At 75.8% G+C, this 44,066-nt stretch carries 41 protein-coding genes, 1 pseudogene and 1 riboswitch; of the genes and pseudogenes, 14 read left to right on the top strand and 28 right to left on the bottom strand.

What is annotated here, in order from left to right:
- Positions 1–183 precede the first annotated feature (183 nt).
- The 3 genes from topA to GCU67_RS10855 form a co-directional block, all read right to left on the bottom strand.
- Complete coding sequence (gene topA, locus GCU67_RS10865; RefSeq protein WP_163611239.1) at positions 184–3,045, bottom strand: type I DNA topoisomerase; 2,862 nt, start codon at positions 3,043–3,045, stop codon at positions 184–186.
- A gap of 197 nt (positions 3,046–3,242) precedes the next feature.
- Positions 3,243–4,775, bottom strand: a complete 1,533-nt coding sequence (locus GCU67_RS10860; protein ID WP_163611238.1) for an alpha/beta hydrolase — start codon at positions 4,773–4,775, stop codon at positions 3,243–3,245.
- Positions 4,772–5,095 carry a hypothetical protein gene (locus GCU67_RS10855; protein ID WP_163611237.1) on the bottom strand — a complete coding sequence of 108 codons (324 nt, stop codon included), beginning with the start codon at positions 5,093–5,095 and terminating at the stop codon, positions 4,772–4,774. The genes GCU67_RS10860 and GCU67_RS10855 overlap by 4 nt, the downstream gene beginning before the upstream one ends.
- 222 nt (positions 5,096–5,317) lie before the next feature.
- Between GCU67_RS10855 and GCU67_RS10850 the strand changes: the two genes are divergently transcribed.
- A complete protein-coding gene (locus GCU67_RS10850; protein ID WP_163611236.1) occupies positions 5,318–7,852 on the top strand; it encodes a DEAD/DEAH box helicase in 2,535 nt (844 codons plus the stop codon).
- A 228-nt stretch (positions 7,853–8,080) separates the two neighbouring features.
- On the opposite strand, the pseudogene GCU67_RS23010 reads toward GCU67_RS10850, so the two are convergent.
- The 7 genes and pseudogenes from GCU67_RS23010 to ssd form a co-directional block, all read right to left on the bottom strand.
- Positions 8,081–8,461 (bottom strand): annotated as a pseudogene (locus GCU67_RS23010) (Rv3654c family TadE-like protein); the annotation flags it as partial.
- Positions 8,458–8,826, bottom strand: a complete 369-nt coding sequence (locus tag GCU67_RS10840; RefSeq protein ID WP_246214955.1) for a TadE family type IV pilus minor pilin — start codon at positions 8,824–8,826, stop codon at positions 8,458–8,460. The pseudogene GCU67_RS23010 and the gene GCU67_RS10840, both read right to left, overlap by 4 nt.
- 14 nt (positions 8,827–8,840) lie before the next feature.
- On the bottom strand, positions 8,841–9,068 hold the full coding sequence (locus tag GCU67_RS10835) for a DUF4244 domain-containing protein (protein ID WP_163611235.1): 228 nt from the start codon (positions 9,066–9,068) through the stop codon (positions 8,841–8,843).
- A gap of 126 nt (positions 9,069–9,194) precedes the next feature.
- Entirely contained in the window at positions 9,195–9,920 is a 726-nt protein-coding gene (locus GCU67_RS10830) for a type II secretion system F family protein (RefSeq protein WP_163611234.1), read from the bottom strand.
- 22 nt (positions 9,921–9,942) lie between these two features.
- Complete coding sequence (locus GCU67_RS10825) at positions 9,943–10,719, bottom strand: pilus assembly protein TadB (protein ID WP_163611233.1); 777 nt, start codon at positions 10,717–10,719, stop codon at positions 9,943–9,945.
- Positions 10,716–11,870, bottom strand: a complete 1,155-nt coding sequence (locus GCU67_RS10820; protein ID WP_163611232.1) for a TadA family conjugal transfer-associated ATPase — start codon at positions 11,868–11,870, stop codon at positions 10,716–10,718. Before GCU67_RS10820 ends, GCU67_RS10825 begins: the two co-directional genes overlap by 4 nt.
- Positions 11,867–12,958: a septum site-determining protein Ssd gene (gene ssd / locus GCU67_RS10815; RefSeq protein WP_163611231.1), complete on the bottom strand. Its 1,092-nt coding sequence runs from the start codon at positions 12,956–12,958 to the stop codon at positions 11,867–11,869. Before ssd ends, GCU67_RS10820 begins: the two co-directional genes overlap by 4 nt.
- Positions 12,959–13,084: 126 nt before the next feature.
- Between ssd and GCU67_RS10810 the strand changes: the two genes are divergently transcribed.
- Positions 13,085–13,918, top strand: a complete 834-nt coding sequence (locus GCU67_RS10810; RefSeq protein ID WP_163611230.1) for an HAD-IB family hydrolase — start codon at positions 13,085–13,087, stop codon at positions 13,916–13,918.
- A gap of 92 nt (positions 13,919–14,010) precedes the next feature.
- Here the strand turns inward: GCU67_RS10810 and GCU67_RS10805 are convergent, their stop codons facing one another.
- Positions 14,011–15,000, bottom strand: a complete 990-nt coding sequence (locus tag GCU67_RS10805; protein ID WP_163611229.1) for an aldo/keto reductase — start codon at positions 14,998–15,000, stop codon at positions 14,011–14,013.
- Positions 15,001–15,061: 61 nt separating this feature from the next.
- On the opposite strand from GCU67_RS10805, the gene GCU67_RS10800 reads away from it, so the two are divergent.
- The 3 genes from GCU67_RS10800 (at position 15,062) to GCU67_RS10790 (ending at position 17,011) form a co-directional block, all read left to right on the top strand.
- Positions 15,062–15,625 carry a histidine phosphatase family protein gene (locus GCU67_RS10800; RefSeq protein ID WP_163611228.1) on the top strand — a complete coding sequence of 188 codons (564 nt, stop codon included), beginning with the start codon at positions 15,062–15,064 and terminating at the stop codon, positions 15,623–15,625.
- 70 nt (positions 15,626–15,695) lie between these two features.
- Positions 15,696–16,262, top strand: a complete 567-nt coding sequence (gene cobU / locus GCU67_RS10795) for a bifunctional adenosylcobinamide kinase/adenosylcobinamide-phosphate guanylyltransferase (RefSeq protein ID WP_163611227.1) — start codon at positions 15,696–15,698, stop codon at positions 16,260–16,262.
- Between the two features lie 50 nt (positions 16,263–16,312).
- The gene (locus tag GCU67_RS10790; RefSeq protein ID WP_246214954.1) at positions 16,313–17,011 is read left to right on the top strand and encodes an adenosylcobinamide-GDP ribazoletransferase; all 699 of its coding nucleotides are present in this window, start codon (positions 16,313–16,315) and stop codon (positions 17,009–17,011) included.
- Between the two features lie 23 nt (positions 17,012–17,034).
- Here the strand turns inward: GCU67_RS10790 and GCU67_RS10785 are convergent, their stop codons facing one another.
- On the bottom strand, positions 17,035–17,409 hold the full coding sequence (locus GCU67_RS10785; RefSeq protein WP_163611225.1) for a VOC family protein: 375 nt from the start codon (positions 17,407–17,409) through the stop codon (positions 17,035–17,037).
- 61 nt (positions 17,410–17,470) lie between these two features.
- Between GCU67_RS10785 and GCU67_RS10780 the strand changes: the two genes are divergently transcribed.
- The gene (locus GCU67_RS10780) at positions 17,471–17,914 is read left to right on the top strand and encodes a MarR family winged helix-turn-helix transcriptional regulator (RefSeq protein WP_163611224.1); all 444 of its coding nucleotides are present in this window, start codon (positions 17,471–17,473) and stop codon (positions 17,912–17,914) included.
- Between the two features lie 8 nt (positions 17,915–17,922).
- Here the strand turns inward: GCU67_RS10780 and GCU67_RS10775 are convergent, their stop codons facing one another.
- The 5 genes from GCU67_RS10775 to GCU67_RS10755 all read right to left on the bottom strand — a co-directional run bounded on the left by GCU67_RS10775 (position 17,923) and on the right by GCU67_RS10755 (position 26,074).
- Positions 17,923–18,207, bottom strand: a complete 285-nt coding sequence (locus tag GCU67_RS10775) for a MoaD/ThiS family protein (RefSeq protein WP_338104926.1) — start codon at positions 18,205–18,207, stop codon at positions 17,923–17,925.
- A 22-nt stretch (positions 18,208–18,229) separates the two neighbouring features.
- Positions 18,230–19,309: a WD40/YVTN/BNR-like repeat-containing protein gene (locus GCU67_RS10770; RefSeq protein ID WP_163611223.1), complete on the bottom strand. Its 1,080-nt coding sequence runs from the start codon at positions 19,307–19,309 to the stop codon at positions 18,230–18,232.
- Between the two features lie 134 nt (positions 19,310–19,443).
- Complete coding sequence (locus GCU67_RS10765) at positions 19,444–20,940, bottom strand: NAD(P)/FAD-dependent oxidoreductase (RefSeq protein ID WP_163611222.1); 1,497 nt, start codon at positions 20,938–20,940, stop codon at positions 19,444–19,446.
- A gap of 232 nt (positions 20,941–21,172) precedes the next feature.
- Positions 21,173–24,877: a cobaltochelatase subunit CobN gene (gene cobN / locus GCU67_RS10760; protein ID WP_163611221.1), complete on the bottom strand. Its 3,705-nt coding sequence runs from the start codon at positions 24,875–24,877 to the stop codon at positions 21,173–21,175.
- Positions 24,878–24,930: 53 nt separating this feature from the next.
- Positions 24,931–24,999, bottom strand: a riboswitch (cobalamin riboswitch).
- 43 nt (positions 25,000–25,042) lie between these two features.
- Complete coding sequence (locus GCU67_RS10755; protein WP_163611220.1) at positions 25,043–26,074, bottom strand: ornithine cyclodeaminase; 1,032 nt, start codon at positions 26,072–26,074, stop codon at positions 25,043–25,045.
- A gap of 103 nt (positions 26,075–26,177) precedes the next feature.
- On the opposite strand from GCU67_RS10755, the gene GCU67_RS10750 reads away from it, so the two are divergent.
- Positions 26,178–26,609: an Lrp/AsnC family transcriptional regulator gene (locus GCU67_RS10750; RefSeq protein WP_163611219.1), complete on the top strand. Its 432-nt coding sequence runs from the start codon at positions 26,178–26,180 to the stop codon at positions 26,607–26,609.
- 3 nt (positions 26,610–26,612) lie between these two features.
- Here GCU67_RS10750 and GCU67_RS10745 read toward each other — a convergent pair whose 3' ends face one another.
- The 3 genes from GCU67_RS10745 to GCU67_RS10735 form a co-directional block, all read right to left on the bottom strand.
- Positions 26,613–27,164 (bottom strand): FKBP-type peptidyl-prolyl cis-trans isomerase, encoded by a 552-nt coding sequence (locus GCU67_RS10745; protein ID WP_163611218.1) that lies wholly within the window; start codon positions 27,162–27,164, stop codon positions 26,613–26,615.
- 120 nt (positions 27,165–27,284) lie between these two features.
- Positions 27,285–29,147, bottom strand: coding sequence for a family 43 glycosylhydrolase (locus tag GCU67_RS10740; RefSeq protein WP_163611217.1), 1,863 nt, complete (start codon positions 29,145–29,147; stop codon positions 27,285–27,287).
- Between the two features lie 338 nt (positions 29,148–29,485).
- On the bottom strand, positions 29,486–29,827 hold the full coding sequence (locus GCU67_RS10735; protein WP_163611216.1) for a tetratricopeptide repeat protein: 342 nt from the start codon (positions 29,825–29,827) through the stop codon (positions 29,486–29,488).
- Between the two features lie 191 nt (positions 29,828–30,018).
- On the opposite strand from GCU67_RS10735, the gene GCU67_RS10730 reads away from it, so the two are divergent.
- From GCU67_RS10730 to GCU67_RS10710, 5 genes are all read left to right on the top strand, one after another.
- Positions 30,019–30,702 carry a DUF4383 domain-containing protein gene (locus GCU67_RS10730; protein ID WP_163611215.1) on the top strand — a complete coding sequence of 228 codons (684 nt, stop codon included), beginning with the start codon at positions 30,019–30,021 and terminating at the stop codon, positions 30,700–30,702.
- A gap of 62 nt (positions 30,703–30,764) precedes the next feature.
- Positions 30,765–31,943 (top strand): precorrin-3B synthase, encoded by a 1,179-nt coding sequence (locus GCU67_RS10725; protein ID WP_163611214.1) that lies wholly within the window; start codon positions 30,765–30,767, stop codon positions 31,941–31,943.
- On the top strand, positions 31,943–32,563 hold the full coding sequence (locus tag GCU67_RS10720) for a precorrin-8X methylmutase (protein ID WP_163611213.1): 621 nt from the start codon (positions 31,943–31,945) through the stop codon (positions 32,561–32,563). The genes GCU67_RS10725 and GCU67_RS10720 overlap by 1 nt, the downstream gene beginning before the upstream one ends.
- Positions 32,560–34,083 carry a precorrin-2 C(20)-methyltransferase gene (locus tag GCU67_RS10715; protein ID WP_163611212.1) on the top strand — a complete coding sequence of 508 codons (1,524 nt, stop codon included), beginning with the start codon at positions 32,560–32,562 and terminating at the stop codon, positions 34,081–34,083. Before GCU67_RS10720 ends, GCU67_RS10715 begins: the two co-directional genes overlap by 4 nt.
- Before the next feature lie 79 nt (positions 34,084–34,162).
- Positions 34,163–35,413 carry an MFS transporter gene (locus GCU67_RS10710; RefSeq protein ID WP_163611211.1) on the top strand — a complete coding sequence of 417 codons (1,251 nt, stop codon included), beginning with the start codon at positions 34,163–34,165 and terminating at the stop codon, positions 35,411–35,413.
- 227 nt (positions 35,414–35,640) lie between these two features.
- Here the strand turns inward: GCU67_RS10710 and GCU67_RS10705 are convergent, their stop codons facing one another.
- From GCU67_RS10705 to GCU67_RS10685, 5 genes are read right to left on the bottom strand one after another with little or no spacing between them, the layout of a single operon-like run.
- Positions 35,641–37,233, bottom strand: a complete 1,593-nt coding sequence (locus GCU67_RS10705) for a GTPase (protein WP_163611210.1) — start codon at positions 37,231–37,233, stop codon at positions 35,641–35,643.
- Positions 37,230–38,936 carry a GTPase family protein gene (locus GCU67_RS10700; protein WP_163611209.1) on the bottom strand — a complete coding sequence of 569 codons (1,707 nt, stop codon included), beginning with the start codon at positions 38,934–38,936 and terminating at the stop codon, positions 37,230–37,232. Before GCU67_RS10700 ends, GCU67_RS10705 begins: the two co-directional genes overlap by 4 nt.
- 53 nt (positions 38,937–38,989) lie before the next feature.
- Entirely contained in the window at positions 38,990–39,478 is a 489-nt protein-coding gene (locus GCU67_RS10695; RefSeq protein WP_163611208.1) for a hypothetical protein, read from the bottom strand.
- Positions 39,479–39,537: 59 nt separating this feature from the next.
- On the bottom strand, positions 39,538–39,927 hold the full coding sequence (locus GCU67_RS10690; RefSeq protein WP_163611207.1) for a hypothetical protein: 390 nt from the start codon (positions 39,925–39,927) through the stop codon (positions 39,538–39,540).
- A 59-nt stretch (positions 39,928–39,986) separates the two neighbouring features.
- Positions 39,987–40,673, bottom strand: a complete 687-nt coding sequence (locus tag GCU67_RS10685; protein WP_211661162.1) for an HAD hydrolase-like protein — start codon at positions 40,671–40,673, stop codon at positions 39,987–39,989.
- A gap of 24 nt (positions 40,674–40,697) precedes the next feature.
- On the opposite strand from GCU67_RS10685, the gene GCU67_RS10680 reads away from it, so the two are divergent.
- Positions 40,698–41,093 carry a hypothetical protein gene (locus GCU67_RS10680; protein WP_163611206.1) on the top strand — a complete coding sequence of 132 codons (396 nt, stop codon included), beginning with the start codon at positions 40,698–40,700 and terminating at the stop codon, positions 41,091–41,093.
- Here the strand turns inward: GCU67_RS10680 and GCU67_RS10675 are convergent.
- Positions 41,078–41,818: a cobalt-precorrin-6A reductase gene (locus GCU67_RS10675; RefSeq protein ID WP_338104924.1), complete on the bottom strand. Its 741-nt coding sequence runs from the start codon at positions 41,816–41,818 to the stop codon at positions 41,078–41,080. The two genes, GCU67_RS10680 and GCU67_RS10675, sit on opposite strands and share 16 nt — an antisense overlap.
- A 17-nt stretch (positions 41,819–41,835) precedes the next feature.
- On the opposite strand from GCU67_RS10675, the gene GCU67_RS10670 reads away from it, so the two are divergent.
- Positions 41,836–42,918: a cobalt-precorrin-5B (C(1))-methyltransferase gene (locus GCU67_RS10670; protein WP_163611205.1), complete on the top strand. Its 1,083-nt coding sequence runs from the start codon at positions 41,836–41,838 to the stop codon at positions 42,916–42,918.
- Between the two features lie 20 nt (positions 42,919–42,938).
- Here the strand turns inward: GCU67_RS10670 and cobM are convergent, their stop codons facing one another.
- Together cobM and GCU67_RS10660 are read right to left on the bottom strand one after the other, a co-directional pair.
- Entirely contained in the window at positions 42,939–43,703 is a 765-nt protein-coding gene (gene cobM, locus GCU67_RS10665) for a precorrin-4 C(11)-methyltransferase (RefSeq protein WP_163611204.1), read from the bottom strand.
- The coding region (locus tag GCU67_RS10660) for a bifunctional cobalt-precorrin-7 (C(5))-methyltransferase/cobalt-precorrin-6B (C(15))-methyltransferase (protein WP_420846351.1) at positions 43,700–44,066 on the bottom strand (367 nt) is incomplete at its 5' end. The genes cobM and GCU67_RS10660, both read right to left, overlap by 4 nt.

Raw genomic sequence — 44,066 nt, 5'->3', positions numbered from 1 at the left:
GGCCGGCCTCGAGCAGCCGGTCGGTGAGCAGCCCCGTGCCGGCGCCCAGGTCGAGCACCCGGCGCGGTGCCGGGCCGAGCAGGAACGGCACCACGTCGGCCGGGTAGCCCGGCCGGAGCGCGGCGTACTCGGCCGCGACCCCGCCGAACGAGGTGCGCAACTCCTGCCAGCCGGCCACCGTCGTCAGCTCGCGGCGACCGGCTCGGTGACCGCCGCGACGGTGGTCTTCTTGGTGGCCGTCGCCTTCTTCGTCGTCGTCTTCTTCGCCGTGGTGGTCTTCTTGGCGGCCGCCTTCTTGGCCGGGGCCTTCTTCGCCACGGTCTTCTTGGCCGCCTTCTTCACCGGCGCCCGCTCGCGCCGGTCGGCCAGCAGCTCGGCCGCACGCTCCAGGGTCAGCGTCTCGATCTCGTCGCCCTTGCGCAGGCTGGCGTTGTGCTCGCCGTCGGTGACGTAGGGGCCGAACCGACCCTCGCGCACCGTGACCTGCCCCTGGCTGACCGGGTCGGGGCCGAGCTCCTTGAGCGGGGGCTTCGCGGCCGCGCGACCCCGCTGCTTGGGCTGGGCGAAGATCGCCAGCGCCGCGTCGAGGGTGACGGTGAACAGCGCCTCCTCGCTCTCCAGCGAGCGGGAGTCGGTGCCCTTCTTGATGTAGGGCCCGTACCGGCCGTTGAGCGCCTGGATCTCCTCGCCGTCGGCGTCGTTGCCGATCGTGCGGGGCAGGGTCAGCAGCTGCAGGGCCTGCTCCAGCGTCACCGTCTCCGGAGTCATGGTCTTGAACAGACTGCCGGTGCGCGGGGCCTCCTTGCTGCCCTCGGGCACCACGGTGGTGACGTAGGGGCCGTAGCGGCCGGCCTTGACCGCCACCGGGAACCCGGACTCCGGGTCGGTGCCCAGCTCCCGGTCCGAGGACGGGGCGTCGAGCAGCTCGGTGACCTTCTCGCTGGTCAGCTCGTCGGGGGCGATGTCGTCGGGGATGCTGATCCGCGCGCCGTCCTCACCGCCGGCCTGCAGGTAGGGCCCGTAGCGGCCGACCCGGACGACGACCGGCTCGCCGTTGGGCGTGACCGCCCGCAGCGGGATGGAGTTCACCCCGCGGGCGTCGATCTCCTCCAGTCGCTGGCCGACCACGGACTTGAGGCCACCGGAGGCGCCGATGCCGCCGGCGTGCCCGCCCGCGCCGCCGAAGTAGAACTCGGTGAGCCAGTCGACCCGCTGGAGCTGCCCGGCGGCGATCTCGTCGAGCTCGCGCTCCAGCAGGGCGGTGAAGTCGTAGTCGACCAGGGCGGCGAAGTGCTGCTCCAGCAGGTTGACCACGGCGAAGGCGATGAAGGTCGGCACCAGCGCCGACCCCTTCTTCCAGACGTACCCGCGGTCCTGGATGGTCTGCATGATCGACGCGTAGGTCGACGGGCGGCCGATCTCCAGCTCCTGCAGCCGGGCGGTGAGGCTCGGCTCGGTGTAGCGCGCCGGCGGGCTGGTCGTGTGGCCCTTGGGGTCCAGCTCGCGGGTGTCGAGGGTCTGACCGCGCTCGACCCGCGGCAGCCGGCGCTCGCTGTCGTCGGTCTCGGCGTCGTCGGTGTGGTCGTCGTCCTTGCCCTCGACGTAGGCGCGGAGGAAACCGGGGAAGGTGATCGTGCGGCCCGAGGCGGTGAACTCCACGGCCTCGCCGGTGCTGGAGCGCCCCGCCAGCCGGATGCTCAGCGTCTTGCCCACGGCGTTGGCCATCTGGGAGGCGATGGTGCGCTGCCAGATCAGCTCGTAGAGCCGGAACTCGTCGCGCGCCAGCTGGGAGGCCAGCTGCCCGGGGGTGCGGAAGGAGTCACCGGCGGGGCGGATCGCCTCGTGCGCCTCCTGCGCGCCCTTGGTCTTCTTGTCGTAGCGGCGCGGCTCGGTGGGCACGTAGGCGTCGCCGTAGAGCTCGGCGGCCTGGCGGCGGGCGGCGGTGATCGCCTCGTTCGACAGGTTCGTCGAGTCGGTGCGCATGTAGGTGATGTGGCCGTTCTCGTACAGCCGCTGGGCCACGCGCATCACCTGGGCGGAGGACCAGCCGAACTTGCGCCCGGCCTCCATCTGCAGGCTCGAGGTGATGAAGGGGGCGTAGGGCTTGCGCGTGTAGTCGCGCTCGTCGACGCGGCTGACGGTGACCGCGCGGCCCTCGAGCCGGGCGGCCAGGCCGCGGGCGCCGGCCTCGTCGAGGTGCACCACGTTGCTGGTGACCGTGCCGGTGTCGGCGTCGAAGTCCTTACCGGTGGCGACCCGGCTGTCGTCGACGCTGACCAGCCGGGCGCGCAGGGTGGTCGGCTCACCGGCGCCGGCGCCGGCGCGCTGCTGGGCGACCTCGAACAGGCCGTCGAGGCTCCAGTAGTCGGCGGCGGTGAAGCGCATCCGGGCACGCTCGCGCTCGACGACGATCCGGGTGGCCACCGACTGCACGCGGCCGGCCGACAGCTTCGGCAGGACCTTCTTCCACAGCACCGGGCTGACCTCGTAGCCGTAGAGCCGGTCGAGGATGCGGCGGGTCTCCTGGGCGTCGACCAGGGCGGTGTCGAGCTCGCGCGGGTTGGCCACCGCGCGGGCGATCGCCTCGCGGGTGATCTCGTGGAAGACCATCCGGCGGATCGGCACGGTCGGCTTGAGGGCGTCGATCAGGTGCCAGGCGATGGCCTCGCCCTCGCGGTCCTCATCGGTCGCGAGGTAGATCTCGCTGGCCTCCTTCACCAGCTGCTTCAGCCGGGCGACCTGCTGCCTGCGGTCGGGGCTGACCACGTAGAGCGGGGCGAAGCCGTGGTCGACGTCGACACCGAGCCGGGCCCAGGACTCGCCCTTGTGGGCGGCCGGCACGTCGGCGGCGTTGCGCGGCAGGTCGCGGATGTGGCCGACGCTGGCCTCGACGACGTAGTCGCTGCCCAGGAACCCCGCGATCTTCGTCGCCTTGGTGGGCGACTCGACGATGACGAGGGGCTTGCCCCCGGTGGCGGCGGCGCGCTTGCGCGGCGTCGCGGTACCGGTGGTGGCGGCGGACTTCGCGGTCTTGGTGGGCGGCACGGTGCTCCTGTCGGGGTGCTGGTGCAGACGCCGGGAGGACCCGGGCGCACACGGGGCAGTGCGAACTGCACCCGTTCGGCGAGGCCACGGTAGGCCACCGCCCGTAGAAGAGCCCGGGCGGCGACGTCCACCGGGCGCGCCGCTGCCTGTCCAACGGACGGCGGCGGCAGCTGTTCCCGGGTCCTCGCCGGGCCTCATCACCACGGGCGGGTACCGGCGACGACCTGGCCGATCGCGGCCAGCGTGGGGCGGTCGCGGTCGTAGTACTGGGTGTGGCCCTGCGTGGGCTCGGTGGGCAGGCCGACGTCACCGAAGCTCGGGTCGAACGGCGTGGGGCCGTACCGGCGCATCTGGGAGACGACGTCGACGGGCGTCCAGGCGCCGTGGACCTCGTCGACCTCCAGGTCGTCGGCCCGCCCGGCGGGCACCCCGGGACTGCCCAGCAGGACGACGGCGTCGGCGGCCAGCCGCCCGGGGGCCTGCACCGCCCGTCCGGTGACCACCGTCCCGTAGCTGTGCGCCAGCACGGTCGTCCGCGGCAGTGCCGGGGAGCCCGTCGTCCGTGCCGCGGTGGCCCGGGAGGCGGCGAGGCCGTCGAGCGCACGGTCGAGTGCCGGCCCGCCGCGGTCGGCCGCGCCCGAGGACCAGGCCGTGCGCCAGCCCGGCGTCCGGTAGCCCAGCCAGGCCACGGTCGCGACCGCCAACCCGGGTGCGGCGGCCGCCGCGGCGGCCGCGACGTCCCGCGCGTCGCCCACCAGACCGCCGAGGTCGTCGGCCGGGGTCGTCTCGATGCCGGGGACCAGCACGCCCACCGCGCCCGCGGTGTCGACGTCGCCCACCGACAGGGCCACCAGGTCCGCGACCGGGTCGAACTGCAGCAGCTGGGCGACCGCGCCGGCCGCCTCCACCGCGGCGAGCTGGGCCTGCACGACGGAGGCGGTCGACCAGCCGGCCGACCCCGGTGGGAGGTGCTGCAGCGCCGCCGCGAGGCCGAGCCGGTTCGCCTCGTCCCGGGCCCAGCCGGGCAGCCCGTCGAGCGCGCCGACCGCGCCGGGCTCCGCCGTGATCACCGCCCGCTGCTCGCCCGCCGTGAGCGCCGACCACCAGCCCGCCACCGCCTCCGGGACACCGCCGACCGGCACCGAGGGCGCTGGGGCGTCGGGCAGCCGGGCCACCAGCTCGGCGAAGGCGACCGGCCCGGGCACCCCGAGCACGCCCAGCGGCTCGGCCGCCGACCGCGCGCACTCCCCGGCCCGGGCCGCGGCGGCGGAGGCGTCCTCGGCGGCTGCCTGGGCCGACGCCGCCGCGCGGGCGGCGGCCGCGACGTCGGCGGCCTGGTCGGGCGACATCAACGGGTGCAGGAGCGGCACCCCGACGACCCGGCCCCCGTCGTCGAGCGCGACGCCGGCCGAGACGGCCAGTGCACGCGCCCGCTCGGCCAGCTCCTGGGCCTCGGCCGCGGCGGCACCGAGCCCCTGCAGGTCCTGCAGCGAGCTCGTGAGGGAACCGGTGACCCCGCTGGCCGCCGAGGACAGCTCGACGAGCGCCGCGGCCGCCGCCGTCCCGGCCGGTCCCGACCAGCACTCGGCGTCCCCGATCCGGCGGCCCAGGTCGTCGAGCCGGTACCGCCAGGGCAGCAGCCGCTCCGCGACCAGGTCCAGCGTGCCCACGGCGCCGCGCAGCAGCGGCACGTCCCAACCGGCGACCACCGGCAGCGGGACGGCGGTCACCGGGGCACCGGCACCCGGCCGGCCCAGCCCGGGTCGAGCTGCCCGGCGATCCCCGCGTCGGCGGTCCGGTAGGTGGCGACGGCGGCCTCGAGGGACGCGGCGACCGCCAGGGTCCGGGCGGCCAACGCGGTGACCAGCCCGGTCCACCCGGCACCGGCGGCACCGGCGTCGGCGCCGACCGGGCCGTCGAGAGCGGCGGCCAGCGAGCGCCCGGTGGACGCACAGAGCTCGCCCTCCTGCTCGAGTTCGACGCCCAGCGCGGACAGCTCCGCCAGCAGCGCCGTCAGGGCGTCGAGCTGGACGGAGATCAGATGGGACACGGGGCCTCCCGGCGCAGCAACGGCCCCTGGAGGGGACCGACGACGGGGACGCTAGGAACACACCGGGGCCGCTCGGGCGCCGTCGTCCACACCCGGGACCGCTCTCCACAGCGCCCTGCCGGGCCGCCCCGCGGGGTCTGCGCTGTGATCTCGTCGACAGCGGGCGGGCATCTGCCCGAGACTGCCGTGCCGGGGGTTGCGCGGCGGTGTGAGAGTGGTGGGGTGACGTCCCTGCGCCCTGCCGGCCCGGGCGCCGACGCCGACCCGGCGCAGGCCCCGGCCGCCCTCCCCGGCACCGAGCTGCTGGACGCCCTGCTCGCCGGCATCGACCCCGACGACGACCCGGTCACCCACGTCCACCGGCTGCCCGCACGCCCGAGCCGTACGGCGGAGTGGCCGTCCTGGGTGTCCGCGCCGCTGCGGGAGAAGCTGGCCGAGCGCGGGGTGCTGGCGCCCTTCAGCCACCAGGTCGGCGCCGCCGAGCTCGCCCGCGCCGGGCAGCACGTCGTGGTCGCGACCGGGACGGCGTCGGGCAAGTCGCTGGCCTACCAGCTGCCCGCGCTCACCTCGCTGGCCGAGGACCCGCGGGCCTGCGTGCTCTACCTGGCGCCCACCAAGGCGCTGGCCCGCGACCAGCTCGCCTCGGTGGCGGCGCTGGCCGACCCGTCGGTGCGCCCGGCGGCCTACGACGGCGACACCCCGCAGGAGGAACGAGAGTGGGTGCGGCGACACTCGCGCTGGATCGTCACCAACCCCGACATGCTGCACCGCGGGATCCTGCCGGCCCACCAGAGGTGGTCCAGCACGCTGCGCCGGGTGGCCTACGTGGTCATCGACGAGTGCCACGCCTACCGCGGCGTCTTCGGCTCCCACGTCGGGCACGTGCTGCGCCGGCTGCGGCGGATCTGCCGGCGCTACGGCGCCGAACCGGTGTTCGTGCTGGCCTCGGCGACCGTGGCCGACCCGGCGCTGGCGGCCGGCCGGCTGGTGGGCGCACCCGTCACGGCGGTGACCGACGACGGCTCGCCGCGGCCGGGGGCGACGTTCGCGCTGTGGGAGCCGCCGCTGACGGAGAAGACCGGTGAGCACGGAGCGCCGCTGCGCCGCTCGGCCGCCGCGGACGCCGCGGGCCTGCTGGCCGACCTGGTCGAGCAGAACGCCCGCACGCTGGCCTTCGTACGGTCCCGACGGGGCGCGGAGTCGGTCGCCGGACAGGCGCGGACCATCCTGCGGTCCCGCGGCCGCGCGGACCTGGTGTCCCGGGTCGACTCCTACCGCGGCGGCTACCTGCCCGAGGAGCGGCGGGAGCTCGAGCGGTCGCTGTCGACCGGGAAGCTGCTGGGCGTCGCGACGACCAACGCCCTGGAGCTCGGCATCGACATCGCCGGGCTGGACGCCGTGGTGCTCGCCGGCTATCCCGGCACGCTGGCCTCGCTGTGGCAGCAGGCCGGGCGGGCCGGGCGGGCGCAGACGGAGTCGCTGGTCGTCTTCGTGGCCCGCGACGACCCGCTGGACCACTACCTGGCCCACCACCCGCGCGCGGTGTTCGGCCGCCCGGTCGAGGCGACGGTGACCGACCCGGCCAACCCCTACGTCCTCGGCCCGCAGCTGTGCTGCGCGGCCGCCGAGCTGCCGCTGGTGCCCGCCGACCTGGCCGACTTCGGCGGCGAGGTGGCCGCCGCACAGATCGAGGAACTGGTCGCCGACGGGCTGCTGCGCGCGCGCCCGGCCGGCTGGTACTGGGCCGGCCGGGGCCGCCCGGACGTCGACATCCGGGGCAGCGGCGGGGCCGCGGTCTCGATCATCGAGGGCGCGACCGGCCGGCTGCTGGGAACCGTGGACGGCGACGCCTCGCACGCCACCGTGCACACCGGGGCCCTCTACGTGCACCGCGGCGAGACCTACGTCGTCGACGAGTTCGACGTCGAGGACGCCTGCGCCGTCGTGCACCCGGAGAGCCCGGAGTGGACGACGGTCGCCCGCGACACCGTCGACCTGTCCATCGTGTCCACCGACCGCACCCGCCGGCTGGGGGCGGTCACCGCGCACACCGGCGTGGTCGACGTGACCAACCAGGTCGTGGCCTACCAGCGGCGGCGGCTGGGGACCGGCGAGGTGCTCGCGGAGTTCCCGCTGGACCTGCCCGCCCGCCAGTTGCGCACCCGCGCGGTGTGGCTGACCCTCGACGACCGGGCCGTGGCCCGGGCCGACGTGGACGACGTCGCGCTGCCCGGCTCGCTGCACGCCGCCGAGCACGCCTCGATCGGCATCCTGCCGCTGCTGGCCACCTGCGACCGCTGGGACCTCGGCGGGGTCTCGACCGCACTGCACCCGGACACCGGCGCGGCGACGATCGTGGTCTACGACGGCCACCCCGGTGGTGCGGGCTTCGCCGAGCGCGGCTACGCGGTGCTGCGGGACTGGCTGCAGGCCACCCGGGCCACGGTGGCCAGCTGCGAGTGCGAGTCCGGCTGCCCGTCGTGCGTGCAGTCGCCCAAGTGCGGCAACGGCAACGACCCGCTGGACAAGGCCGGCGCGGTGCGGGTGCTGGACGTCGTGCTCGACGAGCTCGCGCGCGCCCCGGAGCTGACACCCGAGGAGGCGGCGATGACCCGCCCCCCGGCGCCGCGCTCGGGGCTGTTCGGCACCTCCGGCCCGGCCGCCCCGGCAGCCGACACCGTCGACGACCCCGGTGCGGCCGACAACGTCGCCCCCGAGCCCGAGCCGCAGCCCGACCCCGAGGACCTCGTCTTCTGAGCCCACCGGCCCCGCGCCGGGCGCCTCGAGCCCGGCGCCCGGCGTCGGGGGGCCGCCGCCGGCCGGTCCTGGGCCAGTGTCCGGCGGAGCCGGGCCGGTGTCCGGCGGAGCCGGGCCGGTGTCCGGCGGAGCCAGGTCGGCGTCCGGCGGTGCCAGGTCGGCGTCCGGCGGGGCCAGGTCGGCGTCCGGCGGGGCCAGGCCGAGGTCCGGCGGTGCCGGGCCCGCCCGGGCGCGGGCCCGGGCGTCGAGCACCCCGAGCGGGCCCAGCCGGACCGGGGCGTGCACGTGCAGCTCGACCACCGCACCGGCGGTGACCGTGCAGGCATCGAGCACGGCCGCGTTGGCCGAGGCGACGTCGCCGGCGACCGCGCAGGCGCCGGGGTCGCCCTGGACGGCGGCTCCCGCGGCGGCGAGGGCGGCCAGGTCGGCGGCCGACGCCGCCCGGTGCCGGGCGACGACCGCCGCGCCGACCAGCACCACGGCCGCGCCGACGAGCGCCAGGACGGCGGCCAGCGCGACGGTCCAGACGGTCGCCGAGCCGCGCTCCGCGTCCTCCCTCCCGGCCGGCCCGGGCTCGCCTCCCGAGCCGGACCCGGCGGCGGCGCTCACGGCCGGGCCGCCGGTTCGAGCACGCCGGTCGCGGTGGCGGCGACCTCCAGGTGCCAGGGCAGCGGGCCGAGCGGGGACACCGTCGCCGACACGGTGACCTGCACGGTCTCCCCCGCCGTCGTCACGCCGGTGACTGCGCCCTCGGGTGCCACCCGGCCGGCGACCTCGGTGACCACGCCGGCCGGCTCGCCGCGGGCGGCCGCCCGAGCCCCCTCCCGGGCGGCGTCGACGCACCGCAGCTGGGCACCGATCACGACCACCCCGGCGACGGCACCGGCCAGCACCATCAGCAGGACGGGGAGGACGACCGCCGTCTCGGCGGTGACCATCCCGGCCTCCCGGTCGCGGTCGCTGCGTGTCGACATGACGACAGGTCGACTCAGGCCAGCGTGCTCAGCGCCGACTCGACCAGGTCGCCGAGTGCTGCGACCACCGAGCCACCGGTGACCACCTGGTAGAGCACCGCGGCGAAGGCGCACGCCGCGACCGTGCCGACCGCGTACTCCGCGGTGCTCATGCCCTCCTCGTCGGTGGCCCGCGCCTGCGCCCAGCGCCGCGCCAGCGCGGCCCGCAGCGACGTCGTCCCGGTCCGTCGTCCCTCGTCCATATCCCCACCTCCCGCGGACCGCCTGCCGGTCCGTCGCCTTCGACCCTGCTGCGGTCCGGAGCGGCGCTCCAGGGGCCGGCCGGGACTGTGGACGCAGGCCACGGTTGTGGACGGCGGCCAGCAGGTTCAGAACACGTCGGCGGCGATGCCGAGCACCAGCGGCACGACGCCCAGGCAGAGGAACGCCGGGAGGAAGCACAGCCCCAGCGGCGCCAGCACCCACACCCCGGCCTGGCGCACCGCGGCCTCGGTGCGGCTGCGCGCCGAGCCGCGCAGGTCGGCGGCCAGCCGCATCAGCGCCGGCACCACCGACGACCCGGACTCCCCCGCCCGCACCACCGTGCGGGCCAGCGCGTCCACCGGCGGCGGCACCCCGGCCCAGGCCCGCTGCGGAGAGGCCCCCAGCCGGTACAGCCCGCCGACCCCGGCCAGCCGCTCCCCGAGCGGACCGGGCACCGAGTCGGCGACCGCGGCCACCGCAGCGCCCACCGGGGTGCCCGCCTGCAGGCACACGGCGAGCAGGTCGCAGGCCACCGGCAGGTCGCCGGCCAGCAGCTCGCCGTCCTCCGGGGGCGCCCCGGACCGCCGCAGCAGCCGTTCGAGCCCGGCGACCACCCCGGCGGCCACCAGCGCCGCGGGCAGTCCGCCGCCGAGCAGCAGGAAGGCGGCCAGCCCGCCGGCGACCGCCTCGGCCCAACGCCGCCCAGGGCCCGGCGGCGCACCCGAGGTACGGCGCGGACGGTCGACCGCGGGGGCGGGCAGCAGGGCGCGCAGCCGGTCCCGGCGGGCCGTCGCCGCGGACGGCCAGGCCAGCAGGGCCGCGGCGAGCGCGGACGCAGCCCAGGCGCTCACGGTGCCGTGTCCACGGCGGCGCTCACGCGGTGACCGCGCGCCGGACGAGCCGGCCCGTCCAGGTGACGCCGGCCAGCTCCAGCGCCACGCCGAGCACCAGCAGCACCGTGCCCGGGCCGGTGGTGGTCAGGACCCGCCACGGGTCGGCACCGACCCCGCTGCCCATCAGCAGCCCGAGCACCGGGAGACCGGCGAGCACGGTCGCGCTGGCCCGCGGCCCGGCCACGGCTGAGCGCAGTTCCTCCTCGGCGCGCAGCCGGGCCCGCAGGTCGTCCTCCATGGCCGCGGCCACCCCCGCCAGCGAGCAGCCGGTGCGGGCGCTGAGCCGCACCGCCGCAGCGATCCGTACGAGGGTGGCTCCCGCTCCCGGGGGCGGCTCGCCGAGCCGCAGCACCGGACCCAGCTCACCTGCGATCCGCGGATCGGGGCAGCCGTCGACGGCGGTGGCGGTGGCGTCGACGAGCGGACGGCCGGCCCGCAGCTCGGCGACCAGGACGCCCAGGGCCTCGACCAGCGCCCGGGTGCCGCGCTCGATGGCGGCGGCCCGGGCGCGCTGCTGCACCGCACGCCCGGCCACCGCGGCGCAGCCGGCGGCCAGCCCGGCGACGACCGGGGTCGACAGCACCAGCCCGGCGACCGCGGCACCCAGCGCGGGCAGCAGCAGGCCGGCGCGCCCGGTGAGCAGCCCCGCGGCGTCCAGGCGACGACCCGCTGCGGGGACGAGCCGACGCGGCCGGCCGCGCCCGCCCGCCGGCCACACCAGCAGCGCGCCGACGAGGCACAGCAGCACCGTGGTCACGTCGGCACCCGGGCGCCGAGCAGGGCGGCGAGCCCGTCGCGCGCGGGGCAGTCCCCGCCGTCGGCCCGCCAGCCGGCCGCCACCTCGATCAGCTCGCCCCGGCGCCGCACCACGCCGAGCTCGGCCACGTGCCGGCCGGCGTCCGTGCGTTGCAGGTGGACCACCAGCGACAGCGCGGCCGCTGCCTGGCTGTGCACGGCCGCACGCCCCAGCCCCGCGGCACCGCCGAGCGCCTCGAGCCGGGCGGGCAGGTCGGCGGGCCGGTTGACGTGCACGGTGCCGCAGCCGCCGTCGTGCCCGGTGTTCAGCGCGGCGAGCAGGTCGACGACCTCTGCACCGCGGACCTCTCCGACCACCAGCCGGTCCGGGCGCATCCGCAACGCCTGCCGAACCAGGTCGCGCAGGGTCACCGCACCGGCGGCCTCGACGTTGGGCGGGCGGGTGAGCAGCCGGACGACGTGCGGGTGCCGCGGCGTGAGCTCGGGGGCGTCCTCGCACAGCAGCAGCCGCTCGGCGGGGTCGGCCAGCCCGAGCAGCGCCGACAGCACCGTGGTCTTGCCGGTGCCCGTGCCGCCGGTGACCAGGAAGGCCAGCCGGGCGCGAACCGCCTGCCGCAGCAGGTCCGCGGCGGCCCCGGGCAGCGCCCCGCGGGCGGCCAGGTCGGCGAAGGACAGCTCGGCCCGGGTCAGCACCCGCAGCGACAGGCAGGTGCCCGAGCCGGAGACCGGCGGGAGGACCGCGTGCAGCCGGGTGCCGTCGGGCAGGCCGGCGTCCACCCAGGGTGCCGCGTCGTCCAGCCGGCGTCCGGCCGCGGCGGCCAGCCGGACGGCGAGCCGGCGGACGGCACCCTCGTCGGGGAAGCGCACGTCGACCGGCTCCAGTCCGCCGCCCCGGTCGATCCACACCGAGGCCGGCCCGTTGACCAGCACGTCGGTGACCCCGGGCAGCCGCAGCAGCGGTTCGAGGACCCCGGCCCCGGCCAGCTCGTCGGTGGCGGCGCGGACGGCGGCGAGCACCGCCCGGTCGCCCAGCAGCCCGCCGGACTCCTCCCGCACGAGTGCGGCGACCGCAACTGGACTGGGTGCGCCGGCCGACGCGGCGAGCCGGGCGCGGACCCGCTCCACCAGCGGGGACGCCGACTCCCCGGTCATGCCGCCCGCCCGGCCAGCTGGGCCAGGAGCTGACGGCACAGCACACCCAGCGGGGAGCGGGCCGCGACCGAGGGCGGCTCCCCGCGCTCGCTGCGGGCGAGCGCGGACCGGTCGGCGCCGAGCTCGGCGAACACCGGCCGGCCGAGCAGTGCGGCGACGTCACCGCGGGCCAGCCCGCCGGGCACCGGCCGGACGACCACGAGGGCCGGCGCCCACGGCCGGGACCCCTCCAGCAGGGCGCGCGCCGCGGCGACCGCCCGCAGCCGGGCCGGGACGACGAGCACCGCCAGCTCGGCCTCGGCCAGCAGCGGCTCGGCAGCCACGCTGCGCGCCGGCAGGTCGACGACCACGCCGCAGCCGCTGTCCCGGGCGCCGGCCCCGACGGCTAGGAGCGCCTCGGTGGGCACCTCCTGCGGGTGCTCACGGGAGGCCGACAGCACCGCGACGCCGGCGGCCTCGGGCAGCGCCGCGGCGAGCGTCGGGCCGGACACCCGGCCGCTGGTGCCGGCCAGCTCGGGCCAGCGCAGACCCGGCGACTGCTCGGCGCCCAGCAGCAGGTCCAGCCCACCGGCCCACCCGTCGCCGTCGACCAGCAGCACGTCGCCCTGCTCACCGGCGCGGGCGGCCAGCGCGAGCGCGGTGGCCACGGTGCTCGCCCCGGAGCCGCCGCACGCGCCGCCGACCACGGCCAGCCAACCCGGCGAGGACGGGGCGCGAACCGCGGCCGCGACCCGCTCGACCAGCCAGGTCTCGTCCCGGGGCAGCACCACGACGCGCTCGGCACCCAGCTCGACTGCGGCCGGCCAGACCTCGGCGGGCGGCTCGGCGGAGGCGACGACCAGCAGGCCGGGACGGCGCGGCAGCGCGCGCACCGGCGCGCTGCCCACGACCTCGGCGCCGAGGAGGACCAGTGGCGCGTTGCGGTGGGCCCGGCGCAGCGGACCGCCGCCGGAGGTGAGCTCCCCGGTGCTGCCCGCGGCGGCCAGCAGCCGGAGCAGGTCGTCGAGCAGCACCGGGTCGGTGCTGACCACGAGGGGGCGGGCGGGGGCGACCGCCCCGGGGACGGAGGCGCGGGAGGCAGCAGACACGTCCCCCAGCGCAGCGGCCGGCGGCGAGTGCCGGAAGGTCGCCGGCGGATCTGTGGACGACCCGTCCGGGTGTGGACGGCGGTGCGCGTCACCTCCCCGTCACCCGGTCCGCTTACCGTGTGAGCCGTGACCCGCGCTGCGGCGTTCTTCGACCTGGACAAGACGGTCATCGCGAAGTCCAGCACCCTGGCCTTCGGACGACCGTTCTTCCAGGGTGGGCTGATCAACCGTCGGGCGGCGCTCAAGGGCGCCTACGCCCAGTTCGTGTTCTCGCTGGCCGGCGCCGACGCCGTCCAGATGGAGCGCATGCGGAGCCAGATCACCGCGATGACCACCGGCTGGGACATCGCCGTGGTCCACGAGATCGTGCGGGAGACCCTGCACGGGATCGTCGACCCGCTGGTCTACGCCGAGGCCGCCGACCTCATCGAGGCGCACCGTGCGGCCGGCCGGGTGATCGTCATCGTCTCCAGCAGCGGTGCCGAGGTGGTCGAGCCGATCGGGGAGATGCTGGGCGTCGACCGGGTGGTGGCCACCCGGATGGTGGTGCGCGACGGCGTCTACACCGGCGAGATGGACTTCTACGCCTACGGGGAGAACAAGGCCGCGGCCATGCGCGAGATGGCCGCGGACGAGGGGTGGGACCTCGACGACTGCTGGGCCTACAGCGACTCGGTCACCGACCTGCCGATGCTGGACGCCGTCGGGCACCCGACCGCGGTCAACCCCGACCGCGGGCTGCGGAAGGTCGCGGTCGAGCGGGGCTGGCCGGTGCTGGCGTTCTCCCGGCCGGTCTCGATGCGCGCCCGGTTCACCGGCAGCCGGCCACCCGTGGTCGTCGGCGCCGCGCTGAGCGCGGCCCTGGTCGGGCTGGCCTGGTACGTGCGCCGGCGGGCGGTGCAGCCGCCCCCGGTCGTGATCGCACCGGCCCCAGTCGCCCTCCTGCGCCGCCGGGCCTGACCTCCGGGTCGCCACCCCACTCACGCGGCGCGACCGGGACAGCCGCGCCGCCGGGCCCGACCGCCGGTCCGCCGGGCCCGACGGTCAGCGGGTCAGATGCCCAGCCGGCTGCGCAGCCGGTCGGCCTGCTCCCGGACCGTGTCCCCGGCCGTACGCACGGCGGACGCCGGGGTGAACGCCCGGGCCGCTGCGGTGAGCGCGGTCCGCTCGCCCTCGGTCAGGACCAGGTCGGCCGCCGCGACGTTGGACTCCAGCTGCTCGACGCTGGACGCGCCGGGGATCACCACGACCTGGGGCTGGCTGATCAGCCAGGCCAGCGCCACCTGCGCGGGCTTGGCGTCGTGGGCCTCGGCGACCTCACGGAGCACCGCGAGCAGCGGCTCGACGCGGCGCAGGTTCTCGGCGCCGAACAGCGGGTTGGTCGCCCGGACCCCGCCGGGGCGGTGGTCGACGGAGTAGCGGCCACCGAGCAGCCCCTGGGCGAGCGGGCTGTAGGCGATGACCATGCGCCCCTCCCGTTCGGCGAAGGGCACCAGGTCGTCCAGCGGACCGGCCGTGGCGAGGGAGAACCGCACCTGGTTGCTGACCACCGGCCGGCCGAGCGCGGCGTCAGCGGCCCGCCAGCGGTCCAGCGAGTAGTTGGAGACGCCCACAGCGCCGATCCGCCCCTCGTCGAGCAGGCTGCGCAGCCCGGGCATGATCACCGAGTCCGGCACCAGCGGGTTGGGCCAGTGGACCTGGTACAGCGGGATGCGGTCCAGCTGCAGCCGCCGGGCGCTGCCCTCGGCGCGGTTTCGGACGACGGCGGGCAGCGGCGCCACCGGGAAGAACTTGCTGGCCACGACCACCGAGGCCCGGTCCTCGCCGAGCGCCTCGCCGAGGATCCGCTCGCTCTTGCCGGTGCCGTAGACCTCCGCGGTGTCGAAGAGGGTGACGCCCAGCTCACGGGCGCGGCGCACGATGTCCCTCGCACCGCCGGAGGCGTAGGTGTCGCCGTAGCCCCACTCCCGGGAGCCGAACTGCCAGGTGCCCAGGCCCACCCGGCTGACCTGACCGAGACCGTCCACATCGAGGAAGCGCATCGCCCCAGTGTCGGGGCTCCCGGCCAGGGGCGCTGGCTCGACCACCTACGCTGCGGGGACGATGCCCGCACCGCTGACCCTCCTGATCGTCCGGCACGGCCAGAGCGAGTGGAACGCCGCCGGGCGCATGCAGGGCCAGACGGCCGGCATCCCGCTCACCGAGCTGGGCCACCAGCAGGCAGCGGCCGCCGCGGCCGAGCTGACCGCGCTCACCCGCGACGGCGCCGGCCCCGGGGCGCTGGTCTCCAGCGACCTGCTGCGGGCCGTGCAGACCGCCGAGCACTGCGCGGCCGCCACCGGCCTGACCCTCACCACCACCCCCGAACTGCGCGAGCAGGGCTACGGGGTGCTGGAGGGCCGTCCGTCCCGCGAGCTGTGGGACGTCGTCGACTGGACCGACGTGCACTGGTCGGCCGAGGGCGGGGAGAGCCTGGCGCAGCTGCACGCCCGGGTCGCCGGCTACCTGACCCGGCTGCAGGCCGAGCCGCCGGCCGAGGTGGTCGCCCTGGTCACCCACGGGGACACGATCCGCGCCGTCCAGGCGGTCGTCGCCGGGCTCGGGCCCGACGCGATGCCCGCGGTCACCCCCCACAACGGCACGGTCACCCGGCTGGAGCTGGCATGAGCACCGTGACGGCGACGGGCCAGCCGGGAACGCCGGCGACGGAGGAGCGGGCCGAGTCCGAGGACCAGCCGTGAGCAGGGTGCTGGTCCTGGGCGGCTCGCGGTCGGGGAAGTCGGCGCACGCCGAGCAGCTGCTGGAGGGCTGGGACGAGGTCACCTACCTGGCCACCTCCCAGGTCGACGCCGCCGACGCCGAGTGGGCCGCCCGGGTCGCCACCCACCGCGCCCGCCGCCCGGCGCACTGGACGACGGTCGAGACCACCGCGCCCTCGGAGCTGGTGCGGGGCGGTGCGGTGCTGGTCGACAGCGTGACCACCTGGGTCGCCGCGCTCATGGACGAGACCGGCATCTGGGACGTCGCCGACGACGCCGGGGCGCACGCCGCCGACCGCTCCCCCGCCGACGCCGTCGCCGCGCGCGAACGGCTGGCCGAGCGCTGCGACGCCCTGGTCAGCAACTGGGTGATGACCCCGGCGCACGTGGTGGCCGTCAGCGACGAGGTGGGGCTGGGCGTGGTGCCCGAGACACGCGCCGGCCGCCTGTTCCGGGACACCCTGGGCACCGTCAACCAGCGGCTGGCCGCGACCGCCGACGAGGTCTGGTTCGTGGTCGCCGGCCTCCCCCAACGCCTGCGATGACACCGAGCGGGACGCGCCGCCCCTGGACCGGGCCGGCGGAGTCGTTCGCGATGCTGTCCATCGCCCGGGTGCCGGCGGCCGAGACCGCCCGCGGCGTGCTCCCCTGGGCGCCCCTGGTCGGCCTGGTGCTGGGCGCGGCCGCGACCGCGGTCGGCTGGCTCGCCGCCCGGTACGGCGAGCCGCTGATCGGGGCGGTGCTGGCCGTCGCCGTCCTGGCCGCGCTGACCCGGGGCCTGCACCTCGACGGGCTGGCCGACACCGCCGACGGGCTGGGCCCCCTGCGTGGCCCGGAGAAGGCGCTCGCGGTGATGCGCGCCGGCGACGTCGGCCCCTTCGGGGTCGTCACCCTCGTCCTCGCCCTGTTGCTGCAGGTCGCCTGCCTGGCCCCACTGCTCACCGTGGACGGCGGCTGGGCGGCCCTGCCCGCGGCCACGGTGGCCGCCCGGGTCGCGATGACCCGCACCGGCCTGACCGGCACCGCGATCGCCGCCGGCTCGTCGCTGGGCCAGGCCGTGGCCGGCACGGTCTCCCGCCGCTGGCTCGCCGCCGTCGCACTGCTCACCCTGGCCGCAGCAGCTGGAGCCGACCCCCGGTTCGCGGTCGCCGTCGTCCTGGGCTGGGGGGCCGCCGAGCTGCTCCGCCGGCGGGCCAGCGCCCGGCTGGGCGGGGTGAACGGCGACGTGATGGGCGCGCTCGGCGAGGTCACCGCCACGGTCACCCTGCTGGTCGCCGCCCTGCTGCTGCCCTGAGGCCGGCGACGACCAGGGGATCGTCAGGCGCGGTCGTGGACGGTGACGGCGTAGCCGTCGGGGTCGGCGAAGGTGAAGGTGCGGCCGAACGGCCCGTCGACGGGCGCGGCCAGGATCGGCACCGCGGCACCGGCCAGGGAGTCGTGGAGCTCCTGGGCGTCGTCGGCGTGCAGCCACACCGCGACGCCCACACCGGGCCGCGGCAGGGCGGCGTCCAGGTCGACGCCGGGCAGCGGCTCGCGCACGGCGAAGGCGATCGGCGTCGTGGCGAACACGACCCCGTGCGGCGGGCTCACCGGGGCGCGGCGCAGCCCCAGCCGCTGCTCGTAGAAGGCGGCCGACGCCGCCAGGTCGCGCACCTGCAGGGCGATGAAGTCGGGTCCGGTCACAGCGGCCATGAGGTCTCCTCGGGTACATGTCAGGTTCCTGACATGTGTCAGCCTATGTCAGACTCCTGACATGGCGCAACGAGAGGTCGACCTGGACTCCTCCGTCGGCTACGCCCTCAAGCAGGCGGCGACCGCCCTGCGGGCGGCGATGGAGGCCGCGCTCGAGCCGCTCTCGCTCACCGTCACCCAGTACTCCTGCCTGGAGCTGCTGGGCCAGCGCCCGGGCCTGTCCGCCGCCGAGCTGGCCCGCGGGGTGTTCGTCACCCGGCAGTCGATGCAGTCGGTGCTGCAGGGCCTGCAGGACCGCGGCCTGCTGAGCCGTTCCACCGCCCCCCAGGGGCGCGCGCTGCCCACCCAGCTGACCCCGGCGGGCACCGACCTGCTCGGCCGCGCCAGCCGTGCGATCGCCGGGGTCGAGAGCCGCATGCTGCAGGACCGCTCCGCCGCCGAGGTGGCCCGCCTGCGGGCGGACCTCGCCGCCTGCGTCACCGCACTGGAGGGCCGACAGCCCTGAGGGCCGGGTCAGCCGCCGGCGACGGACTGCACGACCATCACCTCGACCCCGGCCGGTACCTCGGTGGCCAGCCCGGACAGCCGGCGCACCTCGTCCCCGCCGACGTAGACGTTCACGAAGCGGCGCAGCGCACCGGTCTCGTCCCGCACCCGCCGGTCGAACACCGGGTGGTCGGCGGCCAGGGCGTCCAGCAGTGCACCGACGGTGACCGGCGCGGGCAGGTCCAGCGACATCGACGTCCGGCCGCCGCTGACGTCGGCCAGCATGCGGGACAGCCGCACCGGCACGATCACGGTCCCACCTCGGCAGGCGCGGTCACGGGAGCACCGCGGCCCGCACGCACAGCACGTCGGGCAGGTGCCCGGCGACGTGGGTGAACGACTCCCCCTCGTCCGCGCTGGCGTACACGTCCCCGCCACGGGTGCCCAGGTAGACCCCGGCCGGGTCGCTGCCGTCCACGCACGCAGCGTCGCGGAGCACCGCGTTGAACTCCACGTCGGGCAGCCCGGTGCGCAGCTCCCGCCAGGTCGCCCCGGCGTCGTCGCTGCGGTGCACGGCGAGCCGGCCGCCCGGCGGCACCCGCTCACCGTCGGCGACCAGTGGCACCACCCAGATCGTGCCGCCGCGGGAGGGGTGGGCCAGCATGACGAAGCCGAAGTCCGAGGGCAGACCGTCGGCGATCGAGGTCCAGGAGTCGCCGTCGTCGTCGGAGCGGTACACGCCGTGGTGGTTCTGGGCGTACAGCCGGCGCGGGTCGGCGGCGTCCCGGGCGATCTTGTGCACGCACTGGCCGAACTCCGGCGCCGGGCCGGGCATGAAGTAGGCGCCGATGCCGGCGTTGCGCGGCTGCCAGGAGCTCCCGCCGTCCGTCGTCCGGTAGACGCCACCGGTGCTCATCGCCACGTGCACGGTGCCGTTCAGCCCGGGGACGACGGAGTGCGCGGCCGCCCCGCCGTAGCCGGCACCCCACTCGGTGCGGTGCGGGTGGTCCCACAGCCCGCGGTCGAGGGCGAAGGAGGTGCCGCCGTCCTCAGACCGCCACACCGAGATCGGCTCGCAGCCGGCCCACACGACGCCGGGGCGGTCGGCGGAGTCCGGCTGCAGCTGCCAGATCCGCTCGACCGCGGCGCCGGTGTCGGCCGGGAACCGGACGGCCCCTCCGGCCGGCTCGTCCCAGGTGACGCCGAGGTCGTCGGAGTGCACGACGGTGGGCCCGAAGTGCTCCGAGCGCACCCCGACCATCAGCCGGGCGCGGCCGGAGCGGACGTCGATGCCCACGCTGGGCACCTCGGTCATCAGGAAGTGCGGCGAGGAGAGCGACCAGGTGCGCCGGTCCTCACTCGTCGCGAGCCAGAGCCCCTTGCGGGTGCCGATCGCCAGCAGCGTGGTCGTCATGCAGCAGGAGACCGCCGGGGCGGGCGGAAGTCATCGCTGCCCGCCCCGGCTCAGCGCCGGTGCTCCTGGCTCACCGCGCACCGTGAGCCAGGAGCAGCCGGGATCAGGTCACCTGATCCCGGCTGGGAGCAGCGTCAGCGGTCGGCCTCGCGGTCGGCCGGCCCCTGCTCGTGGTAGTCCTCCTCGACGTTGACGTCCCACACGTCGTGGTGCGTCCCGTCGGCGATGTTCTGCACGGTCAGCTGCGCGGTGAGCATCGAGTGGTCCTGGTTGTTGTAGCGGAACATGCCGTTGCGCCCGACCGGGTGCAGGTTGGGCGTGTTCGCCTCGATCCACTGCCGGATGACCTCGACGTTGGCCTTGTAGCCGGCGTCGTAGAACGGGTAGGCCTTCGGCATCCGGACGACGAAGCCGCGCTCGACGTCGGCGGCCTTCGCCAGCCCGAGGTGCTCGAGCTCCCGGCCGCCCTGGGCGATGAGGTCGGTGTCGGAGCGGTTCCAGGTGTCGTCGCCGACGTTGACGAAGTACTCCATGCCCAGGCAGGTGCGGCCGTCCTTGACCAGGTACGGCGACCACGACCCGAAGTTCTGGATCCGGCCGACCTCGACCTCCGGGGAGTGGATGTAGATCCAGTTGTCCGGGAAGCCGGCTTCGACCGGCAGCACCACGGCGACGGTGAGGAAGTCGCGGTACTTCAGCCCGTCGGCGGCGGCGAGGACCTCGGCCGGCGGGGCCGGGTCGAGTGCGCGGACCAGGGAGGAGAACGGCATCGAGGAGATGACGTGGTCGGCCGGGTAGTCCTTGTGCGCGCCGATGTCGGTGCGGGTGGCCTCCGGCGCGCCCGCGCCCGGGCCGTACCCGCCGGTGACGACGGAGGTCAGGCCGGTGACGCCACGGCCGGGCTCCCAGTGGACGGTCTGGATCTTCTCCTCCAGGACCACGGTGCCACCGCCGGCGGTGACCTTCTCCGCGGCGGCCTCCCACATCATCCCGGGGCCGTACTTGGGGTACTGGAACTCCTCGATCAGCGAGGTGATCGCGGTCTGCTTGCGCTTGGGCGTCAGCGCGTTGATCACCGCACCGGTGAGCGAGAGGTTCTTGATCCGCTGGGCGGCGAAGTCGGCCGGCAGCTTGTCGACCGGGACGCCCCAGAGCTTCTCGTTGTAGGTCTTGAAGAAGTGCTCGTAGAGCCGCCGGCCGAAGCGCGCGACGATCCAGCCCTCGAGGGTGTCCTCCTTCGGCGGGCGGACCTTCGCGGCCAGGTAGGAGGCCACCGAGCGCACGGCCTCCACCGGGCCCAGGTTGCGCAGGGCGTTGGAGGCCTTGAGCGGGTAGTCGTAGAGCTTGCCGTCGTAGAAGATGCGGCTCATCCGCGGCCGGAGCAGGAAGTCCTCGTCGGGGAGGATCTCGTGCCACAGCGCCTCGACCTCGGGCACCTTGGTGAAGAAGCGGTGCCCGCCGATGTCGAAGCGCCAGCCCTCCCGCTCCGCGGTGCGGCTGATCCCGCCGACCATCGCGTCGCCCTCGACGACCGTCACCGGCACGTGGCGCTTGGTGAGCTCGTACGCGGCGGTGAGGCCAGCCGGGCCCGCCCCGATCACCACCACGTTCATCGGATCGGCCTGCTCCATGCGTTGCGTTCCCCTCGGTAGTGCGGACTGGGTGCGACCCACCCGGTCCTGCCCGGTTCCCCCGGGCGACGGTGTCCAACGTAGCGATGACGGCGCCGCGACCCTCCGCGGACGCGTCGGTGGGGCACGCAGCGTGGATCAGGTCACCTGATCACCATCTGTCCCCCCGCACCAACGTTGGTACAGGGGGCCAGTTCCTGATCAGGGGACCTGATCCACGTACGGACCCCGGTCAGGTGCGGGCGCCCGCCTGGGCGGGGGTGTCCCCGCCCTCCAGGTCGCCCTCGGTGTCCAGGTAGGCCTGCTGGAGCTCGGCCAGCAGCGCCGGGTCCGGCTCGGCCCAGAGCTTCCGGTCGACGGCCTCCAGCAGCCGCTCGGCGATGCCGTGCAGCGCCCACGGGTTCGACTTCTCCATGAACTCCCGGTTCTCCGGGTCGAGCACGTAGGTCTGCGCGAGCTTCTCGTACATCCAGTCGGCGACCACACCGGTGGTGGCGTCGTAGCCGAACAGGTAGTCCACCGTCGCGGCCATCTCGAAGGCGCCCTTGTAGCCGTGCCGGCGCATCGCGGCCAGCCACTTGGGGTTGACCACCCGGGCCCGGAACACCCGCGAGGTCTCCTCGACCAGCGAGCGGGTGCGCACGTGCTCGGGTCGCGTGGAGTCCCCGATGTAGGCCTTCGGCGAGGTGCCGGTCAGCGCGCGGACGGTGGCCACCATGCCGCCGTGGTACTGGAAGTAGTCGTCGGAGTCGGCGATGTCGTGCTCGCGGGTGTCGATGTTCTTCGCCGCGACCGCGATCCGCCGGTAGGAGGTCTCCATGTCACCCCGCGCCGCGACGCCGTCCAGGCCGCGGCCGTAGGCGTAGCCGCCCCACACTGCGTAGACCTCGGCCAGGTCGGCGTCGGTGCGCCAGTCCCGGCTGTCGATCAGCGACAGCAGGCCGGCCCCGTAGGCGCCGGGCTTGGAGCCGAACACCCGGGTGGTGGCCCGCCGGCGGTCGCCGTGCTCGGCGACGTCGGCGTCCACGTGCGCCTTGACGAAGTTCTGCTCCGGCGTCTCGTCCAGGCCGGCGGCCAGGGTGACGGCGTCGTCGAGCATGGTCACCACGTGCGGGAAGGCGTCCCGGAAGAACCCGGAGATGCGCACCGTGACGTCGATCCGTGGCCGGCCCAGCTCACCGAGCGGGATGGGCTCCAGCTTCGTGACCCGGCGGGACGCCTCGTCCCAGACCGGCCGGACGCCGAGCAGCGCCAGCACCTGCGCGACGTCGTCCCCGGACGTGCGCATCGCCGACGTCCCCCAGACCGACAGGCCCACAGATGCCGGGAACGAACCGGTCTCGGAGACGTAGCGCTCGACGAGGGACTCGGCCAGCCCCTGCCCGGTCTCCCAGGCCAGCCGGGAGGGCACCGCGCGCGGGTCGACGGAGTAGAAGTTGCGCCCGGTCGGCAGCACGTTGACCAGCCCGCGCAGCGGTGAGCCCGAGGGCCCCGCGGGCACGTAGCCGCCGTCCAGGGCGTGCAGCGCCATGTCGATCTCGTCGGTGGTCCTGGCCAGCCGCGGCACGACCTCGGCGACCGCGAAGTCCAGCACCCGGCTGACCTCGGCGTGCGGGCCGCCCAGCACCTCGGCCACGGTGGGCTCGACGGCGTCGGCGGTCCAGCCGGCCGCCTCCATCGCGGTCACCAGGGCCAGCGCGCGGGCCTCGACCTCGTCGGTCTCGTGCAGCCCGGCCGAGCCGTCCTCGACCAGGCCGAGCGCCTCGCGCAGGCCCGGCATGGCGACCGAGCCGCCCCAGATCTGCCGGGCGCGCAGGATCGCCAGCACCAGGCCGACGCGGGCGTCGCCCTCCGGCGGGGAGCCGAAGACGTGCAGGCCGTCGCGGATCTGGCTGTCCTTGATGGCGCACAGCCAGCCGTCGACGTGCAGGATCATCTCGTCGAACTCGGCGTCGTGCGGCCGGTCGTCCAGGCCCAGGTCGTGGTCGAGCTTGGCGGCCTGGATCAGCGTCCAGATCTGCTGCCGCACGGCGGGCAGCTTCGGCGGGTCCATCGCGGCGATGTTGGCGTGCTCGTCCAGCAGCTGCTCGAGCCGGGCGATGTCGCCGTAGGTCTCGGCGCGGGCCATCGGCGGCACCATGTGGTCGATGAGCACCGCGTGCGCCCGGCGCTTGGCCTGGCTGCCCTCGCCCGGGTCGTTGACCAGGAACGGGTAGACCATCGGCAGGTCGCCCAGCGCCGCGTCCGGCGCGCAGGACGCCGACAGGCCCACGGTCTTGCCCGGCATCCACTCGAGGTTGCCGTGCTTGCCCATGTGCACCACCGCGTGCGCGCCGAAGGACGAGCGGAGCCAGTGGTAGGCGGCCAGGTAGTGGTGACTGGGCGGCAGGTCGGGGTCGTGGTAGATCGCGATCGGGTTCTCCCCGAACCCGCGCGGGGGCTGCACCATCACCACGACGTTGCCGGCGCGCAGGGCGGCGAACACGATGCAGTCGTCGGTGGGGTCGACGAACAGCTCACCGGGCGGCGGCCCCCAGTGCTCGACCATCCGGTCGGCCAGCTCGGCGGGCAGGGTGTCGAAGAACCGGCGGTACTCGGCGGCCGGGATGCGCACCGGGTTGCCCGACAGCTGCTCGGCCGTCAGCCAGTCGGGGTCCTGGCCGCCGGCCTCGATCAGGGCGTGCACCAGCGCGTCGCCGTCCAGGTCGACGACGCCGGGCAGCGAGCCCTCGCCGTCGAAGGGCCCGATGTCGTAGCCCTGCCCGGCCATCGCGGCCAGCAGCCGGACCGTCGAGGCGGGGGTGTCCAGGCCGACCGCGTTGCCGATCCGCGAGTGCTTGGTCGGGTAGGCGCTCAGCATGATCACGATCCGCCGGTCGGCGGGGGCGGTGTGCCGCAGCCGGGCGTGCGCGACGGCGGTGCCGGCCACCCGGGCGGCCCGCTCGGGGTCGGCGACGTAGGAGGTCAGGCCGTCGGCGTCGACCTCCTTGAAGGAGAACGGGACACTGATGATCCGGCCGTCGAACTCCGGGATGGCGACCTGGTTGCCCACGTCCAGCGGGGACAGCCCGTCGTCGTTGGCCGCCCAGGTCGCCCGCGGGGTGCCCAGCACCAGGCCCTGGATCACCGGGACGTCGAGGCGGGCCAGCTCGCCGACGTCCCAGGCGCCGTCGTCCCCGCCGGCCGACGCCGTGGCGGGCCGGGTGCCGCCGGCTGCGAGCACCGTGACCACCATGGCGTCGACCGTGCGCAGGACGTCGAGCATCTCCGGCGCCACCGACCGCAGCGAGGCGGTGTAGACCGGCACCGGCACGCCGCCGGCGCCCTCGATCGCCTCGCAGAGGGCGTGCACGAACGCGGTGTTCCCGGCCAGGTGGTGCGCCCGGTAGTACAGGACGGCGACCCGCGGTCCGGTGGCCATGCCCTCGCCGCCGTTCCGGGCTCGCTCCGCTCCTCGGTCGCTGGCGCTCCCTGCGATGCTCACTCCCCCGTCACCGGCGGGCGCAGGCCGCTCCAGCAGGCCCCAGTCCGGGGCGACGGCCGGGGCGTCGAAGCCCTCGCCGTCCAGCAGCACGGTGTCGGCCAGGAAGCGGTGCAGCTGCACGATGTTGTCCGGGCCGCCCTGGGCCAGGTAGGCGTGCGCCTCGGTGGCCACGCCGATCGGCACGGTGGAGAGCTCCATCAGCTCGGCGTCGGGCAGCTGCTCGCCCCCGAGCACGACGACGGGGACGCCCAGGGCCAGCAGCGGCGCGACCATGTCCTCGTACTTCCGGCGCGACCCCAGGATGCGGACCACGACCAGGTCGGTCCCGGCGGCGAACGCGGCGAGGTCGCCGGCGCGGTAGGGGTTGCCCAGCTTCCAGGACGAGCCGCTGGCGCGGGCCGACAGCAGGTCGGTGTCGGAGGTGGACAGCAGGGTGAAGGTGCGTGCGCTCACGAGGTGGTGCCTCCCTCGGGGTCCGCGCCCCGGGTCGTCGGACACGGCAGCCGAGGTGTCTGGCTCCCTCCGGCGAGGAGGTCACAGTGGCGGGACCGCGCCGGTGTCGCACCGGCTTCCCTGCTGCACTGCCGTGGTTGCTCCAGACGCTACCCGGCGGCGTCCTCAGACCCCGATCGGTGACAGGGCGCTGACCATCCCGAGGAGGTCCTTGGGGTCCTCCGGCTCGGCCACCAGGTCGATGCGGGAGACCCAGGGCGTGCCGCGGACGGCGTCGCGGACGTACCGCAGGGCGGAGAAGTCCTCGATGGCGAAGCCGACGGAGTCGAAGACGGTCACCTGCTCCGGGGACGTGCGCCCCGGTGCCCGCCCGGTGAGCACCTCCCACAGCGCGGTGACCGGGGAGTCGGCCGGCAGCGCCTGGATCTCGCCCTCGACCCGGGTCTGCGGCTCGAACTCCACGAACACGTCGGCCGCGAGCAGGATCGCCGGGTCCAGCTCGGTCTTGCCCGGACAGTCGCCGCCGATCGCGTTGACGTGCGTGCCCGGCTCGAGCCACCCGTCCTCGAGCACCCGCGCCCGGGTCTTGTCCGCGGTGCAGGTGGTGACGACGTCGGCGCCGCGCACGGCGTCCCGGCCGGAGGAGGCGACCCGGACGTCGAAGCCCAGCGGGGTGAGGTTGCGCGCCAGCTTGGCCATCGCCGCGGGGTCGGTGTCCCAGACGCTGACCTGCTCGATGCCCAGCGCGCCGCGCATCGCCAGGGCCTGGAACTCCGACTGGCTGCCGGCGCCGATGAGGGCGAGCCGCCGGGAGTCCGGGCGGGCCAGCGCGCGGGCCGCGACCGCCGAGGTGGCCGCGGTGCGCAGCGCGGTCAGCAGGGTCATCTCGGCCAGGAACACCGGGTAGCCGTTGTGCACCTCGGCCAGCGCGCCGAACGCGGTCACGGTCTGGAAGCCGCGGGCCGGGTTGTCCGGGTGGCCGTTGACGAACTTGAAGGCGTACAGCTCACCGTCGCTGGTGGGCATCAGCTCGATCACGCCGAAGGGCGTGTGGCTGGCCACCCGCGGGGTCTTGTCGAAGGACTCCCAGCGGCGGAAGTCGTCGGCCACGTACCGGGCGATCCCGGCGACGACCTGCTCGGCTCCGGTGGCGGCGACCCACCGGACCATGCTGCGCACGTCCACGAACTCCGTCATGGCGCAACGCTAAGGAGCGGGACGGGGGGCCGTCGATGGGCGGACCGCGCGTTTCGCGGCACCGGACCGGCCACCCTGCGCAACCCGTCTCTACCTTCTGCTCATGACGCTGCTGACCGAGCTGGACCGCCGGCTCCTGGCGGTCCTCCGCGAGGACGGCCGCGCCCCGGTGGCCGAGCTCGCGCGGCGCCTCGGGGTCACCCGCGCCACGGTCACCGCCCGGCTGGACCGGCTGGTCGCCGCCGGGGTGATCGTCGGGTTCACCGTCCGGGTGCGCGAGGACGCCACGACCGGCGGGGTGCGCGCGATCTCGCTGATCGAGGTGGCGGGCCGCTCGACCGACTCCGTCATCACCGCGCTGGGCGGGTTCCCCGAGATCGAGTCGCTGCACTCCACCAACGGCGCCTGGGACCTCGTCGCCGAGGTCCGGGCCCCCGACCTCGCCGCCTTTGACGCCCTGCTGGCCCGCATCCGGTCGGTGCCCGGGGTGGCCAACAGCGAGACGAGCCTGCTGCTGACCTCCGTGCTGCGCTGAGGGTCAGCCGGCCGAGACCAGGTCGATGACGAAGATGAGCGTCGCGTCGCCGGGGATGGGGCCCTGCCCGGCCGGGCCGTAGCCGAGCTCGCTGGGGATGGTGACCATCCGTCGGCCGCCGACCTTCATGCCCTCGATGCCCTGGTCGAAGCCGGGGATGACCCGGCCGGCGCCCACGGTGACCGGGAGGGTCTCGTCGTCCCCGCGGGACCACGAGGAGTCGAACTCCTCGGCCTGCTCGTAGAAGGCGCCGACGTACTTCACGGCGGTGTCGGTGCCCGCGACGGCCTCGGCACCGGTGCCGACGACGACGTCGCTGACGACCAGCTCGGTGGGGGCCGCGGCGGAGTAGCAGGGCGCCTCGGGCTTCACCGTCAGGTCGGTGGACACCCCGGCCGGCGCCTCCGTGGTGGGGGCCTCGGCCAGGCAGTCCCCGGCCGCGGCGGCGGTGGTCTCCGGCACCTGCGGGGCGGCCGAGTCGGTCCCGCCGCAGGCGGCCAGGGAGAGGGCTGCGGCGGCGGTGAGGAGCAGGCGGGGGGCGGTGCGGCGGGTCATGGTGGGTCTCCTGGCCGAGCGGGCTCGAGTGCTGGGGCGGTCCCCCCAGCACACCACAGCCGCCGACGGCGGACCGTCGGCGGCTGTGGTGTGCACGGGTGGACCCCGCTCAGGCGGGCGTCAGGAGACGTCCACCGCGTCGATCTCGGCGTAGAACGTGCCGCGGGTCAGCGTGACGGTGTTCCAGCCCTTCTCCAGCTGGACCTGGTGCTCGATCGTCGTCCAGTTCTCCCAGCGGGTGTAGGGGAAGGTGACCGTGCCGGCCGCCTGCCCGTTCACCGTGACGGTGTCGGTCGACTCGACGGGGTAGCCGCCGCGGTCGGACCCGTTGGCGAACCGGATGGCCAGCGTGGCCGGGCCGCCGCGCTCGGCGTACACCTGCAGCGACACCGAGCTGTCGGCGAAGTCCATGCCGCCGACCTTGGCGCCGCCGGACGCGCTGCCGTCACCGACCACGCGGGCGTGGGTGACCGTGCCCTGCTCCGCCTCGTACCGGGTGGTCGTCGGACCCGCGGGCGGGCCCTTCGGGTCCGGGACGTGGCTGGCGTCGTAGACGTCGAACGCGTCGATCTCGGCGAAGAACGTGGCCTTGGTCAGGGTGATGGTGTTCGTCCCCTTCTTCAGCTGCACCTGCGTCTCGACCATGCGCCAGTTGCCCCAGGTGGTGTGGGCGAAGGTGACCGTGCCGGCGCTGCGCCCGTTGACCGTGAGGGTGTCGGTCGCCGTCACCGGGACGCCGCCGTCGATGGAGCCGTTCGTGTAGCGGATGCCCAGCGTCGCCGGGCCGGACTTCTCCGCCTGCACCGTGATGGTCACCGAGCTGTTCGTGTCGTCGAGCCCGCCGACCTTCTCCAGCCCGGAGGCCGCAGGGTCGCCGACCACGCGGGCGTTGGCGAGGACGCCGTCCTCGGCCTGGTAGCGGACCGCGGCCTCCTCGACCACGGGGACGCCGTCGGTCCAGTTCAGGTCGCTGACGTACATCGCGCGGTAGGAGTACGTCGGGTCCCAGCCGTGGAAGATGATCGAGGTGCCGCCGTCGGGGTTGGTCACGACGTCCTGGCCGCCGTAGCCCAGCACGTGGTCCTGGAACATCTCGCTGGTGACCAGCTCGGTCGTGGACTTCGTGTACGGCCCGGTGATGCTCGTCGAGGTCGCGTACCCGGTGCGGTAGCCACCGCCGCCGAAGTCGTTGGAGGAGTAGAAGAGGTAGTAGGTGCCGTCCTTCTTCACCAGCGTCGGTGCCTCGACGACGTTGCCCTCCCAGGGCAGGTCGCGGCGGATCAGCTCGACCGGGTCGCCGGTGAGCGTCGTCCCGTCGGCCGACAGCGGCTGGATGAAGATGATCGCCGTCTTGCCGGCGCAGCAGTTGCCGTCGGCCTTCCACAGCAGGTAGAGCTGGCCGTTCTCGGAGTAGGTGGCCGCGTCGATCGCGCCGCCGAGGTCGGTCGTGCCGTTCTCCCCGTTCGGGCAGACCAGCGGCTCGGTGCCCACGGGCACGAACGGGCCGTCGGGTGAGGCGGACGTCGAGACACCGATGCACTGGCGGGGCGAGGTGGCGTCGCGCGCGGTGTAGTAGAGCGCGTAACCGCCGGCGACCGCGGTGACCTCGGGGGCCCAGACGCAGTTGTCGGTGGCCCCGCCCGGGGCGAAGCTGCACTCGCCGACCCAGGCGCCCAGGGTCGGGGCCGCGTCGGGCTGCGGCGTCCAGTTCACGAGGTCGGTCGACGTCTGGTGTTGGACGTTCTGACCGTCGTTGTTGGTCGCGTAGGCGTGGTAGACGCCGTCGACCAGCAGGACGTCGGGGTCGGCGAAGTTGGCGTCGATGACCGGCTCGATCATCGAGGTGGAGCCCGCGCCCGGCGGCGGGGTGCCGGGCTGGCCCGGTGCTGCGGACGCGGTGCCGGCCAGGGCGGGTGCGCACAGGGTGAGGACCAGGAAGGCCCCTCCTGCCGCGAGGCGGCGGAACGATGTGGGTGACGACACTGTGACCCTCTCGGAGATCGTGCAGTTGTTGTGCGCGGAAGCGTGCACTCCTGTGCGTTCTGCGGTCAATCAGTGAGCGCAAATGTCCGGTTCGGGCAGCGTGTCGTCCGCGGGGCCCGCCGGGGCCCGCCGGGGGCGGACCCGACGCCGGCACCCACCGGCTGCCGGGCGGCCTCGCGCCGCCTCGCGCCGCCTCGCCGAGGCGGGTCTCGTAGTCGGCCACCCCACCTCGACGAGGCGCCCACCTGCTGCGTCCGGCCTCGTCCCGATGGCGCAGACGGTCGAGCGCTGCCCCCGAGTGGGGGCAGGGCTCGACCGTCTGCGGGTGTGCGGTGGGGTCAGGCGACGCCGAGGGCGTCGGCCACCCGGTGGTGCGCGACGGCCTCGGGCGCCCGGCTCTGCCGCTCCAGCGTGCGGGCCAGCGCGCGGCGGGCCCAGCCGTTGGCCGGGGCGAGCTCGACCAGCCGGGTGAGGGTCTCCTCGGCGCGGGTCAGCTGCGCGGAGCGGAAGTAGCTGCGGGCCAGCAGCTCGAGCGCGGCCTGGTTCGCCGGCTCCGCCTCGACCAGCGGGGCGAGGACCCTGGCGGCCTCGACGGGCTGGTCGACGGCGAGGAACAGGTCGGCGCGCAGGTACTCCGAGTGCAGGTCGACGGGGCGGTGCTGGGGCGTGGGGTTGGTCATGACGCTCCTTCCACCGGCCCCCAACAGCGCGGGACCCGTCGCCCTTCCCGACCGCCGACCACACAGCGCACTCGTTCCACCACGCAACGACAATTTTCTGGCGCGTCGTCGAGTTGTGTGCCATCTAACTGGGTAGGGACCGCCCGCCGACGCCGACCGGCCCGGCGCCCGCTCCTCCCCCGGAGTCCGTGATGACCCACACCCTGCACCTGCCGAAGTGGTCCTCCCCCGCCGAGGAGAGGACCCGCGTCACCGTCGTCCACCGGATCGGTGCCCTCGTCGTCGCCGCGGTGATCGCCGCGTTCGGCGTCCTCGGGCTGCTCGACGGCCTCGACTACTTCTCCACCGACGGCGAGCGCATCGCCGGCCTGTCGTCCAACGGCCTGCTGTCGACCATCTCGCTGCTCACCGCAGCGGTGCTGGTGGTCGCCGCCGTCCGCGGCTCGCGCACCGCCTCGACGATCATGCTGGTCATCGGCGCCCTGTTCATCGCCTCGGCCCTGATCAACCTGGCGCTGCTGGAGACCGACTGGAACTTCCTGGCCTTCTCCGTCGCCAACGTCATCTTCTCCATCTGTGCCGGGCTGGTCCTGCTGACCCTGGGTGCCTACGGCCGGGTCAGCGGCAACCTCCCCGACGACAGCCCCTACCGCGGTGCCCAGGATGCCGGCGAGGAGGTCATGGAGAGCCCGGAGCTGCCCGAGACCCCGGCCGAGGAGGCCGCGGAGCGCGCCATGCGCGCGGCCGAGCTCGCCGTCGTCGAGCACCGCGCCACCGCCGACCAGCTCGCCCGCGTGCAGGCGATGGCCAAGGTCCGCAGCCGCTCCGCCCGCCGCACGGTGTGGATGTCCTACGACCGGCCGATGGTCGGCTGAGACCCCCGACCGCCCACGGGGCGGCGGCGGGGTGGCGGGGTGGACGTAACCTCGCGGGCGCCATGTCCTCCCTCCAGCCCCCCGCCTCCGCGCCCGTGCGCGACCGGGTCGACGCCTGCCCCGGGGCGCTGCAGACCCACTCGGCCGCCGACGGCGAGCTGGCCCGGGTCCGCGTCCCCGGCGGGGTGCTGACCGCACTCCAGCTGCGCGTCCTCGCCGCCGCGGCCCGCGAGCTGGGCGACGGGCACCTGGAGCTGACCAGCCGCGGCAACCTGCAGCTGCGCGGCCTGCAGCAGGGCACCCAGGACCAGCTCGGCGCCCGGCTCGCCGACGCCGGGCTGCTGCCCAGCGACACCCACGAGCGCGCCCGCAACGTCCTGGCCAGCACCCTCTCCGGCCGGGACGGCGAGGGGCACGCCGACGCCGGCCGCTGGGTGACCCTCTTCGACGCCGGCCTGCGCGCCGACCCCTCGCTCGCCGAGCTGCCCGGGCGCTTCCTGGCCACCTTCGACGACGGCCGCGGTGACGTCGCCGGGTTCGCCGGGGACGTCGGCCTGCTGGCGCTGGCCCCCGACCGGGTCGCCCTGCTCGTCGGCGGCACCGACTCCGGCCTGCGCGCCACCGGCGACGACGCCGTCCTGCTCGCCCTGGCCGCCGCCCGCGCCTTCCTCGCCGAGCGGGCCGCGCAGGGCTCGACCGCCTGGCGGGTCACCGAGCTCACCGACGGCCCCGCCCGGGTCGCCGCCCGCCTCGACGGGCCGCGCGAGGCGCCGGTCGCCGTCCCGCCCGCGCCGGTCATGGGCCCGGTGGGCGCCGCCAGCCAGGTCGACGGCCGCACGGCGCTGATCGGCGTCCTGCCGCTGGGCCGGCTCACCGCCGCGCAGGCCGAGCTGCTGGCCGACCGCACCGGGCAGGTGCAGCTGACCCCGTGGCGCAGCGTCGTCGTCCCCGACCTCGCCGAGGACGCCGTCGACGACACCGCCGTCGACCTGTTCCGCACCGGCATGGTGTTCGACGAGGCCAGCCCCTGGCTGCGGGTCACCACCTGCGCGGGCCGGGGGTGCGCCAGGTCGCTGGCCGACGTCCGCGCCGACGCCGTCGCCGCCGTCGGCTCCCGCGCACTGCCCGCCGGCGGCGCCCGTCAGCACTGGGTCGGGTGCGAGCGCCGGTGCGGACGGCCCCAGGGCGACGTGGTCGACGTCGTCGCCACCGCGAGCGGTTACCGGATCGAAGAGGGCTGATGTACGAGTACGAGCACGACGGCGCCGAGATCTACCGCCGCTCCTTCGCCACCATCCGGGCCGAGGCCGACCTGTCGCGCTTCCCCGAGGACGTCGCCCAGGTGGCCGTGCGGATGATCCACGCCTGCGGCCAGGTCGACCTGACCACCGACATCGACTTCTCCCCCGACGTCGTCACCCGCGCCCGGGAGGCGCTGGACGCCGGCGCCCCGGTGCTGTGCGACGCGCAGATGGTGGCCTCCGGGGTGACCCGCAAGCGGCTGCCCAAGGACAACGACGTCGTCTGCACCCTCAACGACCCCCGCACCCCGGCACTCGCCCGCGAGCTGGGCACCACCCGCACCGCCGCGGCGATGCACCTGTGGGGCGACCGGCTCGACGGCGCCGTGGTGGCGATCGGCAACGCGCCCACCGCGCTGTTCCACCTGCTGGAGATGGTCCGCGACGGCGCCCCGCGGCCGGCCGCCGTGGTCGGCATCCCCGTCGGCTTCATCGGCGCGGTCGAGTCCAAGGACGCCCTGGCCGAGGCCGACCTGGAGTTCCTCGTCGTCCGCGGCCGCCGCGGGGGCAGCGCGATCACCGCTGCCGCCGTCAACGCGATCGCGAGCACCGTCGAATGACCGGCCATGTTGGCCGACATGGCCCGTCGGGGCGGCTGTACGGGGTCGGGCTGGGGCCCGGTGACCCGGAGCTGGTGACGGTCAAGGCCGCCCGGCTGATCGGGGCCGCCGACGTCGTGGCCTTCCACGCGGCGCAGCACGGTCGCTCGGTCGCCCGCGCGCTGGCCGCGCCGTACCTGCGCGAGGGCCAGGTCGAGGAGCTGCTGGTCTACCCGGTCACCACCGAGACCACCGACCACCCCGGCGGCTACCAGGGCGCGATCGACGAGTTCTACGAGGCCGCCGCCGCCCGGCTGGCCGCACACCTGGACGCCGGGCGGGACGTCGTGGTGCTGGCCGAGGGCGACCCGTTCTTCTACGGCTCGTACATGCACATGCACAAGCGGCTCGCGCACCGGTACCCGACCGAGGTGGTGCCCGGCGTGACCAGCGTCAGCGGCGCCGCCGCGGTGCTGGGCCGGCCGCTGGTGGAGCGCGACGAGGTGCTCACCGTGCTGCCCGGCACGCTGCCCCCCGACGAGCTCGCCGAGTGGCTGGCCACCACCGACTCCGCGGCGGTGATGAAGCTGGGCCGCACGTTCCGCGGCGTGCGCGAGGCCTTCGACGCCGCCGGCGTGCTCGACCGGGCCTTCTACGTGGAGCGGGCCACCACCGACCGGCAGCGCATCCTGCCGCTGGCCGAGGTCGACCCGGACACCGTGCCCTACTTCTCCCTGGCGCTGCTGCCCAGCGAGCTGACCGGCCCGGGCAACGACCCGGAGCGCACCGAGGACGCCGAGCCGCGCGTCGGCGAGGTCGTCGTCGTCGGGCTGGGCCCCGGGCAGCGCAGCTGGACCACACCTGAGGCGGCCGAGGCCCTCGCCGGCGCCGACGACCTGGTCGGCTACGGCCCCTACCTGGACCGGGTGCCGGCCAACCCGCGGCAGACCCGGTACCCCAGCGACAACCGGGTCGAGGCCGAGCGGGCCGCGCACGCGCTGCAGCTGGCGCAGTCCGGACGGCGGGTGGCGGTGGTCTCCAGCGGCGACCCGGGCGTCTTCGCGATGGCGGCGGCCGTGCTCGAGGTCGCCGCTCAGCCGGAGTACGCCGACGTCGAGGTGCGGGTGCTGCCCGGGCTGACCGCGGCGCAGGCGGTGGCCTCCCGCGTCGGGGCGCCGCTCGGCCACGACTTCGCGGTCATCTCGCTGTCCGACGTCCTCAAGCCCTGGGACGTCGTCCTGGACCGGCTGCGCGCCGCGGCGTCGGCCGACCTGGTGCTGGCGCTGTACAACCCGCGGTCCAAGGCCCGCCCGCACCAGCTGGGCGAGGCGCACCAGGCGCTGCTGGAGGTCAGGAAGCCCGAGACCGTGGTCGTCGTCGGCCGGGACGTCGGCGGGCCCGAGGAGCGGGTCACCGTCACCACCCTCGGCGAGTTCGACCCCGCGACGGTCGACATGCGCTGCCTGGTGATGATCGGCTCGACGCAGACCCAGGTCACCGCCACCGGCCGGGTCTTCACCTCCCGCCGCTACCCCGGCTGAGCGCCTCCCGGGCGGCCGCGTCGGCGGACATGGCCGCCCGAGGGGAACAGGCTCGACTCGTCGGGCCTTGCACCGGGTCGTGCCCCGTCGTGAGCTCGGTCGTCCTGCTGCCTTCTGGACGGTCGCCGTCCTGCTCGTCCTGGTGCTGGCCGCGTCGGGGGTGCCGTCGCCGCTGTACCGGGTGTACGCCGAGCGGTTCGGCTTCGGCTCCGGGGTGATCACCGTCGTCTTCGCCGTGTACGTCTTCGCGCTGCTGCTGTCGCTGCTGGTCGTGGGCGGGCTCTCCGACCACGTGGGACGGCGGCCGGTGCTGGCTGCAGCGCTGGTGCTCGAGGCGGTGTCGATGGTGCTCTTCCTCGCCGCCGACGGGGTCGGCTGGCTGCTGGCCGCCCGGGTCGTGCAGGGCCTGGCGACCGGGGCGATGACCGGCGCGTTCGGGGCCGCGCTGCTGGACCTGCAGCGCGGCGAGAAGCCGCTGGGCCCGCTGGTGAACTCCGCGGCCCCCGGCTTCGGGCTGTCGCTCGGCGCGGTGGGCGCCGGCGCGGCCGTCGAGTGGTTGCCGGCCCCCACCGAGTGGGTGTTCGGCGCCCTGACCGTGCTGTGCCTGGTCGCGGCGGTCGGTGTGCTGGTGTTCCTGCCCGAGACGTCGCCGCAGCTGCCCGGCGCGCGGTCCTCGCTGCGGCCGAGCGTGCACGTGCTGCCGGCCCAGCGCCGTGCGTTCGTCGTCGTGCTGCCCTGCCTGGTCGCCACCTGGGCACTGGGCGGGCTGTACGCCTCGCTCGGCCCCTCGCTGGTGTCCGGTGTCTACGGCGTCCAGGACCACCTGGTCGGCAGCCTCGTCGTGCTCGCGCTCAACGGCACCGGGCTCGTGGGCTCGCTGGCCGTGCGTGGTGTCGCCCCGGCGCGGGCGATGGTCGTCGGCGCGCTGGTGTTCGCCGCCGGGGTGGCAGGCACGATCGTCGCGCTGGCCGTCGGCTCGCTGGCGCTGTTCTTCACCGCCGCGGTGGTCTCCGGCCTCGGCTTCGGCAGCGCCTTCCTCGGCGCGATGGCCACCGTCACCCACGGGGTCGCCCCTGATGCCCGGGCCGGGCTGCTGGCCGCGGTGTTCACCGCCAGCTACCTGGGCTTCAGCCTGCCGGCGATCGCGGCGGGCATCGCCGCCGGTCACATCGGCCTGGAGCGGACGGCGCAGGTCTACGGCGCCGGGGTCATCGTGCTGGCGCTGCTGGCCGTGGCCGGGCTGCTGCTGCACGCCCGGCGCCCGGCCGCCGACCCCGAGCCGGCGCGGATCCCGGTCGCCGCCGGCCGAGGGCCCGCGGCCCGGGACTGACCTCTCCGCGCTGGTGCTCTGCTCCCTCCCAGGGAGCAGAGCACGAGCGTCCGCAGGGGGACCTGTCCGCTGGTCGCGCCGGGCTCGTCCCCCGCCGATCGGATCGCAGACGGCGGCGAGCGGCGCCGGTCGCCACCCGGGGCGCCTGGGACGCCGTCCAGCAGCACCTCGGCCAGCGAGCGCAGCCCCGTGCCGCCTGACCCAGCGCCGGCCCGCGCTGACCCCGCTCAGCTGCCGGCGCGGGTGACCGCGGCGCAGAACCGGCCGTGGTCGGCGCGGGCCGAGCTGAGCGGCTCGACCACCTGCGCCTCGGCCACCTCCCCGACCCGGTCCAGCAGCCGGCGGCGCACCTGCCGCGCCCGGCGTCTGGCGCCCATCGCGACCAGCGGTCTGGCCACCAGCGCCAGCAGCAACCCGGCCAGGAGCCCGCCGACCAGCAGCAGCGTGGGCAGCGGGATGCCCTCGACCCGGGGCAGCGGGACGACGTCGTCCAGCTGCAGCAGGCCCAGCCCGACCAGGCCGAGCAGCCACAGCGCCCCGGCCAACGCGATGATCAGCAGCACCCACTGCAGCCCACCGACGGCGCGCTGCCACAGCGGGGTGCGGTCCGAGCCGAGGTCGGTGCCGGCGACGGCGCGGTCGAGGTCGTCGGCCAGCCGGTCCTCGGACACCTCCGCGGTGCGGCGCAGCTCGTCCCGCCACGCCTGCGGCAGCCCGTCCCCGGCGCCGTCGCGGGCCCGGCGCAGCGCCGAGCTCATCGTGGCCTGCTGCACCGCCCCGGCCTGGGGCAGCGACGTCCGGGAGTCCTCGTTGCCCAGGTGCAGCCGGTGGACCGGGTCGGCCCGCAGCTTCGCCGTCCAGCGCAGCACCGGCCAGCCCGTGTGCGCCACGCCCCGGCGCTGGGTCGAGCGCTCGACCGCGCTGACCACCGCCGGCACCCCGGCGGCGTTCGCGAGCGCCTCGGTGAGGCCCTCGCGCTCGTCCCGGTCGAGGCTGCGATCCGGTCCCAGTCCGGGTGCGCAGTGCGCGGACAACGCCTCGGCGGCGCTGCGGGCGTCGGCGGCCAGCCGGTCGGTGGCCGCGCGGCGGGCGGAGACCCGGCGGGCCAGCTCCGCGCGCAGCTCCGGGAGCCCGGCGCCGGTGCGGCCGGCCGTCGCCAGCAGGGTCGTGGCCCCCAGGCCCTCGCGGTCGAGCAGCCCGCGCAGGTCGGCCAGGCAGGCCCGGGCCGCGGCGTCGTCCAGGCGGTCGACCTGGTTCAGCACGACGACCAGCACACCGGAGTGCCCGGCCAGCGGGGCCAGGTAGCGGGAGTGCACCGCGGCGTCGGCGTACTTCTGCGGGTCGAGCACCCAGACCAGGACGTCGACCAGCTCCACCAGCCGGTCGACCTCCAGCCGGTTCTCCAGCCGCACGCTGTCGTGGTCGGGCAGGTCGAGCAGCACCAGCCCGTCCAGGGCCGGGTCGCCGGCCTCGACGCGGTTGCGGCGGGGCACCTGCAGCCAGTCCAGCAGCCGGTCGGAGCCGTGCTCGCCCCACACGCTGGCGTGCGCGATCCCGGTGGTCGGACGGCGGACGCCGGGCGTGCTCACCTCGCTGCCGCTCAACGCGTTGAACAGCGTGGACTTGCCGCTGCCGGTCGCCCCGGCCAGCGCCACGACGGTGGCGTCACCGAGCGCCTCGCGGGCACCGGCCTTGGCCAGCAGCGCCCGGGCCTGGCCGACCTCGGGCACCTCCAGCCGCCCGTCGGCGACCTCGACCGCCTCGCGCAGCGCCGCCAGCCGGTCGGTCAGCGACAGCTGCTCGCGCTTGCCGACCCTCATGCGCCGGCCTTGCGGGCCGCGGCGAGGCCGGCGACGGCGGCGCGCAGCTCGTCGTCGGCACCCGGGACCGGGGCGGCGTCGTCCAGCAGCTGGTCGAAGCGGCTCTGCTCGGCCGCGAGCAGGCGGGCGGCCCGCTCGTCGAGGTCGGCGCGCGCCGTCTGGGCCAGCTGCCGGACCGCGGCGTCACCGAACACGGCCTCCAGCAGCCGCTGCCCGACCGCCGTCGTCCCGCCGGCGATGGCGAACTCCGCGCCGGAGACCCCGGCGGTGGAGGCGAAGACGGCGATCATGAGCGCGGCGCCGGCGCCGTTGACGCCCCAGGAGAGCAACCGCGCCTGCGAGCGCTTGCCCGCGCCCTCCTCGCGCACGAGGTCGAGCACGAAGCCCTGCCAGCCACGCACCTCGTCGGCGGAGGCACCGGCGAAGGCCGGGGAGACGCCGTCCAGCTCGGTCTCGCGGCCGTCGATCAGGTCGATGCCGCCGGGCAGCGAGCGCCAGCTGGTCACGGTCTTCTCCGCGGCCCGGTCGGCCTCGACCCGCAGCAGCGTCTCCACCCCCGACTCCAGCGCGCCCGCCAGGTCGTCGGCGGGGTTGGGGCGCCCGGTGAGCGCCGCGGTCAGCCGGTCACGCAGCCGCCCGACCTGCCCCTGCAGGCTGCGCATCCACTCGCCGGTGCCGACGAACTCCTGCCAGCGGGCGAGGACCTCACCACGCAGCAGGCTGCCGTTGCCGACCGCGTCGTCGATGCCGGCCCGCGCCCGGGCGTAGGCGGCGTCGGCAGCCGCCCACAGCGCCTCGGCCGCGGTCTCCTGCTCCTGGACCCCGGCGACGACCACGTCGACCCGGTCGCCCAGGCTCTCCAGCGCACCGGCCAGGGTCTGCCGGACGACGGCGGCCCGCTGCTCGGCGTCGGCGGCCAGCCCGTGCAGCCAACCACGCAGCGGCGCCACCTGGTCCTCGGGCAGGAAGCCGTCGACCAGCGGGCGCTCCTCGATCACGAACAGCCGGGCGCTGGACAACCGCGCCTTGGTCAGCATGGTGGCGAGGTCGTCGGCCACCTCGCGCACGGCCTCCGGCGGCACGCGGTCGAGCACCACGGCCAGCGCGGTGCCGCGCTCCTGCGCGGTGCGCAGCAGGTCCCACGGGACGGCGTCGGCGTAGCGGGCCGCGGTGGTCACGAACACCCACAGGTCGGCGGCGGCCAGCAGCTGCCCGGCCAGGTCACGGTTGGCCTCGACCACCGAGTCGACGTCCGGGGCGTCGATGAGCGCGAGACCGGCCGGCAGGCCCTCGTGCACGACCAGCTGCAGCCCGCCCGGGCCGGCCTCGCCGCCGGTGGTGCGCGCCAGGCCCGGCAGCACGCGGTCACCGGCGAACGAGGCCTGGTCGGCCGGCGCGCAGACCAGGACCGGCGCCCGCGTCGTCGGCCGGAGCACGCCGGGGGTGGTGACCCGCGCCTGCAGCACGCTGTTGACCAACGTGGACTTGCCGGCGCCGGTGGAACCGCCGACCACGGTCAGCAGCGGGGCGTCGAGGTCGCGCAGCCGGGGCAGCAGGTAGTCGTCGACCTGGTCGACGACGGCGCGGGCGGTGCGGGCGGCCTCGTCGCGGTTGTGGGTGGCCAGGCCGAGCGGCGCGGCGGCGACCCGGTCACGCAACAGCTGCAGGGCATCGGGCAGCCGTGTCTCGGCCGAGCTGGTCATCCGTCGATCTTGCCCAGAAGGACCCCCGCTCACCCGTCGGGCGCGACGTGCGCTCAGTCGCGCTGCGGCCAGGCGACGACAGGACCCAGCAGGGGGCCGTCGTGCGGCAGGCCCTCGCCGTCGCGGACGACCTCGTGGTGCTCGTGACTGCCCGCGGCGTGGGCCAGCGCGGCCAGCAACAGGGTCAGTTCGTCGCGGTCGAGGCCGGCGGTGAGGTCGGCCAGGTCGACCGGCTGCCCCTCGGCCAGGCTCGCTGCGACACGGAGCAGCCGGCGCTCGCCACCGGTGCCGCTGATCCGGCCCGAGCGCAACGCGCCGTCGAGGTCGCCCCACTGGACCGCGGCCCACGGGCCGCCGTCGACCGCGTCGCCGTCCAGCGCGATCGACACCAGCCCGGCGGCCTGGAGCCGGGGCAGCCAATGACCGGAGTCGGCCAGCAGCAGCACCGCCGCCTCGGCCGCGTAGTCACCGACCGCGGCGCGCAGCAGGGCGCTCTCCAGGTCCAGCAGGTCGAGGTCGACCGCCTGCGGGTCACCGAGCACGGGTGCACCTCCTGTCGTCGACGTCCACTGTGCACCCGGGGTACGACAGTCCGCCGCGGTCAGGGCAGCACGGTGAGCGGCACGGTCAGCCAGTCCGTGTCGCCGGCGGTCACGAGGGCCGCCCCCGGCACCGCCTGGGCAGGCACCGGGACGGTGATGCTGCCCGCGAAGCCGTCCCCGCGGCCGGCCACCCGAGCCAGCGGGACCCGGGTCCCGCCCTGGACGAACGACACGGGCACCTCGGTCAGCGGACGGTCCTCGTCCGACCCGTCGTCGCCGCTGCAGCTCTCCTGCAGCCGGGCCATCGTGACGACGACCTGGTCGCCGACGCGCGCCTGCGAGGGCGCCACCGACATCTCCGGGGCGGCGCAGGACGCCTGCGCGCCGGTGCAGCCCGGGAGCAGGGCGAGGACGACCACCGCGAGGACCCATCCGGCCGGAGAGCGCATGGGGAGCAGGGTGGCCGGAGGGGCGGTGCGCGTCCAGGGGCGAGACCGGATCGTCACCCTCAGGTGCGAGCGAGCGCCGCCGGGACCTCGGCCGGGCTCGCCACCACGGCCACCGCACCCGCCGCCGCCAGCTCCCCGGGCGGCGCGGGGCCCCAGCCGGCGCCGATGCAGGGCACCCCGTGGACCCGGGCGCCCAGCACGTCGTGCAGCCGGTCGCCGACGAGCACCGGCCGGACGCCGTCCGGGTGCGCGGCCAGCGCCGCGGCGACGACCTGTTCCTTGTGCCGGACGGCGCCGTCCAGCGTCGCGCCGTGGACGGTGGCGAAGGCGGTCAGCAGTCCCACGTGCTCGAGGATGCGGACGGCGAACGGCTCGGGCTTGCTGGTCGCCACGGCGAGGACCGCACCGCCGGCGCGCAGGTCGGCGAGCAGGTCGGGGACCTCCGGGTACACGGTGGCGTCCAACATCGCGCCGGCCGTGTAGTGCTCCCGGTAGACCAGGACAGCCCGGTCGACGTCCGCGCCGGTGAGCCCGAAGGCGCCGGCGAAGCCCTCCTCCAGTGGAGGCCCGACCATCGACCGCAGCTGCTCGGGAGTGGGCTCGGGCAGGCCGAGCCGGGCGGCGGCCACCCGGATCGAGGCCCAGATGCCCGGGGTCGAGTCGACCAGCGTGCCGTCGAGGTCGAACAGCACCAGCCGGCCGGCCACGTCCCCGGCGATGTCGGAGCTGGTTGTATGAAGTTTCAAGTAGTTCTCCTCGAAGGGACTCCGATGACCCGGACCGCACCCACCCCCACCCGGAGCACCGGCACGATCCGGGCCGTCCAGGCCGGCGCCGCGCTGTCGGTGGTCGTGCTGCTGTTCCAGTTCGTCACGGCCGGTCAGGTGCTCGCCGACAGCAGCGGGGCGCGCGACGGCCACGGCGCCGGCGCGATCGCCCTGCACGTCGTCGGGCTGCTGCTCGTTGTGGCCACCCTGCGGCACGCGCGAGCCGGGGGCGCGCGGTGGCCGGTGGTCGTGTCCGCCGCCGTCTTCGTGGCCGGGTTCGTGCAGGCGGCCCTCGGCGACAGCGGGAACATGGCCGCGCACGTGCCCGGCTCGCTGGTGCTGTCCATCGGCACGGTCTGGGTCACCGCCTGGGCGTTCACCCGTCAGCCGGTGGCCTGAGCCCGCAGCCAGGCGAGCGCGTCGGCCACCGTCGCCACCGTCTCCACGCCCGGGGGCAGCGGTGGCCGGCGCACCAGCACGACGGGCAGGCCCAGCTCGCGGGCGGCGACCAGCTTGGCCTCGGTGAGGTGACCCCCGGAGTCCTTGGTGACCACGACGTCGACGGTGTGCTCGCGCATCAGCGCCAGCTCGTCGGCGACGCTGAACGGCCCGCGGTCCAGCAGCAGCGTCGCGCCGGCGGGCAGCGGTTGGTCGGGCGGGTCGACCGAGCGCACCAGCACCCGGCCGGGCAGCCCGGCGAACGCGGCGACGCCCTGCCTGCCGGTGGTGAGGAAGACGCTCGCGTACCCCGCGACCGCCTCGGCGGCGGCGGCCAGCGAGTCGACGTACCTCCAGGTGTCCCCCGGCCCGGGCGTCCACCCGGGGCGCTGCAGCCGCAGCAGCGGCGTGCCGTGGGCGGCGGCCGCGGTGGCCGCCGAGGCGGTGATCTGCGCGGCGAACGGGTGGGTCGCGTCGACGACCGCCCGCGGGCGGTGCTCGGCCAGCCAGCCGGCCAGGCCCTCCGCGCCGCCGAACCCGCCGACCCGCACCGGACCTTCGGGCAGCACCGGGTCGGCGGTGCGCCCGGCCAGGCTGGAGAGCACGTCCACGCCACCGGCCACCAGGGCCGCAGCCAGGGCCCGCGCCTCGCCGGTGCCGCCCAGCACCAACACCTGCCCGGTCACGCGTGCACCATGTGTTCGTGAGCAGGGACGGCAGCGCGGGGCTGCGGCACGGCTGGACGACGGGCGCCTGCGCGACCGCGGCCACCACCGCGGCCTACACGGCGCTGCTCACCGGCGAGTTCCCCGACCCGGTCAGCATCGACCTGCCCCACGACAAGCACCCGGCGTTCGCCCTGGCCCGAGAGACCCTGGCCGCGCGCGAGGCCACCGTCGGCATCGTCAAGGACGCCGGCGACGACCCCGACGTCACCCACGGCGCGCTCGTCTCGGCGCGGGTCGTGCTGGGCGAGCCGGGCAGCGGCGTGCAGTTCCGCGCCGGCGAGGGTGTGGGCACGGTGACCAAGCCCGGCCTGCCGCTGGCCGTGGGCGAGCCGGCGATCAACCCGGTCCCCCGCCGGCTGATGACCGAGCACGTCGCCGCCGTCGCGGCGCGCTTCGGGGGCACCGGCGACGTGGTCGTCGAGGTGTCGGTGGAGAACGGTGCCGAGCTGGCACGGAAGACCTGGAACCCGCGGCTGGGCATCCTCGGCGGGCTGTCCATCCTCGGCACGACCGGGGTCGTCGTCCCGTACTCCTGCTCGTCGTGGATCGACTCGATCCGCCGCGGCATCGACGTCGCCCGGGCCGCGGGGCGCGAGCACGTGGCCGGGTGCACCGGGTCGACCAGCGAGCGGGTCGCCCAGGAGCTGTACGACCTGCCCGAGGACGCGCTGCTGGACATGGGCGACTTCGCCGGCGCGGTGCTGAAGTACCTGCGCCGGCACCCGGTGCCGCGGCTGACCGTGGCCGGCGGCATCGGCAAGCTGGCCAAGCTTTCCGAGGGCCACCTCGACCTGCACTCCGGCCGCTCGCAGGTGTCCTTCGCGGTGCTGGCCGACCTCGTCGCCGGCGCCGGCGGGGACGCCGCGCTGGTCGAGGGCGTGCGCGGGGCCAACACCGCCCTCGACGCGCTGCGGCAGAGCCAGGCCGCCGGCCTCCCGCTGGGCGACCTGGTCGCCGCCGGCGCCCGCCGGACCGCCGAGGGCGTGCTGCTCGGCGCCCCGGTCGAGGTCGACGTCGTGGTCATCGACCGCGCCGGCGTCATCGTGGGCCGCGCGTAGGCGGAGTGGATGCGTCGCGCTCACGCCGACGGATCCACTCCACCCGGGCGCTCCCGGGTGGTCGAGTAGAGGTGGCTGTCGGGGAACTCGCCGGCGGTGAGCACCCGGCCGACGATCACGATCGCCGTCCGCCGGACGCCGGCCTCGGCCACCTGCGCGGCGATGTCGGCGAGCGTGCCGCGCAGCACCAGCTCGTCGTCCCGGCTGGCCTTCGCGACCACCGCGACCGGGCAGTCCTCGCCGTAGTGCGCGGCGAGCTCGGGGGCCAGCACGTCCAGGCGCTGCACGGCCAGGTGCAGCACCAGCGTCGCCCCGGTCGCGGCGTAGCCGGCCAGCGCCTCCCCCGGCGGCATCGGCGTCGAGCGCGCCGACGTCCGGGTGAGGACGACGGTCTGCGCCACCCCCGGCACGGTCAGCTCGCGCTTGAGCGAGGCGGCCGCGGCGGCGAACGACGGCACCCCCGGGACGACGTCGTAGGGCACCCCGGCGGCGTCGAGCCGACGCATCTGCTCGGCCATCGCGCTGTACACCGACGGGTCGCCGGAGTGCAGCCGGGCGACGTCCAGCCCGGCGGCGTGCGCGGCGACGAGCTCGGCGGTGATCTGGTCGAGGTCGAGGTCGGCGGTGTCGACCAGCCGGGCGCCGGCCGGGGCGCTGTCGAGCAGCTCGCGCGGCACCAGCGCACCGGCGTAGAGGCAGACCGGGGACGACGCGATCAGCCGGGCCGCCCGCACGGTGACCAGGTCGGCGGCGCCGGGGCCGGCGCCGATGAAGTGGACGGTCACCGGGTCACGCTCCAGATCGTCACGGGCATGGCCGGCTTCCACCCGGTGAAGCCGCCGACCGGTGCGGCCGTGGCGACCTGGAGCCGGGTCAGCGAACCGCCGACCCGCTGCCGCCACTGCGCGAGCACCGCCTCGCTCTCCACGGTGACCGCGTTCACCACCAGCCGGCCACCCGGGGGCAGGGCGTCCCAGCAGTTCTCCAGCACGCCCGGCACCGTCGCCCCGCCGCCGACGAAGACCGCGTCCGGGGCGGGCAGGTCGCCCAGCGCCTCCGGCGCCCGGCCGCGCACCACCTGCAGGCCGGGGACGCCGAGCCGGGCGGCGTTCTGCCCGACCCGGTGCGCGCGCTCGGGGTCGGACTCC

Source organism: Modestobacter muralis (assembly GCF_010682105.1).
Classification (GTDB): Bacteria; Actinomycetota; Actinomycetes; order Mycobacteriales; family Geodermatophilaceae; genus Modestobacter; species Modestobacter muralis.
Note: the sequence above shows the minus strand (reverse complement) of the source record. Positions and strands in the feature narration are given on the sequence as shown.

What these genes read in the sequence shown, in the direction of transcription:
- GCU67_RS10780 (WP_163611224.1), top strand. Translation starts at nt 17,471, where the DNA reads ATGGCGCAACGAGAGGTCGACCTGGACTCCTCCGTCGGCTACGCCCTC.
- GCU67_RS10735 (WP_163611216.1), bottom strand. Translation starts at nt 29,827, where the DNA reads ATGACCAACCCCACGCCCCAGCACCGCCCCGTCGACCTGCACTCGGAG.
- GCU67_RS10745 (WP_163611218.1), bottom strand. Translation starts at nt 27,164, where the DNA reads ATGACCCGCCGCACCGCCCCCCGCCTGCTCCTCACCGCCGCCGCAGCC.
- GCU67_RS10730 (WP_163611215.1), top strand. Translation starts at nt 30,019, where the DNA reads ATGACCCACACCCTGCACCTGCCGAAGTGGTCCTCCCCCGCCGAGGAG.
- GCU67_RS10765 (WP_163611222.1), bottom strand. Translation starts at nt 20,940, where the DNA reads ATGGAGCAGGCCGATCCGATGAACGTGGTGGTGATCGGGGCGGGCCCG.
- GCU67_RS10690 (WP_163611207.1), bottom strand. Translation starts at nt 39,927, where the DNA reads ATGCGCTCTCCGGCCGGATGGGTCCTCGCGGTGGTCGTCCTCGCCCTG.
- GCU67_RS10840 (WP_246214955.1), bottom strand. Translation starts at nt 8,826, where the DNA reads ATGTCGACACGCAGCGACCGCGACCGGGAGGCCGGGATGGTCACCGCC.
- GCU67_RS10750 (WP_163611219.1), top strand. Translation starts at nt 26,178, where the DNA reads ATGACGCTGCTGACCGAGCTGGACCGCCGGCTCCTGGCGGTCCTCCGC.
- GCU67_RS10705 (WP_163611210.1), bottom strand. Translation starts at nt 37,233, where the DNA reads ATGAGGGTCGGCAAGCGCGAGCAGCTGTCGCTGACCGACCGGCTGGCG.
- GCU67_RS10700 (WP_163611209.1), bottom strand. Translation starts at nt 38,936, where the DNA reads ATGACCAGCTCGGCCGAGACACGGCTGCCCGATGCCCTGCAGCTGTTG.
- GCU67_RS10805 (WP_163611229.1), bottom strand. Translation starts at nt 15,000, where the DNA reads ATGCGCTTCCTCGATGTGGACGGTCTCGGTCAGGTCAGCCGGGTGGGC.
- GCU67_RS10720 (WP_163611213.1), top strand. Translation starts at nt 31,943, where the DNA reads ATGTACGAGTACGAGCACGACGGCGCCGAGATCTACCGCCGCTCCTTC.
- GCU67_RS10790 (WP_246214954.1), top strand. Translation starts at nt 16,313, where the DNA reads ATGCTGTCCATCGCCCGGGTGCCGGCGGCCGAGACCGCCCGCGGCGTG.
- GCU67_RS10835 (WP_163611235.1), bottom strand. Translation starts at nt 9,068, where the DNA reads ATGGACGAGGGACGACGGACCGGGACGACGTCGCTGCGGGCCGCGCTG.
- GCU67_RS10725 (WP_163611214.1), top strand. Translation starts at nt 30,765, where the DNA reads ATGTCCTCCCTCCAGCCCCCCGCCTCCGCGCCCGTGCGCGACCGGGTC.
- GCU67_RS10785 (WP_163611225.1), bottom strand. Translation starts at nt 17,409, where the DNA reads ATGGCCGCTGTGACCGGACCCGACTTCATCGCCCTGCAGGTGCGCGAC.
- GCU67_RS10715 (WP_163611212.1), top strand. Translation starts at nt 32,560, where the DNA reads ATGACCGGCCATGTTGGCCGACATGGCCCGTCGGGGCGGCTGTACGGG.
- GCU67_RS10755 (WP_163611220.1), bottom strand. Translation starts at nt 26,074, where the DNA reads ATGACGGAGTTCGTGGACGTGCGCAGCATGGTCCGGTGGGTCGCCGCC.
- GCU67_RS10800 (WP_163611228.1), top strand. Translation starts at nt 15,062, where the DNA reads ATGCCCGCACCGCTGACCCTCCTGATCGTCCGGCACGGCCAGAGCGAG.
- GCU67_RS10680 (WP_163611206.1), top strand. Translation starts at nt 40,698, where the DNA reads ATGACCCGGACCGCACCCACCCCCACCCGGAGCACCGGCACGATCCGG.
- GCU67_RS10820 (WP_163611232.1), bottom strand. Translation starts at nt 11,870, where the DNA reads ATGACCGGGGAGTCGGCGTCCCCGCTGGTGGAGCGGGTCCGCGCCCGG.
- GCU67_RS10770 (WP_163611223.1), bottom strand. Translation starts at nt 19,309, where the DNA reads ATGACGACCACGCTGCTGGCGATCGGCACCCGCAAGGGGCTCTGGCTC.